The 45,099-nt window shown below is 37.6% G+C and carries 18 protein-coding genes; 11 read left to right on the top strand and 7 right to left on the bottom strand.

Going from position 1 to position 45,099, the window contains the following annotated elements; translation table 11 throughout:
* Together IRZ80_RS19340 and fsa are read left to right on the top strand one after the other, a co-directional pair.
* On the top strand, nucleotides 1-280 hold a 280-nt coding region (locus IRZ80_RS19340), incomplete at its 5' end, for a transketolase-like TK C-terminal-containing protein (RefSeq protein ID WP_410504283.1).
* Nucleotides 281-422: 142 nt separating this feature from the next.
* Nucleotides 423-1,079: a fructose-6-phosphate aldolase gene (fsa, locus tag IRZ80_RS19335; RefSeq protein WP_194643752.1), complete on the top strand. Its 657-nt coding sequence runs from the start codon at nucleotides 423-425 to the stop codon at nucleotides 1,077-1,079.
* Nucleotides 1,080-1,159: 80 nt separating this feature from the next.
* Here the strand turns inward: fsa and IRZ80_RS19330 are convergent, their stop codons facing one another.
* The gene (locus IRZ80_RS19330) at nucleotides 1,160-1,849 is read right to left on the bottom strand and encodes an NUDIX hydrolase (protein ID WP_194643750.1); all 690 of its coding nucleotides are present in this window, start codon (nucleotides 1,847-1,849) and stop codon (nucleotides 1,160-1,162) included.
* Between the two features lie 504 nt (nucleotides 1,850-2,353).
* Here IRZ80_RS19330 and IRZ80_RS19325 point away from each other — a divergent pair.
* The 6 genes from IRZ80_RS19325 (at nucleotide 2,354) to IRZ80_RS19300 (ending at nucleotide 11,917) form a co-directional block, all read left to right on the top strand.
* Nucleotides 2,354-3,886 carry an alpha-N-arabinofuranosidase gene (locus IRZ80_RS19325; protein WP_194643748.1) on the top strand — a complete coding sequence of 511 codons (1,533 nt, stop codon included), beginning with the start codon at nucleotides 2,354-2,356 and terminating at the stop codon, nucleotides 3,884-3,886.
* Between the two features lie 330 nt (nucleotides 3,887-4,216).
* On the top strand, nucleotides 4,217-6,202 hold the full coding sequence (locus IRZ80_RS19320; RefSeq protein ID WP_194643746.1) for an alpha-L-arabinofuranosidase C-terminal domain-containing protein: 1,986 nt from the start codon (nucleotides 4,217-4,219) through the stop codon (nucleotides 6,200-6,202).
* 82 nt (nucleotides 6,203-6,284) lie between these two features.
* Nucleotides 6,285-7,976, top strand: a complete 1,692-nt coding sequence (locus IRZ80_RS19315; protein WP_194643744.1) for a ribulokinase — start codon at nucleotides 6,285-6,287, stop codon at nucleotides 7,974-7,976.
* Entirely contained in the window at nucleotides 7,960-8,661 is a 702-nt protein-coding gene (locus IRZ80_RS19310; protein WP_194643742.1) for an L-ribulose-5-phosphate 4-epimerase, read from the top strand. The genes IRZ80_RS19315 and IRZ80_RS19310 overlap by 17 nt, the downstream gene beginning before the upstream one ends.
* 99 nt (nucleotides 8,662-8,760) lie before the next feature.
* Complete coding sequence (gene araA, locus IRZ80_RS19305; RefSeq protein ID WP_194643740.1) at nucleotides 8,761-10,269, top strand: L-arabinose isomerase; 1,509 nt, start codon at nucleotides 8,761-8,763, stop codon at nucleotides 10,267-10,269.
* 460 nt (nucleotides 10,270-10,729) lie between these two features.
* On the top strand, nucleotides 10,730-11,917 hold the full coding sequence (locus IRZ80_RS19300) for an aldose epimerase family protein (protein ID WP_194643738.1): 1,188 nt from the start codon (nucleotides 10,730-10,732) through the stop codon (nucleotides 11,915-11,917).
* Between the two features lie 323 nt (nucleotides 11,918-12,240).
* Here IRZ80_RS19300 and IRZ80_RS19295 read toward each other — a convergent pair whose 3' ends face one another.
* Nucleotides 12,241-14,955 carry a reprolysin-like metallopeptidase gene (locus tag IRZ80_RS19295; RefSeq protein WP_194643736.1) on the bottom strand — a complete coding sequence of 905 codons (2,715 nt, stop codon included), beginning with the start codon at nucleotides 14,953-14,955 and terminating at the stop codon, nucleotides 12,241-12,243.
* 234 nt (nucleotides 14,956-15,189) lie between these two features.
* On the opposite strand from IRZ80_RS19295, the gene IRZ80_RS19290 reads away from it, so the two are divergent.
* From IRZ80_RS19290 to bioB, 3 genes are all read left to right on the top strand, one after another.
* Complete coding sequence (locus IRZ80_RS19290) at nucleotides 15,190-16,134, top strand: bifunctional riboflavin kinase/FAD synthetase (protein WP_194643734.1); 945 nt, start codon at nucleotides 15,190-15,192, stop codon at nucleotides 16,132-16,134.
* A 493-nt stretch (nucleotides 16,135-16,627) separates the two neighbouring features.
* The gene (locus IRZ80_RS19285; protein WP_194643732.1) at nucleotides 16,628-17,065 is read left to right on the top strand and encodes a hypothetical protein; all 438 of its coding nucleotides are present in this window, start codon (nucleotides 16,628-16,630) and stop codon (nucleotides 17,063-17,065) included.
* Between the two features lie 96 nt (nucleotides 17,066-17,161).
* Nucleotides 17,162-18,247, top strand: a complete 1,086-nt coding sequence (bioB, locus tag IRZ80_RS19280) for a biotin synthase BioB (protein ID WP_194643731.1) — start codon at nucleotides 17,162-17,164, stop codon at nucleotides 18,245-18,247.
* Between the two features lie 83 nt (nucleotides 18,248-18,330).
* Here bioB and IRZ80_RS21180 read toward each other — a convergent pair whose 3' ends face one another.
* The 5 genes from IRZ80_RS21180 to IRZ80_RS19255 form a co-directional block, all read right to left on the bottom strand.
* Complete coding sequence (locus IRZ80_RS21180; RefSeq protein ID WP_194643729.1) at nucleotides 18,331-21,312, bottom strand: T9SS sorting signal type C domain-containing protein; 2,982 nt, start codon at nucleotides 21,310-21,312, stop codon at nucleotides 18,331-18,333.
* 368 nt (nucleotides 21,313-21,680) lie between these two features.
* The gene (locus IRZ80_RS19270) at nucleotides 21,681-26,564 is read right to left on the bottom strand and encodes a LamG-like jellyroll fold domain-containing protein (protein WP_194643727.1); all 4,884 of its coding nucleotides are present in this window, start codon (nucleotides 26,562-26,564) and stop codon (nucleotides 21,681-21,683) included.
* A gap of 715 nt (nucleotides 26,565-27,279) precedes the next feature.
* Nucleotides 27,280-32,493 (bottom strand): hypothetical protein, encoded by a 5,214-nt coding sequence (locus tag IRZ80_RS19265; protein WP_194643725.1) that lies wholly within the window; start codon nucleotides 32,491-32,493, stop codon nucleotides 27,280-27,282.
* A gap of 794 nt (nucleotides 32,494-33,287) precedes the next feature.
* On the bottom strand, nucleotides 33,288-37,493 hold the full coding sequence (locus IRZ80_RS19260) for a hypothetical protein (RefSeq protein WP_194643723.1): 4,206 nt from the start codon (nucleotides 37,491-37,493) through the stop codon (nucleotides 33,288-33,290).
* 573 nt (nucleotides 37,494-38,066) lie between these two features.
* Nucleotides 38,067-45,099: PKD-like domain-containing protein (locus tag IRZ80_RS19255; protein WP_194643721.1), on the bottom strand; the 7,033-nt coding region annotated here is incomplete at its 5' end.

Below are 45,099 nucleotides of genomic sequence, written 5' to 3'. Positions count from 1 at the left end.
CAATCTGAAGGTAAATATCGCTTCAATAATATCCGAAGGATTGTTTAAATCACAGTCCAAATCGTATCAGGAGAGCGTTATTCCAAAAGGGAAATTAGTTTTTGGACTTACGGCAGGATTACCAGTTAACCTTGAAGGATTAATAGGCGACAGCGGAAAAATAGCAGGACTGGATCATTTTGGCTATTCAGCACCGGCGGGTGTTCTGGATGAAAAATTCGGGTTTAACAGCCTAAGCGTTGCTGCAGAAATACTGAAATATATCAAAGGAAGTAACTAAGTTACTGGGCCGCTAAGTTACTGAGAAAAAAATCAGAATCTCAGCAACTTAAAAAAACTAATTATAAACCATAAGCTTCAAAGTTCTGAGATAAAAAAACTTAGAATCTCAGCAACTTAGGATCTTAGCAACTTAAAAAAATATGAAATTTTTTATCGATACAGCAAATTTAAAAGACATCAAAGAAGCCAACGATTTAGGAATATTAGACGGAGTAACAACAAATCCTTCGCTTATGGCAAAAGAAGGAATCACAGGAGCCGACAACATTCTTGCACATTATGTAAAAATATGCGAATTAGTTGACGGTGATGTAAGCGCCGAAGTAATTTCGACCGATTTTGAAGGAATGATTGCCGAAGGAGAAAAACTGGCCGCTTTACATCCGCAGATTGTGGTTAAAATCCCAATGATTAAAGACGGAATAAAGGCATGCAAATATTTTTCTGATAAAGGAATCAGAACTAATGTGACTTTGGTTTTCTCAGTTGGACAGGCATTGCTTGCAGCCAAAGCGGGTGCTACCTATGTTTCTCCATTTTTAGGAAGACTGGATGACATTTGTACAGACGGTATGGGACTAATTGCCGAAATCAGACAGGTATATGACAATTATGATTTTCAGACACAGATTTTATCAGCTTCTGTCCGAAATACTATGCACGTAATTAATTGTGCCAAAGTAGGATCGGATGTAATGACTGGTCCGTTATCTTCAATAACCGGATTATTAAAACATCCTTTGACTGACAGCGGATTGGCAACATTCTTGGCTGATTACCAAAAAGGAAACAGCTAAGATCAAATCCTATTTATCCCCAAATAAAAAAGGAAGATTCGATTGAATCTTCCTTTTTTATTTTATATCAGCCAAACTATTTAAAAGTTTATAGCAAAATCGTTCAAAAGTTTAGCATCATATTTCTCTTTGTCAAAAGTATAGAGGTATGAACCTTTTCTTGACGAAGTCATATCTTTTTCATCCAATTTTATTAGTATATCCAGTGAATTGATTTTACTGATAAAATTTCTTTTATCAATTTCTTTGTCCAGAATTGATTCATACAGCTTAAGCAGCTGGCTCATTTTAAATTTTTCAGGCAAAAGCTCAAAGCCAACAGGTTTCATTGAGGTTCTATAACGCAGTCTTCTAATGGCATGTGCTAACATTTTATCGTGGTCAAAAATCAGCTTTGGCACTTCAGAAACACTAAACCATTTGGCATGATAATTCTGAATCAATTCAGCATTATGATTTTCAACATTAATCAAAGCATAATAAGCAACCGATATCGTTCTCTCAACAGGATCACGGTCTATTTCACTATAAGTATAAAGCTGTTCCATATAAATATCCTGAATTCCTGTATAAGTATTCAGTACCCTGATGGCGGCATCGTCTAATACTTCCTCTTTCTTAAGGAATCCTCCCATTAAAGACCATTTTCCTTTTTCGGGTTCGAAGTCCCTTTTAATTAAGAGAATTTTTAGACCCTCGTCATCAAAGCCAAAAATGATACAATCGACCGCTAAAAGAGCTTTATCTTCTGTACTATAACTATTTAACATATTAACATCTATATATAAGCTGTAAATATAAGAACTTCCTTAAAACTACCAAATTAATTTAGTGTGGCTTATACACTAATACGAGTCATCCTTCATAACAGAACTTTAAGCCTATAACTGTAGGCTTTTTTCACATAACGACAGCGCATTGAGTAGTTTTAGAAATTAAGAAGAACTAATTCTCTTACTTTTAGATTACCTCCTCTGACAACAAAACAAGCATAAAAAATTAAACTTTTTAAAACAATACGTTATAGCTTTCTTCAAAGAGATAACTAAAAAATGATACTATTTTTTTGTTTAGCTATTATATCCGTTTTTTTTTACTCGTTTTTTTATTAGATTAATTTGTATTAGTGCTTTTTTTTTATTTAAATTTACAAATGTATAAATAACACTTATATTTTGTCAATATTCAGAATATAATACTCCCCACGATTCCCAATTAAGAATTGGAATCAAGAATTACGATACCAATTACATTAAAAATTATATATACTATCTATGAAAAAAGCCTTATTATTTTTGTTTATTTCATCTATTTTGAGCCAAACTGGATTTGCACAAAAAGAAACTACAGCACTTACCATAAAAAATACTGCAGATGCACCAACAATCAACAAAAATATCTATGGTCATTTTGCAGAACATTTAGGAAGATGTATCTATGGAGGTTTTTTTGTTGGTGATACTTCCAAAATACCAAATACAGCAGGTGTCCGCAATGACATTGTCAAAGCTTTAAAAGAATTAAAAATACCAAATTTAAGATGGCCAGGGGGCTGTTTTGCTGACACGTATCACTGGAAAGATGGTATTGGCCCAAAAGAAAACAGACCCACAATTGTAAATCAATGGTGGGGTGGCGTTACCGAAGACAACAGTTTTGGCACGCATGACTTTTTAAATATGTGCGAACTTCTTGGGGCTGAACCATACTTATCCGGAAACGTAGGCAGCGGAACAGTGCAGGAATTAGCTGACTGGGTTCAATATACCAACTTTGGCGGTAAAAGTCCAATGAGTGATCTGCGAAAAAAAAATGGAAGAACTGAACCTTGGAAAGTCAAATTCTGGGGAATAGGGAATGAAGCTTGGGGTTGTGGTGGCAACATGACAGCCGATTATTATTCAGGCGAATATAAAAAATACGCAACATTTATGGGAGACGGTTTAAACCGTATTGCTTCAGGAGCAAACAGTTCAGACTATAACTGGACTGAAACCTTAATGAAAAACGTTCCTCTCAACATGCTGGGAGGTGTGGCACTGCACCATTATTCAGTTATTGACTGGAATAAAAAAGGAGATGGTGTCGATTTTACAGAAGATCAATATTTTTCTACCATGAAAGAAGCTTTAAAAATGGAAGAGCTTGTTACTAAACATTCCGCCATAATGGATAAATATGATCCAAAACAAAAAGTAGCTTTAGTAGTTGATGAATGGGGCGGATGGTATGATGTCGAAAAAGGATCAAATCCTGGTTTCTTATATCAGCAAAACACTATGAGAGATGCTGTTCTGGCAGGAGCGACATTAAATATTTTCAACAACCATGCAGACAGAGTGCGTATGGCAAATTTGGCACAATGCATAAACGTTTTGCAAGCTGTAATCTTAACAGATAAAGCAAAAATGATAACAACTCCAACCTATTCTGTAATGAAAATGTACAGCGTTCATCAAGATGCTAAATTATTGCCAGTAATTTTTCAATCGCCATTGTATACTTTTAATGGACAAACACTTCCTGCAATATCCGCATCAGCTTCAAAAGATAAAAATGGTGCCATTCATATTTCATTAGTAAATATTGATGCAAAAAAAACAAACAAAATAGAAATTGACACAAAAGATCTTGATGCTAAAAATTTCACTGGAACAATAATAACTGCACCTAAACTACAGGATTACAATTCATTCGAAAATCCAAATAAAATTACCCCAACAGTTTTTAAAGGTTTCGAAAACAAAAAAGGGAAACTAGAAATCACTATTCCTCCTTTCTCTGTAGTTGTAATAGAAGGAATATAAAAAATATGCGAATAAATTAATTCATGATCAATTTTTAGAAAAGTCTCAAAATACTGCAATTGTAAAATTAGATTACTGTAGTTACTTTTTTTAAACGCTGATAGAATAGATAAAACCAATACCAGCACTAACAAACTGCCATAAAGATATGCTTCTGTACTAGAAATTACTATTACAGAAGCGTGTTTTATTCATTTTAGAAAAATTAGAAAAAATTATCAATGTGGAGGCATTTTAAAATCAGCAAATGTATACTTTACCGCTAAAAGAAATTAAGCGAATAAGTTACTAGAGCTTGGCCGTATCACATCAGATCTTAAAATAAAATATATGAAACCAAATTTAATCACAAAAATAGCACTTTGCGGACTAATGCTAAATGGTATTTATGCCAATGCTCAAAAAACGACACTCGAAGTAAACACTGCCAAAACAATTACAAAAATCCAGCCGACAATGTATGGTATCTTTTTTGAAGATATCAACTTTGCTGCCGATGGCGGTTTGTATGCCGAAATGGTCAAAAACCGCTCATTTGAATTTGATGATCCATTGATGGGATGGAAACAGCCAAAAAGTGACAGGCACAATTTCAATACCGAATCCGGGATTGCTGTTCCGGTGCAATTTTCAAAAAAAGGAACCAATCATAATTATTGCCGAATCACGGTAAAAGATGCCAAAGGCTATGAAATCATCAATGAAGGTTTCAGAGGAATGGGAATTAAAAGCGGAGCAAAATACAATCTGACCCTAAAAGCATCCAAAGAAGCAGGAAACATTTCGAAGATAATTATTCAATTCATCGGAAAAGACAATAAAGTTTTAGGCGAAACAAGTATTGCTCCAACCACTTCAGACTGGAAAGAATACACTGCACAGCTTATTCCAACTGCTACAGAAGCGAAGGCAAAACTGCGTTTTACTTTTGAAGGAAATGGAACTATCGATATGGACATGATTTCATTATTCCCAGAAGAAACCTGGAATAACCGTAAAAATGGTCTTCGTAAAGATTTAGTACAATTATTATATGATATGAAACCTGGTTTCCTGCGTTTCCCAGGCGGCTGTATTGTTGAGGGCAGAACTCTGGTTGGGCGCTATCAATGGAAAAAAACGGTTGGACAGGTTGATGATAGAGAAATCTTGGTGAACCGCTGGAATACAGAGTTTGCACACAAACCTGCACCTGATTATTTTCAGTCTTTTGGTTTAGGATTTTATGAATATTTTCAATTATCCGAAGATATTGGAGCTTCTCCCCTGCCAATTTTAAGCTGTGGAATGGCCTGCCAGTTCAATACCGGCGAATTAGCACCAATGGATCAGCTGCATCCTTATGTGCAGGACGCGATTGACTTAATTGAATTTGCCAATGGCGGAATTGATACTCCTTGGGGGAAAGTACGCGCCGATATGGGACACCCAAAACCGTTTAACCTGAAATTTATTGGAGTAGGAAACGAACAATGGGGTACTGATTATATCGAACGTTATAAAGTATTCGAAAAAGCAATCAAAGCAAAACATCCGGAAATTACAATTGTTTCAGGAAGCGGACCATTCCCGGAAGGAGATTACTTCGAATATGCGCATTCAGAACTTAAAAAACTGAACGCCGAAATTATAGATGAGCATTATTATAAAGATCCAAAATGGTTTAGAGAAAACGTTACCCGTTACGACAATTACGACCGCAAAGGACCAAAAATATTCGCAGGAGAATATGCCGCACAATCTGTAGCTATTGCAAGCCCCGAAAATAAAAACAGCTGGGAGTGTGCTTTTTCCGAAGCCGCTTTTATGACTGGAATGGAACGTAACGCCGAAGTGGTTCATCTTACATCCTACGCACCTTTATTTGCTCACGAAGAAGGCTGGCAATGGACACCAGATATGATTTGGTTTAATAATTTAGAGTCATTTGGTACGCCAAATTACTATGTACAAAAACTGTTTGCTAACAATAAAGGAACTGATTTATTAGCAGTCACCAAAGATGGAAAAGCTGTAACCGGCCAGAACGATTTATTTGCATCGGCAGTAAAAGATGTTAACACTAAAGAAGTTATTGTAAAAGTGGTAAACACCGCTGCAAAAGCACAGGATCTTACGATAGATTTAAAAGGAAGCAAATTCCAGTCAAATGGAACAGTAATTACACTTACAAGTCCAAACACTACTGATGAAAACTCATTTGCTTCACCTAAAAAAATCAGCCCGAAAGAAAGCGCATATATACTAAAAAGCGAGAAAGCATCATTGAATGTACCTGCCTATTCTGTAACAATTTTGAAGTTAAAGTTAAAATAATTTCAGCTCCAAATAAATTAAGTGTTTATTACACACTTATTAAATAATTATTCTATATTTGCAATATATAAAAAGAATCGTGATGAAAAATTATGTAATAGGATTAGATTATGGCTCAGATTCTGTTCGCGCAGTATTGATTGACACTGAAAATGGGCAGGAATTAGCATCCAGCGTTTGTGACTACAAGCGATGGAAAAACAAAGAATATTGTAATGCCTCAATAAATCAGTTTCGCCAGCATCCTTTGGATCATATCGAAGGCTTAGAAACTACCATAAAATATGTAGTCGAAAACAGTAAAGTAGATCCTTCTCTTATTCGAAGCATTTGTATAGACACTACAGGATCTTCACCAGTACCAGTTGCCGAAGATGGAACACCACTAGCTTTGACCGAAGGTTTTGAACATAATCCAAATGCCATGATGGTATTATGGAAAGACCATACTGCTATCAATGAAGCGAATGAAATCAATGAATTAGCAGCCAGCTGGGGCGGAGAAGATTTTACAAAATATGAAGGAGGAATTTATTCATCAGAATGGTTTTGGGCCAAAATTTTACATGTTGCCAGAGAAGACGAAGCTGTAAAAAAAGCAGCTTACACCTGGATGGAACATTGCGATTTAATGACATATCTGCTAATTGACGATAAAGATTTAAAGACTTTCAAAAGAAGCCGCTGTGCTGCAGGTCACAAAGCCATGTGGCACGAAGACTGGAATGGATTGCCGCCAGCAGAATTTTTAGAAAAATTAGATCCCTATCTGGCTTCGCTCCGTGGCAAATTATACGATGAAACGTATACATCCGATTTAGCTGCTGGAAATTTAAATAAAGAGTGGGCTGACCGATTAGGACTTTCTACGGATACTATTATTGCAGTTGGAACTTTTGACGCTCATTCAGGAGCTGTAGGAGCAAAAATAGACGAACACACTTTGGTTCGTGTAATGGGAACCTCAACGTGTGATATTATTGTTGATACTAAAGAATCTATCGGAACAAAAACTGTTCGCGGAATCTGCGGACAAGTTGACGGATCTGTAATTCCAGGTTATATCGGACTAGAAGCGGGACAATCTGCTTTTGGAGATGTATTGGCTTGGTACAAAGAACTTTTGTTATGGCCAACTGAAAATCTGCTTTCCTCTTCTGCTCTATTGAATGAAGAACAAAAAGCACAATTGAAAGCTGAAATCAGTGACAAACTAATTATTGAATTAACTGCCGAAGCAGAAAAAATTCCATTAACAGAAAGCATACCAGTTGCGCTAGACTGGATTAACGGACGACGAACTCCAGACGCTAATCAGGAAGTAAAAAGCGCAATATCAAACTTATCCTTAGGAACAAAAGCACCGCATGTATTCAAATCATTGGTAAATGCGATTTGTTTTGGTTCCAAAAAAATTGTGGATCGTTTTGAAGAAGAAGGTGTCCGTATTGATACCGTAATCGGAATTGGAGGTGTTGCCCGCAAATCACCATTCATCATGCAGACATTAGCCAATGTATTGAACAAGCCAATCAAAGTAGCTTTATCCGATCAGGCACCAGCATTGGGAGCTGCCATTTATGCGGCTGTTGCTGCCGGAATATATCCAAATGTAATCGAAGCAAGCCAAAAAATGGGAAGTCCATTTGAAAGTGAATACACCCCTGAATTAGACAAAGTTGCTGCTTACAACAAACTGCTTTTGGCTTACGAACAATTAAGTGCATTTGCAGATCCATCTATTAAAAAACATCACAATGAGCTCTATATATAAAGATTTAAAACAAGAGTGCTACGAAGCAAATATGCAGCTGAATGCATTGAATCTGGTAGTTTATACTTTTGGTAACGTAAGCGCGGTTGACCGCGAAAAAGGTGTTTTTGCCATCAAGCCAAGCGGTGTTCCTTATGAAGACTTAAAGCCTGAGGACATTGTCATTGTTGATTTTGACAACAACATCATCGAAGGAAGTCTGCGCCCTTCTTCGGATACTAAAACGCATGCCTATTTATACAAAAATTGGCCAAACATTGGCGGTGTTGCACATACTCATGCTACATATTCTGTAGCTTGGGCACAATCGCAAAGAGACATTCCAATATTCGGAACGACGCATGCCGATCATTTAACTTCTGACATTCCGTGCGCGCCTCCAATGGCTGACGCACTTATCGAAGGAAACTATGAACACAATACCGGAATCCAGATTTTAGATTGTTTCAAAGAAAAAAATCTTAATTACGAAGAAACAGAAATGGTGCTAATAGGAAATCACGGTCCTTTTGCCTGGGGGAAAAATGCTGCTAAAGCAGTTTACAACTCTAAGGTTCTTGAAGTGGTTGCCGAGATGGCTTACCTGACACTGCAGATTAATCCTAATGCACCGCGATTGAAGGATTCTTTGGTCAAGAAACATTACGAACGCAAACACGGTAAGGATTCCTATTACGGACAGTAGCCAAGTTGTTTATTAGGTGAATCGTTTATTTGTTTAATCGATTCAACAAATAAACGATTAAAACAATTAAACAAATAAACGATTAAACATAAAAACATAATGATAGATATATCTCAAAAAGAAGTTTGGTTTGTAGTAGGAAGCCAAGAATTATACGGGCCTGAAACGTTATTAAAAGTTGCAGAACATGCTGCAATTATGGCAAAAGGATTTGATGAAGCTTCTCAGATTCCAGTAAAAGTGGTTTGTAAAGACACTTTGAAATCGCCAAAACAGGTATTGGATTTGTGCCTAGAAGCTAATTCAAACAAAAACTGCATCGGAATCATCACTTGGATGCATACTTTCTCTCCTGCAAAAATGTGGATCGGCGGTTTGAGTATTTTGAATAAACCATTGTGCCACTTACATACACAATACAATGCCGAAATCCCATGGGCAACAATCGATATGGATTTCATGAACTTGAACCAGTCGGCTCACGGAGACAGAGAATTTGGTTTTATGATGTCGAGAATGCGCAAAAAACGCAAAGTAATCGTTGGACACTGGCAGGAAGACCGCGTTTTGACTAAACTAGGAAACTGGACAAGAGTTGCCTTAGGCTGGAACGAATTACAAAACTTAAAAGTAGCCCGTATTGGTGACAATATGCGTGAAGTAGCAGTAACAGAAGGAGATAAAGTAGAAGCGCAACTGCGTTTTGGAATGTCTGTAAACGGATACGATTCTTCAGATGTGACTAAACATATCGAAAAAGTAACCGATGCTCAATTGGCTGATTTATTAGCAGTTTACGAAGCTTCTTACAATCTGACTCCATCACTTTTAGAAGGCGGTGCACAAAGACAGTCTTTGGTTGATGCAGCAAAAATTGAATTAGGCTTGAGAGCTTTCCTTGAAGAAGGAGGTTTTGGAGCATTTACAGATACATTTGAAAACTTAGGAGTTTGGAAACAGCTTCCTGGAATTGCAACACAGCGTTTAATGGCTGATGGTTATGGATTTGGAGGAGAAGGAGACTGGAAAACAGCTGCAATGGTTAGAGCTTTGAAAGTTATGAATATCGGACTTGAAGGAGGAACTTCATTCATGGAAGATTACACCTATCACTTTACTCCTCAAAAATCTTATGTTTTGGGATCACACATGCTGGAAATCTGTCCATCAATCGCTGACGGAAAACCTTCCTGCGAAGTACATCCGTTAGGAATTGGCGGTAAAGAAGATCCTGCACGTTTAGTGTTTAATTCCCCTGCTGGAGATGCTATCAACGTATCATTAGTAGATATGGGAACCCGTTTCAGATTAATCGTAAACGAAGTGACTGCAGTGAAACCTATGGCTGAATTGCCAAAACTTCCGGTAGCACGCGTGTTATGGGACTGCAAGCCAAACTTGGACGTAGCTGCTACAGCCTGGATCCTTGCCGGAGGTGCACACCATACAGTTTACAGCCAAGCGGTGACTACAGAATTCATGGAAGATTTTGCTGATATTGCCGGTATAGAATTATTGGTGATTGATGCCAATACGACTATCCGTAATTTCAAGGATACTATCAATGCTAATGAAGCTTATTTCCATTTGTTTCAGCATAAACTATAAAACAATTGAGCGGTGAATTGTGAACTACAGGTGGTCAAAAAACCTTTAATACACAATACTTCGCAGATGGATTGTTATAAAAAATTGTTTAGTTAAGTTAGTTAAACTCCTGCAGGGTTTTGAAAATTCTGTAGGAGTGATTTTATTAGAGTTTTTGATTTAAAACTATTTCTCTTTTAAAATTAAAATAGGTTGGTTAGCAGGAGTCCGCGTGAGGGATTATAGTGGAACTCTTTTTTATTTGGCTTTTTTGCCAAATAAAAAAAGCGGGAACGGAAAGCCCGACCCGAAGTTTTTCACGAAGGGTCACGCCCAAATGCTTAATCTGTTAAAATATTCCAATCTAAGTATTGTTTTGCTTTGGTGTTTCTTATTTTTATGATATGGCAAGGCTTTATCAGACTGAGGAACAAAATTGATTGTTTTGTATAAAGTAGTAAACCAAAAAAAAATAAAATATATGAATCTAGTAAAACGTTGTGTTTATGGAATTTCCATTTTAAGTTTAGTAAGTATGAATGTACAGTGCAAAGGAGAGAAAAAAGAGGAAGCAGCTAGTGCTGCCTTAGAAGCTAAAGCTACAGATTCTGTATCGATAGTAAAAACGGTATATGGTAAAACCGAAAAAGGAGATCAGATAGACCGTTACACATTGAAAAACCAAAAAGGGATGGAAGTAAACATCATCACCTATGGCGGTATTATTACTTCCCTAAAAGTGCCTAATAAAGCAGGGAAATCTGAAGAGGTAGTAATTGGTTTTAATTCATTGGAACAATACCAAAAAGCTAATCCTTACTTTGGAGCATTGATTGGAAGATTTGGTAACCGTATTGCAAAAGGTAAATTTACTTTGGATGGCAAGCAATATTCTTTAGCTATTAATAATGGCACAAATGCCTTACACGGTGGTCCGGAAGGATTCCACAGAGTGGTTTGGACTGCTGAGGAAGCCAAAGGAGGAGATACTGCATCATTAAAATTGAAGTATGTTGCTAAAGACATGGAAGAAGGTTACCCTGGTAACTTAACTGTTTTTGTTACTTACACTTTAAACAAAGACAATGCACTAGACGTGCTTTATGAAGCGACTACTGACAAGAAAACAGTTTTAAACTTGACACAGCATTCTTACTTCAATTTGTCTTCTGATTTCTCTAAACCAATTTTAGATCATGAAATCACTATTGATGCTGATAAATTAGTTCCAGTAGATGCTACTCTAATTCCAACAGGCAAATTGACAGATGTAACTAATACTCCTTTTGATTTTAGAAAACCAAAATTGGTTGGCAAAGAAATCAATGCAAGTGATGACCAATTGAAAAAAGGGTTGGGTTATGACCACTGCTGGGTTTTAAACAGCCAAGGAAAAGGAGAACGTTTGGTTGCTTCAGCTTACTATCCTGCAAACGGAAGACTACTGGAAGTGTATACTGACCAGCCTGGAATTCAATTCTACTCTGGTAACTTCCTTGACGGAACTTTACCAATGAGAAACGGCGGAACATATGCACACAGAACTGGTTTTTGTCTTGAAACACAGCATTACCCAGATTCTCCAAATCAAAAAGATTTCCCAACGACTGTATTAAGTCCAGGAGAAAATTATAAAACAAAAACTACTTTTAAATTTTCGGTTAAGTAGTTTAAAAATATACTAGTTATTATATAAAATTTGGTTATTAGTTAGATATCTAGTTTAGAAACTAATGAAAGTTAGTTTTAAAAATTCCTCGGGAGTTATGCTTCCGAGGTTTTTTTTATAAAATAAATTGAGGAATTTTGGAACTTTAGCTATATCTGAATTTAAATATAAAAATACTTCTCACCTAATGTCAAGACACAAATATGTTATAGTTCAAAAATAGTACACAAATAACATAAGTGAGAGATTGGACAACTGATCACTCGCGTAAACAATGAATTAGGATATAAAATGCAGTGATTTTTAAGGGAGTTTTTATTGAACTATCTCACTATAATCTTCAAACTTCCTTTACGGTCTCCATCTATAAGTGTAACGATATAAGTTCCGGCAGCTACATTTGGGAGCTGAACAAACTCGCTGATACCGCCTGTATTTTTAATTGTTTTCTGATAAAATTTCCGCCCAGACAAATCAGTTACAGTAACCAATAAATTTTCTGCATTTTCACTTTTATATTTAATAGTAAAACTTCCTTTATTAGGATTAGGGTACAGTATAAAATTATTAATTTCAGAATCAGGAACAGCCAAAGGCACATAAGCACTTGAACATATCTGGATTGACGCAGCATCTATTGTACCTGAATCTCCAACTCCTGTATCCCTAAACCTTAATTTCCAAGTTCCCTGAGGATTTTCTCCATTGAAAGCTGACAAAACACCAGCGGGACCTACAGTCTGACTGGTTTTAATTCCACATGCTAGTGTTCCTCCCAGATCATCATAGGTCAAAATCAGGTTAGTATTTGTCGCACCACAGGATTTATCAAACAGCTTTACAGTAGTCCCATTCGGACTCACCACTTCAATTTGAACATCAGAAATATAGGTATGCGTAAAACTAACATTAAAATTAACATCGGTAATTTCCCCTGAAGAAGCTGGAACCACAATTGTTCTCTCTGCATAAGTCTGTGATTCAGGAATAGTATAAGGCGCCGCAAAAGTATAGGTGTCACAAGTTGTTTCAACAGTATACCCCAACGTAAACGGAACACTGTTAAGCGCATAGAAAATATTGCCCGTAGGTTCTATCAAAATCCTGCAGCTCTTAGCGGCTGTAGACGGAGCGGTTATTACTTCAGAACCATCATTTGGGGTATTGGAAGCCAAAACAATTGGAAAAGTCTGTCCTCCGTCTATAGACATTTTAACATTTACATTAGCTGACCCTGACAATAAATTACTTCCATTCACATCCCAAGTAATAGTTTGGGATGAACCTAAACCCCAGCTGGTGCCAGAAGTATTCTGTGATGTTACAGCAAACGGACCTTTGGCACCATCAACAGTAACGACCATAGCGTCTGAATACGTCTGCGCTAAACCCGAAGCCGCGTTATCTCTGGCGGTAAATACAAAATTTAATGCTCTGCCAACATTAGAAACAGATTCCCAAGTTGTACTCAACTGTCCAACCAATGTTCTTTCGAAAGCTGGAAAATAACGATTGGTAACATTGCTAGGCAAAAATGACCTGAAAGTAGGCCCCGTAGTTTTGGTACTGTAAGCAATACTGTTTCCGTCACTTTCTGAGCTTGCAGCCGAATCATTTTGTTCCCAGCAATAGGTCATAACATCACCATTAGGATCAGAAGCGGTTCCTTTCAAAACAAAAGGCGTTCCTTTCGGAATAGTATAATCAGCACCGGCACTTGCTGTTGGCGTCTGACCGCTTAATGTTGTTTTGACAGGACAGGATTTAATTGATAAATTATCTTGAATCTGCTTAATACTAGCATACGAAAAATAATCATCCGAATGATTCTGAATATCATAATCAGTAATTCCGGCATATCCCATAATAGTGGAACCGCTTCCTGGTTCAACACTGACTCCTGTTCCCTCTACATCATAGGAAAAAATGTGATTTGCCCCTAGCTGATGCCCCATTTCATGTGCTACAAAATCGATGTCAAAAAGATCACCTTCGGGTTTGCTGTTTGATGGTGAAGTATAACCGCTCCCTTTACCGAGTGAATAAACAGGTGTTGAATTTGTATTATACAGAGCACTGCATACACAGCCAATACAGGCTGCATCACCACCTCCACCTGACGCGGCAAACAAATGACCGATATCATAATTCGCTTCACCTATTTTGGATGTTAAAGTACTTTGCAGTTCCTGATTCCAAGGAGACGGACAATCGCCGGTACAATCCTTAATTGGATCCATACCAATTGAAGCATCAGAATAAGGATCGGAAGCCGCATTTGTAAATATGATATCCGATTCATTGGCAACAAGCAATAATTTTACAGCAAGATCTCTGTTAAAAACTCCATTCACTCTAGTCATTGTTGCATTCATTCCTGCCAGGGCATCTGCGGCAGTACCTCCAAAGTATTGAGCATATTCACCCGTACAGGACAATGCCAGCCGCATGGTTTTAAACACTCCATTACTGGATTTTAATTCATTTGTTTTTTTAGTCAAACCCTGATTCAAAACAACATCAGCCGTTTTGCAGGTTAGAGGCAGACTTCCTTTGCTTCTGGTTTTGGAAGCCGAAACCGCATAAATGGATTTGCTGCCAGAAAGGGGATCAATAAATTCTGAAACACTCCCTCCTCTTAAAACCATTGACTGCACTCCACTTGGAGCAATACTAAAATTAATAGAAGCTCCAGGATCTGTAATTCCAGTTCCAGAATAGGATTTAATATCAGGATATTGTGATTGCAGCTCAGGAACAAAGTTAGAAGATTCCACAACTAAAAACTGCTCCATTTTACCATCGCTGTTAGGAATTTCAACAGAAACGCCTTGGCCAGCTAACCCAGAAACAAGAGACTGCCTAAATTGGTTTAAATCTAAAGCAAATAATCGTTTTGGATCGGACTGTATATTGTCATTTTGCTTCTGAACAGCAGTTTTTTGAGTACTTCCGACTTCTTTCCAAGCGGAATTCCCTTGCGAAAATGCAGAAAAACTCATTGCAAGAATCCCTAAGCAAAAAAATAATTTATTCATATACAGTTATTAAATTTAATAAACCAAAAAAACACAAACAAAATTAAATTATTTGCAATGGAATATACTATGAATGATAACAATTTCAAAAAATTAATAATTGGAATACATTACCATGAATGATTTTGAAGCTTAAAAACGGATTTGAAGATTCAAAACATTTAAAAATAAAAACTTCTTCGCCTACTTTTAAAATAGATAGTATAAATTTGCAAAAAAATTAACACTGGCACTTTGAAAATTTTTCATTCTATAGACGATTTCCATATTACCTCAGGAAAAACGGCAAAAAAAACGATTATTACTTTGGGAACCTTTGACGGTGTTCACTTTGGCCATAAAAAAATTCTGGAAAAAGTAACACAAAATACAGAAAACGAAAAGTATGAAAGTTTAGTTCTTACTTTTTTCCCGCATCCCAGAATGGTTTTACAAGAGGATTCGGGTATAAAAATGCTCAATACAATTGATGAAAAAACAGCATTACTGGATCAGATTGGAATTCAAAATTTAGTAATTCATCCTTTTGATGAAAATTTTTCCAGATTGACTGCCGAAGAATTTGTAAAAAAAGTACTTGTAGATCAATTCCATATCCACAAAATAATTATTGGCCACGATCATCGTTTTGGCCGTAACAGAACTGCAAATATTGATGATTTAAAAGCTTTTGGAGAACAATATGGCTTTGAAGTTGAAGAAATTTCGGCTCAGGAAATTAAGGAAGTATCTGTAAGCTCTACTAAAATAAGACATGCTCTTAACGAGGGCAATATGGCTCTGGCCAATGAATATCTGGGTTACAATTATTCACTAACCGGCATTATTACCAAAGGCAGACAGCTTGGAAGAACTATTGGATTTCCAACTGCCAACTTAAAAATAGAAGAAAACTTCAAGCTAATTCCAAAAAACGGCGTATATATTGTAAAAAGTATCATCGGCTCCAAAAGTGTTTTAGGAATGATGAATATTGGTTTTAATCCAACTGTTGACGGTAAAAATCAGACTATAGAAATTAATTATTTTAATTTTGACGGAGATTTATACGATCAAAAAATTACTGTTTCTATATTGAAAAGAATCAGAGATGAAGAAAAATTTGCTTCGGTTGAACATTTAAAAGCACAATTGGAAAAAGATAAGAATACAGCTTTGACCTATTTTGAAAACCATTAAAATATTTCCGCAAAATTACCCGCCAAAGATTTCCTTTAATATTGTGGAATTGCTTTGAGTGAATAAACATGATGAGACTGCTTCGTTCACGTTCGCAATGACTCTTTGTATATGTGTTTACTAGGAACGAAGCAATCTTACTAACGGCATCGGCGTACCGAAAATCTGTCTTCCTCACGAAAGAAGAATCTTCACTGTTGAATCGCCTAAAACATTGTCAATAGCCAAACCGCAATGTTATAGCGCTTAACCTTTTGATTTTTTTAAACCATTTCCTGCTGCTTACGTGAAAACTCAAAGCACAAACTATTTTATTTTTCATCTTCACACCTTTACGGATAACAATTCAAGCATTTAATTCCTTTTTTTCTTCAAACGAAATGAAACTCTCTACAGATTAATTACATCGATTTCGTTTATTTTTTGTAAATTTATAACAACCTACATGATTACTAATAAGATACTGAATTTCTAACTTTAAATAACTAACGACATGAAAGTAAAAAAAGAAATTAAAAACGGGTACTTTATTTTTATATCAATAGGAACTTATTTCCTTTTGATGGAATTCTTAGGTTTGTCTAATCTTTTTTATTTAAGACTATTAAATATCGTATTTATTGTTTATGCCGTAAATGACACCCTGCAGTCGAGAATTTCCCACGGAAAGAAAAACTTTGTTAAAAATGCTGTAGCAGCGATGGTCACTTCGATAGTTGGTGTTTTTTTATCCATTATTGGTTTATTAATTTACAGTTATATGCGGGGCGGTAATAAATATATACAAAATTTATCTGAAACTTTTCTGTTCGGCGGACACCCTTCTATTAACATGTATTGCTTCACGCTGTTTTTTGAAGGAATGGCTTCGTCGGTAATTGTGACTATGCTGCTCATGCTGTATTATAACGACAAATTTGCCGCCGATTAAACTATTTTAATCAATTCGAAATAAGTCATTTTAAAGACCGTTCGTTGGTTGTTTATAACAATTTGATTACTTTTGAAGCATCAAAATAAAGGATCAATGAGTATCACAAAACACAACTGGACAAAAGAAGAAATAATTGCTATTTATAATAAACCTATGATGGATCTGCTTTTTGAAGCGGCTACTATCCATAGGGAACACCATGACCCAAATGTAGTTCAAGTATCAACTTTAGTATCTATTAAAACAGGCGGCTGTTCTGAAGACTGCGGGTATTGTCCGCAGGCGGCAAGATACAATACTGGCGTTGAAGGAAACGATTTAATGTCGGTAAACCAAGTAAAAGCGCAGGCACTTCAAGCCAAATCCGGAGGTTCTTCACGCGTATGTATGGGAGCTGCCTGGAGAAATGTGAAAGACGGTCCTGAATTTGACCAGGTATTAGAAATGGTACGCACCATCAATAAAATGGATATGGAAGTATGCTGTACTCTGGGAATGATTACCGAAAACCAAGCGCAGCGATTAGCAGAAGCCGGACTTTATGCTTACAATCATAACCTAGATACTTCTGAAGATTATTACAAAGAAGTAATCTCTACCCGCGGATTCGAAGACCGTTTACAAACGATAGAAAATGTTCGTAAAACCAGCGTTACTGTATGTAGCGGCGGTATTATAGGAATGGGAGAAAGTGTTGAAGACAGAGCTGGAATGCTTGTAGCACTGTCGACTTTAAATCCTCAGCCGGAATCCGTGCCTATCAATGCATTAGTTGCTGTAGAAGGCACCCCTATGCAGGATGAAAAACCAGTTGAAATCTGGGAAATGGTTCGAATGGTTGCAACTACGAGAATCGTTATGCCGCACACACAGGTGCGTTTGTCTGCCGGAAGAACGAATATGAGCCGAGAAGGCCAGGCCATGTGTTTCTTTGCTGGTGCCAATTCTATTTTTGCGGGTGATAAATTATTGACAACTCCGAACCCAGATGTAAACGAAGACATGAAAATGTTTAATTTATTAGGGCTGAAACCACAAAAACCATTTAAGAAAGCAGCACAAAGACCTTCAGTTGAAGCTGCAGATTCTCAATTTGAGTCTTTAGGAGAAAAGCCAAAATGGACGCGCCCAAATCATACTATCGAAAGAAATCTAGAGGTTTCTATCAAAGGAAAATAATCCTCTTTATATAAAATTACAAACCCCAATTTCATCCTGAAATCGGGGTTTTATTTTTTTTGAGTAAATCATTAGTTAAAAATTTAATCCTTAAAAATGATTTTCTCGCTGATTCTTTTTCCGTTTTCCAGCTGTACTGCAACAATCAACAGCTGATTGCTGGCCGTTATATGATCTATTCTAAATTCGTTTTTATCCACTTTATTATTCTCATAAAGCAGGTTTCCTTTCAAATCATATACTTTTACAGAAGACATAATCTGATCAAAGGAATCAATTTTTATCTGCTGATTTTCTAACAGCACAGCTGCTCCTTTTCTCTTTCTTCCAAAATCATCTGTTTCCAGTGAACTCTTTGTATACCTAAGTACAAAACGGTTTTTAAACTCTCCAATTCCAGTCGTAAAAGAATAAGAGCCTTTGGTCAGATCATAAATTGTTCCGGCTGTTTTGTCTTCTAAATAAACAGCGTGATTAGTCAATACTCCATCAGTCTTCTCAATACTTATTTCAAATGCTCCTGCTATAGTGCTTTTATAACCCAATGGCACTTCATCAGCTTCATCAAATGGAAGCTGACGCCCCTGAATAGTATAATTTTCAGAATTGTTAATACTGAAAAAATCAATAAATGCATTCCCATTGCGGCTTACACCATCATACAGATTATCAAAATCATTAGTGGCTCCAGTAATATATCCAATCAATAATTGTTTGAAAGCGCCGCCATCATTGGTCAGATTAAGCCAGATTCTGTTCGTTTCGGTTTTTTCTTTTTTAACTGTATTTGCCTGTCTGAAAAACTGACTGTTAGATCCGCTGGCAGAAACCCGCATTGAATTAGTAAATGTAAAACTACCGGCAATTTTGCTGACTACAAAAAAGGACTGGCCGGCAGCGATCTTACCCGATGGCTGTGAGCCGTCTCCAATTCCGTCTCCATTTATATCCGTACTTTTAGCGGCCGCGGCAGTAGCCACACCCCCTGTAAAATTATAAGTCGCATAATCATCAGAAGTATATACAAACTTAGTACCAGCATTATTTAAACTTCTGGAAGTATTATGTGTCCAAAAATATAAAGGACCGCTGATTATCGAAATATTACCTGCAATAAATAAATTGGCATCTACAGCAGATGCATATGGATTTCCAATTAAATTGGTTTTCATCACTCCCTGTCCGGTTATAGAAATTGAACCATTGTTTGGAGCTCCGGTAAACACAACACTTTGAGAAGAAACTGATGGCGGCACTCTGGCAATAAAACCCTTTGCAGCAGTCATAACACTTCCAGTAGACTCTGAAACCCAAGCTCCATTAGCATAACTCCAGTATTTATCACTGTTAGGCGATAAAAGCCCTAATGTCTGTCCCGTTACTGGTGAGCTCCAGTACACATAATCAAAATCTTTTACAGCTGATGTGGTCCGTTTATAAATAATACTCCCCGAATTGACCCCATTATCATTTAACTGAATTAAACCCGAATTATTTTCAAATGTTAGTGTTCCTTGTACATTCAGTCCGCTCTGAATCGTTACGACAGCATTACTGTTGTTTGCCAGTGCAGCACCAACTACTATACTTACCCCAGAATTAATTTGGCACGAACATGCATTTAATGGTGAAGTTATAACTGCATTTCCTGAAAAAATAACTGCATTATCCAAAGAAGGTTCTCCTGCAGGCGACCATGAAGAACCGCCCCAAGTTTTAGTAACTGGTGAATTGATTACAACGTTTCCAGTCGATGACGAAAGACACAAACCGCTTGCTGACGAGAAAGTATAATTACCCGCAGCTAAACCTGAAATAGTCATAGTACCTGTGGCATTAGAAATGGAATAACTATTAGGCACAGTTCCTGTTTGATATACAGTTCCTGAAACGGGCAATCCGCTTAAGATGATACTTCCAGTTGACACAATACAATTTGGCTGTGTCGTAGTTCCTAAAACAGGCGTACCTGGAAAAATACTTACCGAAACATTAGCGGTATTATTAGCACTCATTGTGCTTTCACAATCAACCGATTTTAATTTTGTTATAGTTATTGTACTTGTCCCGTTAGTCGTTAATCCATCTGCTGTAAAAGTCCCGCTTCCAGCAACTGTAACCACCATGGAAGCTTCAAGATTAGTTCCCGCCGGAAGACTTCTATCATAAACTACTGTATAAGTTCCTATCGGCAATCCTGCAGCGCTGGAGCTTACTGTCACAGTCGATGTTCCTGAACTGACACAAGCATCTGAAGCCGTGACATTATTTGCAATACTATAAATTGGACACGTATAGCTTACAGTAATTTGACCATTTCCTCCTTTTCCTCCTGTACTATTAGCCAAGCTCAACAATGTAAGACCGCCACCGCCACCGCCGCCAAAATCGGCACCATCACCTCCAGAACCAAGTAATGTCCTACCCGATCCGCCTGTACCACCACTACCAGTACCCCCAGTGCCACCCGTAGTTCCGCTCGCTGCTAAACCAACTGAACCTGAACCAGCACCGCCTCCGCCGCCTCCGCTTGACAAACCTATTATGACAACGTTGGCAGCACTAGCACCTGTACCCCCTGAAAAGCCACCAGAAGTGACACCGCCTGCACCTCCAGCGCCATAATTCCCATTAGAAGTAGCTCCTTTTCCTCCAGTTCCTCCACTCGCAGTTACTGTAGAAAAAATAGTTGATCCGCCGTCAGTACCATTCATTGTTGTTGATATACCTCCTGTCCCTCCCTGACCAATAGTATAACTAATTTGAGCATTCGCTGCAACAGGTGTAACAGAAACTGTTCCTGTTTTGAAACTCCCGCCGCCACCGCCACCGCCAGCTGCGCTTAAAAAATTAGAACCGCCGCCACCGCCGCCAGCTCCCCAGCAATTCACAGTTAAACTAAGAATTCCTGCTGGAACAACAAGAGGACTCGATGCCTGAACTAAAGTCTTATTAATGGTCTGACTATAAAAAGGAAATGAAACAAAAAAAAACAGCAGCAGTAAAAAGTGAGCTGTATTAGCTGTTATTGTCAATGCACCGAAAACAAAGTAGTTTTTATTCATAGTTTTCCCATTTATTAATGATTTGAAATACAAACAATTCAGTATATATCGCTAATACCATTTACTTAAATGTATCTGGTTATAAAAAATCTTATGATAAAATATTTGACCTGTTAACCCTGAGAAAATATCTAAGTGCTTTTGTTTTAAATTACTGTGCTTGAACAAATAATACCATTTATGAATATAAAACAGTCTTTTTGTTTTTCCTCACCCTAGCCCTCTCCCAAGGAGAGGGGATAAAAATTAGATCATTTTATATTTATAAATGGTATAAAAAAAACTTAAAATGGTAACAATAGAACAAAAAAGTACTTTTAAGAAGAAGCTTAATTTCTTCAGCAGAGTATAATCACTTTTAGCTTCTATTAATTATGAAAGACAATTTTTTCGCTGATTCTCTTACCGCTCTCTAATTGAACTGAAACAATCAATACCTGACTGCTGACAGCTAAATGATTTACAGTAAATTCATTGCTATCCACTTTATTGTTCTCATAAAGCAGACTGCCTTTCAAATCATACACCTTAACTGAAGACATAATCTGGCCGAAAGAATTAATTTTTATCTGGCTGTTTTTTAACGAAACAACGACTCCTTTTTCATTGGCTTCATTGTCATCTGTACCCAGTTTAGAAGCTGTAGAATAACGAAGCACAAAACGGTTTTTAAACTCTCCGGCAGCAGTAGTAAAAGAATATGCTCCTTTAGTCAGATCATACATAGTATTCATTGTTTTATCTTCTAAATAAACTGCATGATTAGCCAGAACTCCGTCCGTTTTTTCAATACTGATCTGAAACGTTCCTGCTATAGTGCTTTTGTAACCCAATGGCACTTCATCAGCTTCATCAAATGGAAGCTTACGTCCCTGAATGGTATAACTCCCTGAATTGTTTATGCTGAAAAAATCTACATATGCATTCCCGTTAAGTGAGATTCCATCATACAGATTATCAAAATCATTAGTAGCACCTGTTAAATAACCAACCAATAACTGCTTGAAAGCACCGCCGTCATTGGTCAGATTAAGCCAAATTCTGTTCTTTTCAATTCCTGCAGTTTTAGCAGCATTAGTCTGTTTAAAAAATTGGCTGTTAGCCCCAACAGCTGAAACCCGCTGTGAATTAGTAAATGTAAAATTCCCGGCAATTTTGCTGACTACAAAAAAAGACTGGCCCGCAGCAATCTTACCTGAAGGCTGTGTCCCATCACCAATTCCGTCTCCATTTATATCTGTACTTTTTGCAGCCACTGCAGTAGCCACTCCTCCTGTAAAATTATAAGTCGCATAATCATCAGAAGTATATATAAATTTAGTACTCGTATTATTTAATGTTCTGGAAGTATTGTGTGTCCAAAAGTATAAGGCACCATTTATTATTGAAGAATTATCTGTTATAAATAAATCAGCATTTAATGCAGAAGCATATGGATTTCCTATTAAATTGGTCTTCATCACTCCCTGTGCGGCTATTGATATAGAGCCATTATTTGGTATTCCAATAAATTCTACATTTTGGGGAGAAGTATACCGAGGCACTCTGGCAATAAAGCCTTTTCCTGCAGTCATTATACTGCCGGCTGACTCTGAAACCCAAGCTCCATTAGCATAACTCCAGTATTTATCACTGCTAGGCGACATAAGTCCGAGTGTCTGATCGGCCACGGGTGAACTCCAATATACATAATCAAAATCTTTTACAGGAGAAGTACTGCGCTTATAAATAATATCGCCCGAATTAACAGCAGTATCACTGCCCTGAACCAAGCTCGCATTATTCTGAAATGTCATATTAGTAGTAGACACAATATCAAGACCTCCTTCTATATATAATACAACTCCCGAATTAACGACTACTGAACCCGAATTAATTTGGCAGGAACACATATCCGTATTGGACGAAACTGTAAATGTATCAGATACAGCTCCGTTAAAAACAGCTCTTTTTGAAAGAGAAGGCGTCCCATTCGACCAAACAGCCCCATCCCAGGAAGTGTCTGAAATAGTAGATGATGCAATCGGAATATTTGCAGAATTAGCAGAAAAACATCCCCCTTCTGAAACTGCCACGGTATAATTCCCTGATGCCAGTCCTGGAATAGTTACTGTAGTTCCTCTGCCTGAATACGTATCGCCATTACTAAAATTTAAACTCCAATTGCCTGCCGGCAGCCCGCTTAATGCAACACTTCCTCCTGGTCTGGTACAACTAATCTGCTGCACTAGTCCAATCACTGGCGAAGCAGGCGCTAAATCAATATCAGCCTGAATTACATTAGACGGCGTAACGACTGTACCGCAAGTCGCGTTTGATGACCGTACCCTGTAATAATAACTGAATCCAGAAGCTAGTCCAATTACTGAAATTGATGTGACATTACCAACATATAAACTATTATAGCCTGATACGAAACTGCTAAATGCAGGATTTGTGGACACATCTAAATAATAAGCATCAGCACCAGAAACCGCATTCCAATTAGCATCGAAACCGCTGCATGATAAATTTGAGGCACTAATAGCTGTTGGCGAATTTATCTGCAGCGTAGCGTAAGTAATTACATTTGAACTTGTACTCACTCCGCAGCTGCTGTTTTTTCGTACTCTATAATAAACATTTCCAGCCGATAATCCTGCCACTGCATAGCTCGTTACGTTCCCAACATTTAAGTTATTGAAACCAGAAACAAAATTGGTAAAATCAGAATCAGCAGCGACATCCAGCGAATAACTTACAGCTCCCGCTGATGCAGTCCAATTTGCTGTAATGCTATTACTGCATCCTGCTCCTGTTCCTGCTAATGCAGTCACTACACTGGCAGAACCTACTGTAAATGTAGCTCCATTAGGACTGCTCACACCAATTAACGAGACAGTAACTTTATATTCACCAGTTGATAAATTAGTTAAATTCTTTGTGGTAGCTGAAAAAACAGCATCTCCTGTTTTCTGCCAGACATAAGTATAAGGATCTATCCATTCAGGACTATTCTGGAAAGTTCCGTTATTACCGGCCGGATAAGAATAAATTATAGTTCCAGAACCTATGGCAACATTATAACCTGCTATAATTCCAGTTTCGTAACCTGAATACGTTGTAGGTCCAAAAGCCAAAGCAGCGATAGCGTTCGCCGAAAGTGCCGTGCTGTAAAGCCCTAACTTTGCGACCTGTCCTGTAAATGAATCACCAGTTACATTATAGACGCCGCTTCCAATCTTAGCGTTATTTGAGGAACTGCCATAATTTGAAGTAGTAACAACACCTCCTGTTACAGCAACACTGACACCATTTAAATAGATCTTGACAGTTGAACCATTCCCTACAGCTGCTATATGATGCCAGGATCCATCCCCAAGAGAAGCTGGGAGTGTTGCAGTAACTGCCCCTGTAACTGGTGTTGAAAGCTCAATAGTTGTTGAATTGGCAAATCCAAATTCTATGGCATCATTCTGCCCAAATAAACTCATCCTGCCCGTAACATCTGCGATATTAAATTTAATCCAGCCTTCAATAGTGAATGCACTTCTATTAGAAAGCAGCGAACTTCCTAAATCAATGTAATCATTATCGGCTCTTATAAATTTTATGGCATTGTTCATATTCGTTATTGTAATCGCCCCGTCTGTACCTGCAGCGCAGGAAGCCTCTGTCACAGTAGCAGCAGGAATGGGCAGCAAAGGAAAAATAGTCATTACTGCTGATGCATTAGAACAGCCCGCCACAGTATAAACAATAGTAAATATTCCCCCTGCGCTGGCTGCTAAATTAACTTCACCAGTCGAAGTATTCAAGCTCAGTCCAGGAGGCGTTGCCGAATACGTTCCGCCTGTTGTGCCGCTTTGTGTAACGGCCACTTTCCCAATAGCGATGTAAGCATTACCTGGATAGGATATTGTAGGCGGCGGTGTAAATCGATAGACTTGTCCCGATGCTGGCTTAGCAGCGATATCTGTTGTAAAAACAGCAGACTGAGCCGTAGGACTTGCACTTGAATTATTTAAAGTCAAATAATTACCGTTTGCATCGTAAATCCCAATAGTTGCCGATGGTGATTTTACAGCTATTGTTTCTTGATTGTAATAATACTCTATTATATTAGAACTTTCATAAAGCCATATCTGAAAAGATATAACATCTCCATTGGCAGTATGATCCCATTTTTGATGATACCATTCTATCTTAAATATCCTATTAGGAGCGGCATCTGCCGTAATGTACCTTATTTTTTCAGTACATTTCAAATCATCCCAAAGCGGCATCAGAGCAGGTTTTATCAACGCAGCGTTTGTGACACTATTGACAGCATTCTGAGTATTTGTAATTGTAGTAGGCGATCCAAAAGTAAGCCAGCCGTTTGGAGACACAATTATATTTGTATAAGCAGTACCGCCAAAGGTAAAAGGAAAATCCAGTGTAATGGGATTTGTAATACCATCGTCATCTACTGCACCAATCCCCCCCACAGGTGAAGTCGAAGTTAAAATCCCATAAGTGGCTGCTGAAGCAGAAAAACAATATTTACTGGCTTCCAATCCTGCGGAAGATGGCGGCGTAAATCTATAAATCTGCCCAGATGCCGGCTTAGCGGCAATGTTATCTGTAAAAACAGTATAATCAGCAGCTGGACTTGTTCCAGAATTTGTAAGTGCCAAATAATTTCCATTTGCATCACACATTCCAATTGATGCACCTCCTGAACCATTGGAAACCGATGTGGCTCCCTGACTATATAAATATTCAATTACATTTGTAGTTTCAAAAAACCAAACCTGAAACGAAACCGTATCTCCCGAAGACTGTGCATCCCATTTCTGCTGGCTCCATTCCACCTTAAACCTTCTGTGTGGATAAATTCCGGTTGTTATATATCTTGGCTTTACAGTACATTTTAAATCATCCCACAAAGGAAACAAAACAGGTTTTATAACACCTGCATTTGCCAGGGAATTGGTACTGTTTTGAGCGTCTGTTACTATCGGCGTGCCAAAACTAAGCCATCCATTGGGCGAAACTTGTATTGTAGAATAAACTGTGCCTGCAAAAGTAACGGAAAACGGTAAAGTGATACTAGTAGAAACACCCGTATCTGCTGTTGCAGATAGTGATGTGTCAACAACTCCTGCAACTCCGCCAAGCGAAATGTAATTACCTTGTATGGACGTAAAAGTATAACTGCTTGCGGATTGACTAAAAGAAAATTGAAACATTAAAAACAGCGGAATGCATAAAAATAATATCTTTTTCATTTTAAGGGGGATTAAAATTATACTCAAGTATTCGAAATTATATGCGGATTCAAAACCTTTTAAATATCCAATAAAAAAGAAATGATAAACAACTAATTAACGCTGTGTTCTAAAAATCATAAATCATTTAATTTCAAATGTTTAAATATTTATATTGATTAAATAAATTTAATAAAATGAAATTAAATAAATCGTATAAAAGCGTATTTTATCGTTTAAATGCATGTTTTATCGTTATTTAGTAAAAAATAACCTATGAAACACCTATTTTTGAATTAAAGCAAAACAATTCGTGAGAAAAAAGTATGTTTTTATCAGAAAAATTACAACTTATTTTCATTAGAATGCAGACAAATTAAAAAAAATGAAGTGATAATTTTCTTATATTTTAAAATATAGGATAATTCAATTTTTTAGAGAGGGCTAGGGTGATGAAAAACAAAAAGACTGTTTTATATTCATAAATGGTATAAAACCTTTATTAACTTTTAAACAAAAAATCCCACCCTGAATAAACAGAATGGGATTTTTTTTTTTAAAAAGAGTATTTACTTAGAGCCTGTTTAAGTTTTATTTATTGGCTCTCTTATGATGATTTTTGGTTACAACTTCGTTAAATTTTCATACAATAGTTCTGCTATTTTATAAAAATTTGCCTTGTTTCACTCAAAAATCCTCTAATAATAAATCTCAAAAATAAAATTTAAACAGGCTCTTAATCGTGAAAAATAATCTTTTCACTTAACCATTTACCGTCTTCCAATTGTACCATAACAATCATAAATTGGTTACTGGCATTTAAAGTATCAATAATAAATTCATTCTTGTCTACTTTATTTTTATCATAAAGTAAGCTCCCTTTCATATCATAGACTTTTACTGAATTTATCGTCTGATCAAAAGAATTAATTTTTATCTCGCGGTTTCTTATTGATACAAAAAATCCTTTGCTTTTTGTTACTATATCTCCTGTACCTAATTTAGAAGTATTAGTATAACGAAGCACAAAACGGTCATTAAACACACCTGTCGCTGTTGTAAACGAATACGAGCCGGTTTTCAGGTCATGGATAGTATTGGTTAATTTATCTTCCAAATAAATGGCTTGATTCACCATACCGCCGTCAGTATTATCAATACCGATCTGGAATGTTCCTGCTATCGTGGATTTATAACCTAATGGAACTATATCACCTTTGTCAAACGGAAGTGCCCGCCCCTGAATTGTATAACCCTTAGAATTATTTACACTATAAAAATCTACATAAGCATTACTATTAAGAGTTGGTCCGTCATATAATCTATCAAAATCATTGGTCGCACCTGTGACATAGCCCACTAAAAGCTGCTTGAAAATTCCCTCGGTATTTGTCAGATTCAGCCACACTCTATCCTTTTCAAGCTTTGCCTTTTTCTTAGTGTCTGACTGTCTGAAAAACTGGCTGTTATCTAAAGCACTGCCGTTATCAAAACGCAACGAATTGTCAAATTTAAAATAATCATCTAAGCCGCTGACCACAAAGAAAGATTGTCCTGCTGCTATTTTTCCCGAAGGAGTTACACCTGTACCCAGACTGCTTGGCGCAGTCGAACCTCCGCCTGTCAGGTTATACATCGCATAATCTCCAGCTTCATACTTATATGCTGTTCCTTCATTATTAATTTTTCTAGCACTAAAATGTGTCCAGAAATACAAGTATCCCCCTAAACTGTCATTACCAACAATATCGCTATTGCTAAGAATAAACGAATCTGCATCTATAGCGGAAGGATATGGATTACCTATTAAATTAGTTCTATCAACACCTTGAGATCGAATAGATACGGCTCCATTGATAGGCACTCCCTTAAACTCAACACTTTGTCGGAAAGCAGGATCGCTGGTACGCACGCGTATAATATAACCTCTTGCAATACCCATTATGGTACTGGATGGCTGTGCTTCCCAGTTCCCGGTAGTGTACCTGTAATATCGGTCACTTGACCACAAATCACTTAATTTCTGATTGTCTACAGGAGAACTCCAGTACACATAATCATAATCTTTCAGCACAGGAGTAGTACGCTTATAAGTTATTGCTCCGTTATTTACTGCGTTATCATTTGACTGCAGCAAGCTCGCATTGTTCTCGAATATCAATTCGCCCTGTACATCCAAACTGTTTTTAATATTCAAAACTAATCCAGTACCGTCTACAGTACCATCAGCAGTACCAATAGTAACCTTTTTACCAGGATTAATAACACTGGAACAGGAATTTACGGAAACAGCTTCACTGTAATCGGCATCAAAAACAACAGCGTCATCAACAGTAGGCACTGTAGTTGGAGTAGAACCAATAAACCATCCGGAACCTTTCCACGTTTTTACAACCTGATCAACATTTACACTAGCTGAGGAAACAGAAGTTCCATAAGCATCCGTAACTGTAAAAGTATAGTTCCCGCCTGTTAAACTTGCCAGCGTATAAGTATTTCCTGATCCGGAAACAGTACTGCCGACACCATCTTTTGTAACATTAAGCGTCCAGCTGCCAGCAGGCAGATTATTGAATGATATACTTCCTAAAGTACCGCACTTAACAGAAATTACATTAGTAGGTATTGGAGCTGGAGGCGCTATTGAAGTTAAAGTCACAAACAAAGAACTTGGACAAAGCATATTATTAGCAGTAACAGTAACATTACCGCTTTGAAATTCTGTACCGGTCGTAACCGTTATTTGATTAGTTCCGCTTCCAGCCGTAATACTCCATCCTGTTGGAACAATCCAAGTATAGCCCGCAGCTCCAGAAACTGCTGCTATACTAAAAGTAGCCGTAGTTTTTTCAGAAAAAGTAGTATTACCGCCAGAAGCTATAGGCGTACCGCCATTTAGCGAAATACCTCCTGAATCTGGTTTAACATTCAAAGTAATATCTATACCGGCAACACCTGCAAAACTCTTGATGCAGCTTGGCGAAGCGCTTGTCACAGTTACTCCTGTTATCTGTAATACTTTACCATTATCAGCCGCTGTTAAATTTCTTGTATCAAAACTAGCTTCTCCTGCTACAGCAGTTAAACCAGTAATTGACGTCTGCGCTATACCGTCAATAGTATAGTCAACTGTTGATGTACTGCCTGATAATAAACCTGTCAGCTTTATAGTCGCTGGCGAACTATAACAGGCAAAAATTGTTTGTGTGGCAGCTATTAATGTTGGGGCTGGGTTGACTGTAATTGCAACTGCTGTACCATTTGTTGTTCCGCAGCTATTCGTTGCAAAATAACGAATGTTCTTGCCGTTATCTGCAAAAGTTACCGTGTAAGGCAATGTTAATGTTCCATAAGTACTTCCGCCTGATGTAGTAGATATCTGCCAGCCTTGTGAAGTAAGTGCTGAACCATTTGCTATAACAGCAGGTGCTGTAGGATTCAGAGAACTTCCCGCGCATAAAGCAGTTGGTGGTGTTATTGAAGCTATTGCTGGAACATCATTTATTGTTATTGCAACTGCTGTACCGTTTGTCGTTCCACAGCTATTAGCTGCAAAATAACGAATGTTCTTGCCGTTATCTGCAAAAGTTACCGTGTAAGGCAATGTTAATGTTCCATAAGTACTTCCGCCTGATGTAGTAGATATCTGCCAGCCTTGTGAAGTAACTGCTGAACCATTTGCTGTTACTGTTGGTGCCGTAGGATTTAGAGAGCCACCCGCGCATAAAGCAATTGGTGCTGTTATTGAAGCTATCGCTGGCTTATCATTTACTGTTATTGCAACTGCTGTACCATTTGTTGTTCCGCAACTATTAGTTGCAAAATAACGAATGTTCTTGCCATTATCGGCAAAAGCTACCGTGTAAGGCAATGTTAATGTTCCATAAGTACTTCCGCCTGATGTGGTAGATATCTGCCAGCCTTGTGAAGTAATTGCTGAACCATTTGTTGTAACTGTAGGTACTGTAGGATTCAAAGAACTTCCAGAACATAATGCAGCTGGTGATGAAATTGTTGCAATAGATGGAACTACAGGCTGAGCATTTATAGAAAAATTAGTAACTGCAGAAGTCCCACAACTTATATTACTGGCAGTTATTGTATAGCTGCCTTCTGGAGCATTTATCGTAGAACCCGATTGGGTCACTCCACTATTAGGTGCTATATTATAGGTATATGAAGCATTATAATTTGTAATCATAAAACTTCCTTTTACTGTGGCACAAGTTGGTTGAGTTATTGTTCCAATTGTTGGGGCAGCTATAGGTCCAACTGTAATTAAAATTGAGTTAGAACTTATTTTATTACAACCAGCATAATTGGTAATAACTCTAAAATAGGTATTCTGAGTTAAGGATCCGATTGTTGCTCCACTAAGAGTTGTCGCCGTTGAATTGATATCTGTTGGATTGGTAAAGGCAGCATCACTTGATTTTTGCCATTTTACAACGGCTCCTGAATTACCTGTCAAAACTAAATTTGATGGTGAATTACCAGAACAAATTACTTGATCAGAACTTAATGTTCCTCCACTTGTATTAGAATTCACTATTATTGTAAAAGGATAATACTGACTCGAACAGGTATTAGTCGCATTAAGAGGCTTAATAACACGGATACTAGCATTATATACTCCTGCAGACAAACAGTAAGGTATATTTAACGTAATACTTCCTGAATTACCAGACACATTGCCATGCAAGTTAGTAAAACCTGCAGCTATTGCTACTGGATCAGTATATACAACATCAAATTCAGAACCATTATTAGCAATATATGATAATGTTGTCGAAGTTGATAATTGTGTTACTTGTGGATTTGTTCCTAGTGTTATAAATAATTCTGGATTAACAACTACACTAATTGATGATGAGTAAACTGGCGTACAAGACCCATTACCTACTAAAACTCTATACTCCCAAGTTCCAGACTGTGAAGGTGTATCTGTATAGTTTACAGTAGTAGTATTAATATTTGTCCATGAATTGCTACTATTAAGTCGCTTTTCCCAACGCACTATAGAACCAATACTATTGCTTAGATGCAATGAAACAGAGGAATTTATACAAACTGGAGTTGTAGCATAATCTAAACTTCCGCCCACTGGAGTTGGAGTTATAACAACAGTGGTTGACGCCTCCGTAACAAAAGTATTATCCTTAATTTCAACCGTGTAGGTTCCCGCAACACTAGCGCCTGCGTTAGAAATAGTATAAGTAGGGCTTGAACTTGCTGTAGGATTTGAAATTCCTGTACCAGACCATTTATAGGTATAAGTATATGGACCTCCAGATGTTGCCGAAGGCGGAGTTGCTGTAAGCGTTAAAGTACTTCCTGTACAAACAGGAGAATTTGAAGATGCACTTCCGTTTCCTCCTCTGGAAGTAAATTCTCCAAAATTAGAAAGAGCTCCTCCTCCATTTCCATTACAAGCTGAAACTTTATAAGATCCTATATAAATAGCGGTATTGTTACTGCAAGGACTTCCTGAACCCTGTAATACTGCCCCTGAATCAATTCCGAACGAAGTGTTTGCTGGGAATGAAATCGTGTTATTACCCCCAATTTCCATAATACCATTCGATTTCAATGTTACGCTCGTGGTTTGAACAGTGTAAGAGCCACTAACTATTAATTTTCCGCTACCCGTACCTCCAATTACTAAAGAAGTAAAACTATTTGGTAAATTAGTATTAAGTGTAATTGCAAAACCTCCTTGAATTGTTACCGTTCCAGTTGCTCCAGCCACAGCACTCTGACCTGGATAATTCGTTGCAGGAATCCAAATAGAACCATCAAAGTATTCCCAACTAGCAACAGCTGTCCAAGTTCCAGAAGCTTTTGAACGATAATCTCCTGTTGTCTGCCCAAAAACTGTGCTGCCAAATAAAATAACAACAAACAATAAAAAGCCCGCTAAAATTTTAGGTTTAGGTAAAATTATTTTCATATGATCTGGGGTTTTGTGGTATTTTAAAAATACACTCTTTTTAGATTGATTTAATATCTAAATAAACACGTATTTTTACGTGCCAAAATTAAACAATAAAAAATTATATTATCAAAAAAAATACTAAAATACCTGATTAACAAATAACTAACTTTAAAAACATTTATTTATAAGTTTATTTTCACAAACATGCATCGTATAATTATCAAAATTCCTATGTTTTAGAGTTTACCTCGATTCTTTTTTTTAAATACGATTGTCTTGAACTTTCTAAACCAGTAGTCACAAGCACAAGTTCTTCGAATTGAAGGGTATTAAAAAATCTTAGAACTGCATAATAACCATATGTATTGCAGGTTATTTTAACTAACTGTAAAGTGGTTATAATTGCTGATTTCATAATGTATGTGTTTTAATTTGCTGTATCAAATGTAGGTTTTCTAAAAAATAATGCTTTCAGTATTTCGCTGAAGGAATATTTACTTTCGTTAAATATAAGTTTTACTACGATAAATGGAAAAGAAAGTTTACAAAAAAACAAAACAAAAAGCAATCAGAATCAAACCAGAAACTTAACTGTCTAATATCCAATGAGATTATACCAAACACAACTAAACCACTATAAACTTCAGTTCGTAGTGGTTTAGTTAGCAAAGTAAAGTCTGCAAAACTTGATTACGGAAAATCTGTGAATGTGTTTATAAAAAACTTTTTTAGAAGCCAAAGCCGGTACAAAAAAATCCCACTCTGAATAAACAGAATGGGAATAAAAATTTCAAAAAAGGAATCATCGGTTAATCATGAAAAATAATTTCTTCGCTTATCCATTTGCCGTCTTCCAATTGTACCATAACAATCATAAACTGATTACTGGCGTTTAAACTATCAATAATGAATTCATTCTTGTCAACTTTGTATTTTTCATATACTAAGCTTCCTTTTAAATCATACACTTTTACGGCAGACACATTCTGGTCAAAAGAATTGATTTTTATCTTACGGTTTCTTACGGATACAAAAACTCCATTTTCTTTTACTTGAGTGTCTTCAGCCGCTAATTTAGAAGTATTGTCGGTAAAGCGCATTACAAAACGGTCATTGAATACACCGATTGCTGTTGTAAATGAATAAGAACCTGTTTTTAAATTATGAATTGTATTAGTCATTTTGTCAACCAAATAAATAGTCTGGTCAGCCATACTGCCGTCAGTATTATCAATACTAATCTGGAATGTTCCTGCTATTGTGGTTTTATACCCCAGCGGTACTGCATCGGCTTTGTCAAATGGAAGTGCGCGCCCCTGAATGGTATAATTTTTTGAATTATTAACACTATAAAAATCTACTAAGGCATTCCCATTGCGGGTTACTGCATCATACAATTTATCAAAATCATTGGTTGCTCCTGCAATATAACCTACTAATAGCTGTTTGAATGCACCACCTTCATTTGTTAAATTCAGCCAGATTCTGGCTCTCTCAATTGCTTTTGTTTTCTTAGTATTAGACTGTTTGAAAAACTGACTGTTGTCAATAAATTGACCAGGACTAGCGTGATCAAACCGCATCGAATTGTCAAATTTAAAATAATCATCCAAATCACTCACAACAAAAAAGGATTGTCCTGCAGCTATTTTTCCCATAGGAGTTACACCGGTGCCATGACTGCTTGGTGCAGTGGCTCCTCCGCCAGTAAGATTAAATACCGCATAATCATCTGCTGTATAAACATAGGCAGTGCCCGCAGTATTCAATTGTCTGGCTGTATAGTGCGTCCAAAAATATAAAGCTCCTCCTGCAATGTCTGCATTGTCCATCAAAAACGATTCTGCATCTACAGCGGAGGGATATGGGTTACCTATTAAATTGGTTCTGCCAGCTCCTTGAGATCGTATGGACTGAAGTCCGTTAACAGGGACTCCTTTAAACGCAACATTTTGATAAAGAGGAGGACTGCTGGTACGGACACGGATAATATATCCTCTTGCAATATCCATAATGGTACTTGCTGGCTGTGCTTCCCAAGCTCCTAAAGTATATCTGTAATACCTGTCGCTAACCCACAAATCACTTAGTTTCTGACCCACAACAGGCGAACTCCAATATTCGTAATCAAAATCTTTTAATCCAGGTGTAGTACGTTTGTAAGTTATTGCTCCATGATTTACAGAATTATCATTTAACTGTACCAAACTCGAATTGTTCTCAAAAATCAGACTCCCCTGAACATCCAGAGCGTTAATAATATTCAAAACTAATCCAGAAGCAATCGTTACTATCACACCAGTATTAATCACACAAGAGCAGGAGTTTACCGAAACAGGGAGGCTATAATCGGCATTAAAAATAACAAAATCATTCAGAGATGGTGCGCCTGCAGGAGACCAAGAGCCATTCCATGTTTTTGCAGCCAGCGGCTGTAATGCAGCTGATGCACTTGCCGAAACACATCCTGAACCTATTTGATAGGTTACAGCATAATCTCCTGAGGCTAGATTCGCGAATACTCCTGTAGTATTTGTTACCGCAGCGACCACAGGATTAGTACCCGTTAAGGTATATATAATTCCTGAAGCCGGCACTGGTGTATCAACTTTTATTGTACCTGTTGGAACAACACAGGTAAGCGGTGTTACCGTCATAGCTGCTGCTGAAGGAATAGCATTAACCGTAATTACTGCACTGCCCGTCATGTTGCCAGCCACAGCTGTACATTTAGAATCACTTAGTGCAGTTACTGTATATGTTTTTGTGGATGATGGCGTAACATTAAAAGTATAGGGACTTGAAGCTATTCCCGTTACCGAAACTGGAGTCGTGCCGTCAGTATAAGTCAAATTCCAAGGACCAGTTCCAGTCAAAGCTATAGAAATAGCTGCTGATGTACCATTACATACCGCTGTGGTGCCACTGACAACAGAGGCAGGTCTGGCATTAACCGTAATTACAGCACTGCCCGTCATGTCGCCAGCCACAGCTGTGCATTTAGAATCATTTAATGCTGTTACTGTATATGTTTTTGTGGATGATGGCGTAACATTAAAAGTATATGGACTTGTAGCTATGCCCGTTACCGAAACAGGAGTAGTTCCGTCAGTATACGTTAAATTCCATGGGGCAGTACCAGTCAAAGCTATAGAAATAATTTTTGATGTGCCATTACATGTCACTGCAGTACCGCTGACAACAGAAGCAGGTCTGGCATTAACCGTAATTACTGCACTGCCCGTCATGTCACCAGCCACAGCTGTACATTTAGAATCACTTAGAGCTGTTACTGTATATGTTTTTGTGGATGATGGCGTAACATTAAAAGTATAGGGACTTAAAGCTATTCCTGTTACCGAAACCGGAGTAGTCCCGTCAGTATAAGTCAAATTCCATGGGGCAGTTCCGGTCAAAGCTATAGAAATAGCTGCTGATGTTCCATTACAGATCACTGCAGTGCCGCTGACAGCAGAAGTCGGCTTAGTATTAACCGTAATAGTTGCAGGAGAAGAATCTTCAGGACAGCTGCCAGCAGCATTTGCTTGCACTATCGCTCTATATTTAGTCGTCAGACTTAAATCTGTTACTGTTAAAGTTATTGCTGTATTAGCAATCACGGTACTAGTTATAAAATCATCCACTGAACTTTCCCATCTTATTACACTAGCTTTTCCTGCTCCATTACCAATAGGAAGAGAAGTACCGGACAAGGTTAATGTTGTACTGTTTGTAAAAGAACAATAACTGGCACTGCTGCTTACTGTTCCTGCTGTCACCGTAGTGGCAACAACTGTTACAGCAAAAGTTTTAGCAGCACTTGTACCGCAGCCGTTAGTAGCCGTAACAGAAATATTCCCATTATTGCCAACTGATCCTGTTGTCACAAAAATTGATGTTGTTCCGTTTCCAGAATTTATAGTCCAGCCTGACGGAACTGTCCAAGTATATGAAGTAGCTCCAGATACAGCGGCGATTGTATATATCTGCCCTGAATTCGAAGGACACTGAGGTGTAGTTCCCGTAATGGTGCCTGGAGTTGATGGAGAAACAGTAGTTATAGTTAATGTTCCATAATCACCGTTTTTAGTGCATCCTCCTGAAGTGATTTTTGCTCTGTATTTATTTCCGCTTAAACTTGTTCCAGAAATTGTTACTGTAAGAGTATTTGTTGTAACTCCTGAATATGGAGCACTATTTGTCAAATCACTCCAGCCGGAACCTGAATTTACCTGCCATTGATAGGAAGGAGAACTGCCGCTGGTAGTAACCGTAAAAGCAGCTGTAGGCGAACTTGTGCAGACGATAGCATTTGAAGTACCGCTAACTGTATACGGACATACTCCATAAAAAACAGTGTTTACCAAATCAACTAAAACCTGAGTTTCTGGAGGATTATTCACAGTTGTCCCCGGCGGTACATTATTGTCTATAGAAACAGGAGTTATTGTAACTGTTGCATTAGGATTTACGGCATAAATCTGACCGGTACCATTTCCTCCTGTCAAATTAAAGTCTCCTATAATATTCCCGCCGACAATTACATTTCCTTGTTTTTGTAATTGAGAAGTAGCAGGACTTAGCAAATCTCCTACAATAATAACGGTGCTTTTCCAAAAATCGGTAGTACCATTATTAACATAATTTCCATAAACGATTATCGTTGAGAGTCCAGAACCATTAGCTGTGCTAAAATTCCCTCCAGAATTTACAGTGAAATTCCCCGAAGTGGTACTGCTTCCAACTGTAAACACAACGCCGTCATTAACCATTAAAGTTCCTGAGACACTAATACTTTTTGCTGCAGCATCTGCTGTAATGGTTACAGTACTTCCTGATGCTATTATAACATCATCTGCTGCAGTAGGTATAACACCTCCTACCCAAGAACTGCCGGAATTCCAATTTCCTCCAGTACCAGTACTTGTTATAGTTGCTCCAGACACTGCTGTCTGGATAAATAAAGAGAACAAAAAAGCTGCTAAAATCTGAGATTTAGGTAGAATTATTTTCATGTGACTTGGTGATTTTGTGGTATTTTTTATTCTGAAAACGAGAAAAATAAAAAGACTCGAACAGCTTTTTATTTCTTTAGGAACAACAATGTTCTGTTTTCATGTAAAATAGACGCACACAAACACAAAACACGTACTTTAGCATACTAAAATTAGATAATAATAATTAAGTATCACAATAAACCCAATATTATACGTAATTACCAGATAAATAGCCAAAAAATTATTATTTTGTAAATTTATAGACACAAAATAAAACACCTCATTTTACAGTTTTTAACCGTTTTTTTTCTGCTTCTTAAAAAAAATCTGTTTTCTAACTGCAAATAATTCCCTTTGGATGTTAAAGAACATTTTCAATAGTGTTCCAAATACTTTAGCAGACTAAACTGCTGAAGCGTTAAATTCTAAAAAAGAGCGATCTGACGCCATTTTTATATCGAACCATGTGTAAAATCGAGTTTTATAGAAAATGGTATTCTTCCCTCAAATACAGCTGCTCATAAATTCTGGCAATAAAAAAATCCCACCCTGAATAAACAGAATGGGATTAAATTTTTAACAGAATATCATTTATTCATGAAAAATGATTTCTTCACTTATACGAGTACCATCTTCCAGTTCTATCATGACAATCATAACCTGATCAGCGGCGTTTAAAGTATCAACAATGAATTCATTCTTGTTTACTTTGTTTTTATCATAAAGTAAGCTGCCTTTTAAATCATATACTTTTACAGAAGATATAGTCTGGTCAAAAGAATTAACTTTTATCTGGCGATTTCTTACCGATACAAAAACCCCTTTGTTCTTAGTTACTGTATCTCCAGTACCTAATTTAGAAGTATTAGTATAACGAAGGACAAAACGGTCATTAAACACACCTGTCGCTGTTGTAAACGAATACGAACCGGTTTTCAGGTCATGAATAGTATTAGTTAATTTATCCTCCAAATAAATGGCTTGATTCACCATACCGCCGTCAGTATTATCAATACCGATCTGGAATGTTCCTGCTATCGTAGATTTATAACCCAGCGGTACTGTATCTTCTTTATCAAACGGCTGCGCACGTCCCTGAATTGTATAACCCTTAGAATTATTTACACTATAAAAATCTACATAAGCATTACTATTAAGAGTTATTCCATCAAATAATTTATCAAAATCATTGGTCGCTCCTGTAATATAACCTACTAACAGCTGCTTGAAAACACCTTCAGTATTAGTAAGATTCAGCCAGACTCTATCCTTTACAGTCTTTGCCGTTTTCTTAGTCGCTGACTGCCTGAAGAACTCGCTGTTATCTACAAATTGACTAGGATCGTTATAATCAAAACGCATTGAATTGTCAAATTTAAAATAATCATCTGCTTCACTAACCACAAAAAAGGATTGTCCTGCGGCTATTTTCCCCGTAGGAGTTACACCTGTTTGATGGGCAGCAATAATACTCGGAGCCGTACTGCTGGCTCCTGTCAGATTAAATAACGCATAATCATCAGCATTATATTTATAGGCGGTTCCTGTACCATTAATTTTTCTAGCACTAAAATGTGTCCAAAAATACAAGAATACACCAGTAGTGTTACTGCCTATAACGTCAATATTGCTGCGGATAAACGACTCAGCATCAATAGCCGAAGGATATGGATTACCTATTAAATTGGTCCTGCCGGCACCTTGAGATCGTATGGAATGCAGTCCGTTAATAGGAACACCTTTAAATTCAACACTTTGTCGGAAAGTAGGATCGCTGGTACGCACGCGTATAATATAACCTCTTGCAGTACCCATTATGGTACTAGATGGCTGTGCTTCCCAATTCCCGGTAGTGTATCTGTAATATCGGTCACTTGTCCACAAATCGCTTAACAACTGATTTTCTACAGGAGAACTCCAGTACACATAATCATAATCTTTCAGCACAGGAGTAGTACGCTTATAAGTTATTGCTCCTTGATTTACTGCTTCATTTGTCTGCACCAGACTTGCATTGTTTTCGAATACTAATTCGCCCTGTACATTCAAACCGTTTAAAATGTTTAAAACCAATCCAGTTCCGTCGGTAGTTCCATCAACAGTACCAATAGTAACCTTTTTACCAGAATTAACAACACAAGAACAGGAATTTACAGAAACTGGAAGGCTGTAATCAGCATCAAAAATAACATGATCGTTTATTGATGGAACTCCAGCTGGAGACCAAGAACCATTCCATGTTTTTGTAACCAGCGGTACTATGGATACAGAATTACTTCTATCAGAATAACATCCCGAATCTATCTGGTAAGTCACAGCATAATCTCCAGCTGCAAGATTCGTAAATTGGCCTGTACCATTTTGCGCAACAGCAACCTCAGGACTTACACTCGTTTTAATAAGAGTATAAGTCAGTGTTCCCATTACAGAAGAAGGCGGAGTAGCTTTCACTGTACCTGTAGGAACAGCACAAGTTGGATCAATTTTTGTAATTATCAGTGCTGATGGTGCAATTGAGGTTAACGAAACCCAGATATAACTCGGACAGAACATATTATTTGCGGTTACAAAAACATTCCCGCTTTGCGCACTTGTACCTGTTGTAACAGTAATCTTATTTGTTCCGCTGCCGCTTAAAACACTCCAGCCTGCTGGAAGAGTCCAGTTATAACCAGTGGCTCCTGGTACTAATGCTATACTAAACTCAGCTGTAGTTGATGGACAATAGTAAACAATACTGCTGGATGCTACTGGTGTACCTCCATTCAAAGAAATATCTCCTGAGTCAGAATTTACGCTTAATGTCACAGCATTGGAGGTTACTGACGGCGTACAAGTACCGCTTATGACACAACGGTACTGATAAGTATCCATTCCTATAGCCGCTGTCGTGATGTTCATTGTAGCAGCGGTTACATTTGAATATACGCCGCCATTGGAAAGATTATTAAAAGTTCCTCCTCCATTAGTACTTAACTGCCACTGATATGTTAATCCTGCTCCAGAAGCTGCAACAGTAAATGAAGCATTGTCCGCTTCACATGCACCACTGTTTGAAGGCTGTGCCGTAATTGACGGCAGTGCATTGACTGTTACTGTTGCACTTTGTCCTGTAATAGTATTAGAACAAGCAGGAGTATCTTTATACACTACGCTTTTCAAACTATACACAAAACTGCCACCAGCAATCGTTGAAACTGCTACATTTGAAGTACCGTTATTTGATGCCACTTCTATCGTTTGATCGGCACCTCCATTAATGGTATAAGTAACTATTTCAATAACTGTCCTAGGGTTAGTAAAAGTAATATTTGGCGACACCGCTCCTACACACACAGTTGTTGTGCCTGAAATAGTCGCTGTAGCCATAGGACGAACTATCAAATTAGCATGACCCTCTACGAAAGGTGCTGTTCTTGTACAAGTTGCATTAGAAATTGAAAGCAATGTATAACCTGTATTTACTGTCGGAACACTACCTCCCGGTGCAAAACTGTAAGCCGATGCATTCGGTATTGTAATTGTATATTGTGCCAAAGTAGTATCATTTTGATAAGTGATACTATAAGGTGCAGAAAAAGACAAGTTCTCTGCATCAAAAGTTAATTGCGGACTGCCTCCTGCGCACATAGTTGTTGCAGAGAAACCACTAGATACGTTATTGGGTAAAGGATTCACTGTTACAGTTACTGTAAATGCTGTACCTATACAAGTTGCAGCAGTTGGTGTTACCGTATAAACTACATTAATAGGAGCATTAGTAGTATTGGTCAGAGTACCGCTAATGTTTGCCTGACTCGTTCCGGATGCTGTCCCAGTAATACCAGCAACAGAAGGTGCTGACCAAGTATAAGTTGTTCCAGAAGGAACTACACCATTTGTCCCATTAGCTGGTGATACTGTGAATCCACTTCCACTGCAGGAAGCAGCTGTCATATTAGTAATTGCTGGTGTATTCACAGTAATAACTACTGGATCACTAGTAACAGAACAACCAGAGTTATTCGCTGTAGAACCTGTAACGACTCTTCTATAATAAGTAGTTATGGTTGGAGACACACTATAATCTTCCGTAGTGACACCTGTATTTGTCCATGGACCGGTACTAGCTGGTGACGACTCCCATTGAAAAGTTAAAGAAGGATTTACCGCTCCATTAACAAGATAGGAAGATCCATTTAAAGCTACTGCAGTACCACTGCAGATTGTTGATGCAGCAGGGGTAATAGTATTAGTGGATACATTAAATGCAGTAATTGAAAAACTAACTTCATTTCCCACTCCATTTTCATAATAATCTAATACAAAATCATCATTCCCATCTAAACTAACTAATGTGTTATTATAACTTGTAGCTCCCTGATCAATCCATTTATCAATAACGGTTGTTCCATTCAAAGAAAGTCTTACCCCATCATCTGCTCTGACATTTACCAGATAACAGCCATTTCTAGTGGTCTTCATTTTATAACGAACAGCAAAACCTTCGGTGTACATGCCTGCTCTTTGTGAACCGCCAGAATAAACAGCAAAACAATTTGTATTTCCTCCAAAACCTTCAGTAATAGTTTCAGCAGGAACATTATAATAACCCGCATAATGAGCAGTATCAAATAAATTAGGTGCTGTTCCTCCTGCATTATAAATATGACCAACCCAAGTATTAGTCCCAAATTCATTCTGAGTTTCTTGTGTATTACCTATTGCAGTTTGAGTTACCGTTATTCCTGAAGTACCAGCTGTTCCGTTTGTATTGCATCCAACGGCAGACAAAACAACTTTTATCTGACCCGAAAGCGAAGAAACCCAATTGGTTATTGTAACACCGCTTGCACTTGTTGCAGAAGCTGCAGGGGATACACTAGCATCTGTTGCTGCATCTAAAATAGTTATGTTTTCGTTGTAGCCAGCAAAAGCATTTCCAACAGAGAAAGTATAAGTAAAGCCTTTAATCACATTCACTAAAACGTATTGACCGCCAGCAGCATTACCACTAGTATAAGTCATTCCATTATCAGTACAAAAAGTCTGAGTTGTTCCTACCTGTGTTGTTGCTGCAATAGGTGAAGAACTAGTAGTTACGCTCTGTCCCGATGCTGCGTCTGCACTCGTATTGCCTGCACAAGCATTATAAGCTCTAACACGATAATAATAGGTTGTTCCGCTAGTCCCGGTTACATTATATGAAGTAACTGCACCAACATCCAAACCATTATAACCCGTAACAAAACTAGTAAAATTACTTACTGTTGAAACATCTAATTTATAATTTAAGGCTGTATTTACTGAAGCCCAATTAGCAGTAAAACCAGTACAGCTAACATTTGTAGCTGCCGCTAATACTGGAGCTGGTATAGTTATAATTGGACTCGTTGTTATAGTTATCACATTACTGACCGTAGCTCCACACGTTCCAGAAACCGGAGTAGCAGTTCTTCTATATTGAGTTACTATATTATTTGTAGTACTTGTAAGAGCTGGTGGCGTATAATCTAAACCTGTTTCACCTGCAACGGTAACCCAACCTGCACCATTAGTATTGCTTTCCCACGAAAAAGTAAAAGAAGGGTTGGAGTTAACGTTGTTAGGATTTCCATCATAATCATAGGATCCTTTAATAGTGGTAGCAGTACCGCTGCAAAGCTTAGTAGCAGCAGGTGTTATCACATTGCTTGCCTGATCATAAGGAACAATACTAAAATACGTTTCGCTTAGACCTGCATTTTCATAATAATCAAAAACTAGATCAGTACTATTGGTTGGAAAATTTACAAGCACACTCGCATAAGTAGTTGTCCCATGATCTCCCCAGTTATTTTGATTAGCAACTACTGTGTTACTGCCAACATATAACTTAGTACCATCATCTCCTTTAATTGTAACTAAATAACAGCCTGCCGGTCTTGTAGAAGTCATACGATAACGAACTGCAAAACCTTGCGTATCTATATTGGTATAATTACCTCCATTTGAATATACAGGGAAATTATACTGATTTCCTCCGCCAAATTGCTGTAAGCCAAAACTTTCGGATTCTGTATAATAACCCGCATAACCCGTAAGCCCGCTAGGCGCAAACATTGGAGCATTATAAGCTCCTGTTACTGGCGATGCCACTAAAGGAATGTTGTAAACATGACCAATCCATGAATCTGTACCTGATGCTAACTGATTATCCTGAGTATTGTTTATTCCTGTTAATGTAACCGTTATTCCTGAGTTACCAACTGTACCATTGGCAGCACAATTTCCTTCTGTTAAAACAACTTTTATCTGACCCGAAAGAGAAGAAACCCAATTCGTAATTGTGGAACCAGCTGAACCTGCAGCAGTAGCAGCAGGTGATACATTAGCATTTGATGCATCCAAAATAGTTAAAACTTCACTTGAACCCGCAAAAGCATCACCTACCGAAAACGTATATGTAAATCCTTTAACAACATTAATTAAGGCATACTGACCTCCATTAGCATTGGGTGTCGCATAAGTATTTGGATTATCGATAGTAAAAGTATATGGAGCAGTTCCCACTGCCGCTGCAGGAGTGATAACCGGTGTGCTGACAGATAAAGAGACAACATTACTATAAACAGGGCCGCCACATCCATTAGTTGCCTTGTAACGGATGTTCTTGCCATTATCTGTAAAAGCAACTACATAAGGAAGTGTTAATGTTGAATAACTGCTTCCTCCAGCTGTTGTAGATATCTCCCAGCCCTGTGAACTTACAACAGAACCATTATCAGTCACTGCAGGTGCAGCTGGACTGAAAGAGGCTCCCGGACATAAAGCTGCTGGAGCTGTTATATTAGCAATTGTTGGTTTATCATTTATGGTTAAATCACCACCTACAAATGTTATCGCATAATTACTAGCAGAAAAACCTGCCCCTGTAGGGTTTGACGGCATTATATTCCCTATATATGAACCTGCCGTCTGGCTAAGTGAAGCATCATATCCTCCTGTACTTGTCAAAGTAACACTTGTTATAGTTTCTCCGTTTTGTAATCCAGAGGCTGTAAAAGCAGTTGTTCCCAAAGTTAATGCTGTTCCATAACATTTGCTTCTATTGCTAGCAGTAATTGTTATCGTTGCTTTATTGATTGTAAATGCCAAAGCACTTGATGATGCTGCATTATAATTAGCGTCGGAAGCGACACTTGCAATAACCTGATATGTTCCGGCATTGATTGGACGAGTGGCACTCGGACCATATGTCGTTACACCGGTACCCGAATAACTATAGGTTACCGCTCCTGTAGAACCGGTTACTGTTGAAGTCGTAGGTCCTTGTACCAAACCTGTATACGTAAAACTTATCGAGCCAGTTGCAGTAATGGCTGAATTGGCTTTAGTAATTGTAATGGTTCCTGTTGCCGCACTAAAACTATAGTTTGCAGCCGTCAATCCAGTTATAACCGGAGTAATGGTTACTCCAGCAGTTCCTGGTGCTGTTGTTGATGTATAAGGAGTTGTATAAGTTACAGAACCTGTTATAACCGAAGAGTTCTCTCCGTTTACAAAACCAGTTACGGTATAAGTAGCTACTGCTTTTACTGCGGTACTTGTTGTTCCGTAAACAACAATTTGATCATCCGCAGTAATTGTTAAAACTGCTTTGTTA

It is taken from the genome of Flavobacterium sp. HJJ (assembly GCF_015351475.1).
In the GTDB taxonomy this organism is placed as follows: domain Bacteria; phylum Bacteroidota; class Bacteroidia; order Flavobacteriales; family Flavobacteriaceae; genus Flavobacterium; species Flavobacterium marginilacus.
This window is presented reverse-complemented; position numbering and strand designations above follow the sequence as displayed.

Bases quoted from the DNA above. Each gene is read 5' to 3' on its own strand.
- fsa (WP_194643752.1), top strand. From the start codon at position 423: ATGAAATTTTTTATCGATACAGCAAATTTAAAAGACATCAAAGAAGCC.
- IRZ80_RS19330 (WP_194643750.1), bottom strand. From the start codon at position 1,849: ATGTTAAATAGTTATAGTACAGAAGATAAAGCTCTTTTAGCGGTCGAT.
- IRZ80_RS19325 (WP_194643748.1), top strand. From the start codon at position 2,354: ATGAAAAAAGCCTTATTATTTTTGTTTATTTCATCTATTTTGAGCCAA.
- IRZ80_RS19320 (WP_194643746.1), top strand. From the start codon at position 4,217: ATGAAACCAAATTTAATCACAAAAATAGCACTTTGCGGACTAATGCTA.
- IRZ80_RS19315 (WP_194643744.1), top strand. From the start codon at position 6,285: ATGAAAAATTATGTAATAGGATTAGATTATGGCTCAGATTCTGTTCGC.
- IRZ80_RS19310 (WP_194643742.1), top strand. From the start codon at position 7,960: ATGAGCTCTATATATAAAGATTTAAAACAAGAGTGCTACGAAGCAAAT.
- araA (WP_194643740.1), top strand. From the start codon at position 8,761: ATGATAGATATATCTCAAAAAGAAGTTTGGTTTGTAGTAGGAAGCCAA.
- IRZ80_RS19300 (WP_194643738.1), top strand. From the start codon at position 10,730: ATGAATCTAGTAAAACGTTGTGTTTATGGAATTTCCATTTTAAGTTTA.
- IRZ80_RS19295 (WP_194643736.1), bottom strand. From the start codon at position 14,955: ATGAATAAATTATTTTTTTGCTTAGGGATTCTTGCAATGAGTTTTTCT.
- IRZ80_RS19285 (WP_194643732.1), top strand. From the start codon at position 16,628: ATGAAAGTAAAAAAAGAAATTAAAAACGGGTACTTTATTTTTATATCA.
- bioB (WP_194643731.1), top strand. From the start codon at position 17,162: ATGAGTATCACAAAACACAACTGGACAAAAGAAGAAATAATTGCTATT.
- IRZ80_RS21180 (WP_194643729.1), bottom strand. From the start codon at position 21,312: ATGAATAAAAACTACTTTGTTTTCGGTGCATTGACAATAACAGCTAAT.
- IRZ80_RS19270 (WP_194643727.1), bottom strand. From the start codon at position 26,564: ATGAAAAAGATATTATTTTTATGCATTCCGCTGTTTTTAATGTTTCAA.
- IRZ80_RS19265 (WP_194643725.1), bottom strand. From the start codon at position 32,493: ATGAAAATAATTTTACCTAAACCTAAAATTTTAGCGGGCTTTTTATTG.
- IRZ80_RS19260 (WP_194643723.1), bottom strand. From the start codon at position 37,493: ATGAAAATAATTCTACCTAAATCTCAGATTTTAGCAGCTTTTTTGTTC.